The organism is Butyrivibrio sp. WCD2001, from assembly GCF_000424485.1.
In the GTDB taxonomy this organism is placed as follows: Bacteria; Bacillota; Clostridia; order Lachnospirales; family Lachnospiraceae; genus Butyrivibrio.
This window is the reverse complement of record NZ_AUJZ01000001.1, coordinates 634,383-692,053: the sequence shown is the minus strand read 5'-3', so window position 1 is coordinate 692,053 and position 57,671 is coordinate 634,383. Positions and strand designations below refer to the sequence as shown.

Genomic DNA, 57,671 nt, shown 5'->3' with positions numbered 1-57,671 from the left:
TGTTATCGTGCTTCAGACTGTTGCGGCGAATCTCGGAAGCATGTTAACACCTATCGGTAATCCGCAGAACCTATATCTTTACGGCCTTACAGGAATGGGAATCGGTGAGTTTGTGCTCTGCATGCTGCCTTATTCGGTTATGGCAGCGGTTCTTTTGCTTACAGCGATGCTTGTTCTTCCCGGAAAATCCAAGACTCTTGAAGGCAGAAAGAAGGATTATAATATAGTAAGACACTTTGGAGGCACCAAACAGATCGTAGTTTATTGCCTCCTTTTTGCGATTGCACTTTTATCAGTGCTTCGAATAGTTCCGTGGTTTATAATGGTGATAGCTGTTCTTGTTGTAGTTGCTGTTATGGATGGAAAAATCCTATTAAGGGCTGACTATATACTACTTTTGACTTTTGTTGGATTTTTCATTTTCACCGGAAACATGGGGCGCATGGACTTCGTCAAAGAGAATCTGACAAAGCTGATGGAAGGACGCGAGTTTATCACTTCAGTGGTGGCCAGCCAGTTTATCAGTAATGTTCCTGCGACGCTGATGCTTTCAGGTTTTACAGAAAACTACAAGGAGCTTCTTGCAGGCGTAAATGTTGGCGGTCTCGGAACCCTTATCGCCTCTATGGCGAGCCTTATTTCTTTCAAGGCTTTCTCCAATGACTATAAGGAGAGCAGAGGAAAATACCTGCTTGTGTTTACTGCGGTTAATGTATTGTTCCTTGTGATATTTGTTGGAATGCACTTTGTGATTGTCTGATATTTCTGTGTTGAGGGATGATTGTTATTTTTTAATTTAGGATTACCCGTAGAACTGAAAAAAAGAAGAATATCTTGGTAATAGATTGAATTACTCGCACAAATATAAAGGATAGCAATATGGAAATTACAACCCTATGCTACATGGAGAGGGATGGGAAATATCTCATGCTTCACCGTATAAAGAAAAAGAATGATATAAATGAAGGTAAGTGGATTGCACCGGGAGGACACTGTGAAAACGGTGAGAGCCCTGATGATTGTGTGAAAAGAGAAGTGCTTGAGGAGACCGGAATCAAGCTGAATTCTTTGAAGTTTAGGGGAATTGTGACGTTCTACTCACGTGCTGTAGCCGGGAACAGAGACGGATTATACGAGCCTTCGGAAGCTGAAAATGGCGATGTAACGGATTACATGTGCCTTTTCACATCCGATGATTTTGAAGGCGACGCAGGAGACTGCAACGAAGGCGTCCTTGAATGGATATCCAAGGACGAACTTGTAAAGCTTGATCTCTGGAAGGGTGATCTGATTTTCCTTGATCTGATCAAAGACCCTGCGCAGCCGTTCTTTTCACTAAAGCTCACTTATGAAGGTGATGAGCTTGTTGAGGCTGTTTTGGATGGGAAGCTGCTGAATATATGAAAAAACAGCCTTATTCAATGTGCATACAACTGCGCAATAATATAGGAGCTTAATACAAATTACAGAATCTGCTCCATGCCAACCTTGTAGGGCTGCATTCCAAGTGATTCATAGAATTTCATGGCACTTTCATTGCAGTTCCAGACATTTAGGGTGATATTGTAGTAGCCGGCATCCTTGGCCCAGCCAAGAACATAGTCGTATAAACTTCTTCCGACATGCTGACCGCGGCAGTTTTCATCAACGCATAGATCATCGATATAAAGAGTCTTGATGTCTGTAAGAAGATTGTCATTCGGGTGCTCCTGGTGCACACAGAAGGCGTAGCCCAGCATCACATCATTGTCATCTACCGCAGCGAAAATAGGCCTTGAATCATCCTTCAGGATTACTTTAAGTTCATCGTCGGTATATTTATTATTTTTCTTAAAAAGATCGGGACGTCCCAGATGATGGACAAGATTAACCTGTTTTAAAAGCTCGTGAATCTGTGGAATATCCTTATCAAGTGCTCGTCTGAAATTCATTTTCATTCCTCCCAAGGTACTCGCGATTTTGAAGCATCGAATACCTTTTGTGATATAGTTATAGAAGTTTAAACATTAACAGTATAATTGAAATGGAAAAGATAGTGAACATAAATTACGCAAAAGAACTTGAAAAGAGAATACAGCAGTTCCAGAAGGAAGGACGTTTCCCAAGACTTCTTCTTCATGCCTGCTGCGCTCCGTGTTCATCCTACTGTCTTGAGTATCTTAGACAGTACTTCGATATCACCGTGTTTTTCTACAATCCGAATATCATGAATGAACCAGAGTACAGAAAGCGAGTGGAGGAGGAAAAGCGCCTCATAGCCGAATATAACAAACAGGTTGAAAACGGCGATTTTGAGGGGATGAATTCCGATGAAGGCGCCAGGAAAATCGAAATCATCGAAGGTGACTATATCGTAAGCGATTATCTTGAGGCTGTGAAAGGGCTTGAGAATTGCCCTGAAGGGGGCGAGCGGTGCACCAGATGCTTTGAACTTCGTCTTGAGGAATCCGCTCGGATAGCAAAAGAGCATAGCTTCGAGTTTTTCACAACAACGCTCACAATTTCGCCTTTAAAGGATGCAGCGAGACTAAACCGAATTGGAAATGAGATGGGGGAGAAATATAGTGTCTCGTTTTTGCCTTCTGATTTTAAGAAAAAAGACGGCTATAAACGCTCTATAGAACTGTCGCATAAATTCGATCTCTACAGGCAGGATTTCTGCGGCTGCGAGTTTTCAAGGCTGGAGCGGGAAAGCCAGGAGCGTGATAGACAGGAGCAGGGTGAAAATGGAAGAAAACACCTTTGATAAAATCTATGATATTGTGAGGCAAATTCCCAAGGGAAAGGTTGCGACCTACGGACAGATAGCGCTGCTTGCAGGAAACAGGCGCTGGAGCAGAGTCGTGGGCTATGCACTTCACGTAAATCCCGATCCCGAGCACATCCCGTGCTACCGCGTCGTGAACCGCGAGGGAAGGGTGTCATCGGCATTTGCATTCGGGGGTGAGAACATTCAGATAAAAATGCTTGAGGCAGACGGAATCGAATTTGTGGATGAGACTCACGTCGATATTGACAGATTCATATGGAAGCCCGGCATACCTGACATTTGAAATTTCAGATATTTGTGTTAGAATTCATTATTATTCATATTAGTTATAAGGAAGGAAGATTATCTTGGAAAAAATCTTAGAGTTAATTTCAAAAGAAGTTTCCGCTGCATTTGAGGCAGCCGGTTTTGATGCAGAGCTTGGAAAGGTTACTCTTTCCAACAGACCTGACCTCTGTGAATATCAGTGCAACGGAGCAATGGCAGGCGCCAAGAAATATGGCAAAGCACCTTTCATGATTGCGGATGCGGTTGCTGAAAAGCTTCAGGGAAGCGAGATCTTTTCATCTGTAGAATCAGTTAAGCCCGGATTCCTGAATCTCAAGGTTAGCGAGGATTTCGTAAGAGGCTATATTGTGAAAATGCTCCATGAGCATCACTTTGGAATCAAGACTCCTCTTCATGCGCCTAATTTCATGATCGACTACGGCGGACCGAACGTTGCAAAGCCGCTCCATGTAGGACACCTTCGCTCAGCAGTTATCGGTGAGAGCCTTAAGAGAATTCTCAAGTACGCAGGCTACAAGGTAACAGGCGACATTCACCTCGGTGACTGGGGACTTCAGATGGGCCTCATTATCACAGAGCTTAAGCATCGTCAGCCCGATCTTCCTTATTTTGATAAAAACCACACCGGACAGTACCCGAAGGAAGCGCCTTTCACTATCGGTGAGCTTGAGGAGATTTATCCTGCAGCCAGCGCTAAGTCCAAGGAGGATGAAGCTTTCAAGGCTGAGGCAATGGAGGCAACAAAGCTTCTTCAGGACGGCGATAATGGTTATCGTGCGCTTTGGCACCACATCATGAATGTGTCTGTAAATGATCTTAAGAAAAATTACAAGAACCTCAATGTGGATTTCGATCTCTGGAGAGGTGAATCCGACGTTCACGAAGTAATCCCGGGAATGGTTGATTACATGAAGCAGCACGGCTATGCTCATGAGAGCCAGGGAGCTCTCGTTGTTGATGTTGCTGAGGAGACAGACGCCAAGGAGATTCCGCCCTGCATGATCCTTAAGTCAGACGGAGCTTCACTTTACAATACAACAGACCTTGCTACTATTCAGCAGCGCATGGAGGAGTTCAAGCCAGAAGGCCTCATCTACGTGGTAGATAAGCGCCAGGAACTCTACTTTACACAGGTTTTCCGCTGCGCTAGAAAGACTAAGCTTGTTCTTCCCGAGACAGAGCTTCACTTTGTAGGATTCGGCACCATGAACGGCAAGGACGGCAAGCCCTTCAAGACAAGAGAGGGCGGAGTTATGCGTCTTGAGAAGCTTATCGCAGAAATCGATGAGCAGATGTATAACCGCATCAAGGAAGGCAACCAGGAAATCGATGACACCGAGGCAAAAGATACAGCTCACAAGGTAGCTCTTGCAGCCATCAAATACGGAGATCTTTCAAACCAGCCTTCAAAGGATTACATTTTCGATATCGACAAGTTCACATCCTTCGAGGGAGACACCGGTCCGTACATCCTTTACACAATGGTACGTATCAAGTCTATCCTTTCAAAGTATGAGAACGAGGGCGGTAATGTTAAGGAAGCACTCCTTAGAAATGCAGAGTCCGCTGATGAAAAGAACTTGATGCTTCTTCTCACAAGATTTACGGATGCAGTGGAGAGCGCAGCAAGAGATCTCATGCCCAACAGAGTTTGTGCATATATCTACGAGTTGTCAAATGCGCTTAACAGCTTCTACCACTCAACCAAGATCCTCACTGAGCCTGATGAAGAGAAGAAGAGCGGATACATCGCACTCCTTAATGTAACACTTAAGGTGCTCGAGACAGGAATAGATTTACTTGGCTTTAGTGCACCGGATAGGATGTAAACCATATACACTTAAAAATGAATATTGGTCATTTTTTAAGTGGAAACTTAATTGCGCAGAGCGAGTTTTAAAGCCTTATATACTCGCAGCTTCATGGAACCTTAAAGTCGTCAAGTACGAATTATGAACCATTTGGTTCATAATCCGTAGGCTTGGCGGCTTTTTTATGTCTTATACTAATACAGCACGCTTATTTATATATACATATATTTTTGTTGTTTAGTTATAGATGGAGGAACAACTGATGAAGTTTGCAATGCTTAAGAAAATGATATCTTTTTCACTGACGCTTTTGGTGGTGGCTTCTATTGGAGCAGTTTTTTATAATCCGATGACAGCAAAGGCGCAGGGAGAAGTTAAAACCATAACCGGCCTTGGGACAGGAGCTATCGAGAATCCCGTAAACGGTGGCGGAGAGTGGAATTATGTCTACTACGGCCAGTATGATGATAAGAGCGTAAAATATCGAGTACTTGATATAGATTGCAGTGATTTCAGTGATTATAAAAAAGTAAGTAAAAACACAATGCTTCTTGATTGCGACAACGTTCTCTATCACTTGATGCCCGGTACTTCTGCAGGCCTGATTGAGGACCTTAACGATCAGGGATTCCTTGATGCGAATGTTTTTACCGATGCTGAGAAGGATGCAATAGCTTTTAGCAGAAAAGAAAGAAGATCATCTTCAGATGGAGAAGGAGTTGACGGCGGTTTTGCGCAGCTAAAGGAGACAAAGATATTTGTACTTGATCCCAAAGAGGTAACGAATACAAGCTATGGATATAAGAACCAGGCAGAGGATTTTAATAGAATAAAAAAGAATATTACTACCGGAAGAAAGGATGACTGGTGGCTTCGACTTGGGAAAGAAGGAACAAAATTATTAAATAAAAGACTTTACAGAGTTGATAGTCTTGGAATAATTGGCTCCAGATCGGCGAACGAATCTGAAGGTGTAAGCCCCGCGTTTAACCTTAAAAAAGAATCCATACTCTTTTCATCATTAGTTGCGGGAACAGACAACGAGTATAAACTTACAGTTATCGATCGTGCGATGCAAACTCCGTCTGACATAAGAGGACATGTCGATGGTGATACTGAGGAAATAAGTTTTAAATTCCCTCATACAGAGGATGATGATGAGGTTTCATTTTCGGTGATCCTTTTAAAGAAGAGATACGAAGAAGGGCTGACAATAAGTAATGCTTCCGATTTTGCATATATACCGGTTGACGTTGCAAGCTCAAAGCAGTCCGGAAACGGTAAGGACATAAACAACTATGTGACCGGAACGTTTAATCTCCCTGAGAATTACAATGATTTCAAGTTTGCATATCTGGTATGTGAGAAAATCGGTGGCGATACAGAGACCGACTATGCAAACACTCCGAAGTATTTTGAGTTTAAAGCTGATGAGCATACTCACTCCTGGGAAGCTGAGTACCTTGGCGCAGGTGATGACAACGCTACAATAAAGTGTCTTGACTGCTCTGAAAGTTACACAATATCTATAACTGCAGTAAACAGAGACTATGGCGAGGCACTTAAAGTTGATATTCAAAAGCCCGAGAACCTTCCTGAAGAGATAGAAGTAAGTGATGTCATATACAGAGACAGAGAGGGAAATGAACTAAACGAAACCGATATCCATGAAATTGGCGAGTACACTGCCGCAGCAGTTATAAAATACAAGGATGAGGACGGCAGAGAGCAGCAGAAGGAGATTGCCAATAATTTCCAAATAACTAAGAAAGAACTGCTTCCTACTATGGTGGCACTGAGCGAGGATTCTTATATCTACGACGGTGAGGAGAAGACTCCGGAGGTTACTGTAAAGAACGGCGATATAGTGCTTGATAAGGATGACTATACCGTTGAATATAAGGATAACGTTGATCCCGGAGTTGCCGAGGTTATTGTTACTGCTGTTAATCCCAATTATTTCGGAAAAACAGTTAAGACTTTCAGAATAAAGAAGAGTTCCGTAGCAGATAAAGAGAAGGATATCTCGGAAAAGATTGATGACAAGCTTCACAATGGTGATGACAAGTCTTCAGATGACAAAAAGAACGATGAGGATGACGCTGAAAAGAAGGTAGAGGATATAGCTGAGAAGACCGGTGTTTCCGATATTTTTGACAGAATTGAGGAGAAATATAAAAAGGAAGATAATGCTTCTGCTGAGGTATCATCCGGAAATGCTGCGGTAACAGAAGAGGTAAATCAGCCGGTAGTTGTAGTAAATACAGCTTACCGCCACAACATTGGAGATAAGGTCATCTGCCAGGGTAACACCTATGAGGTGACTTCAAATGATGACGCAGACCTTACGGTAAAATTCATAAAGGCCAGATCAGAGGCTGCCGGCAGCATTACAATTCCTCTATCCATAGTAATCGATGGTAACGAATACAGAGTAACCGAGATAACGGATAATGCATTTTATGGCAATAAGAGCCTCAAGACGGCTATTATCGGTGAGAATGTAGAGAAGATTGGTCAGAACGCTTTCTATGGCTGCAAGAAGCTTAAAAATGTTAAAATTAAGACACTGTTCCTTACGAAGAAAACAATAGGTACGAACGCCTTTAAAAAGATCAACAAAAAGGCTAAGATACAGGTTCCTAAGAGCAAGCTCAAAGCTTACAAGAAAATCCTTAAAGCAAGAGGTGTTTCAGGAAAATCACAGAAGGTTACACAAAAGTAACACGAATAATACAAATATCATAGATGGCACAAATAGCGCCTTCACTCGTTTAAAGCCTTCCCCCACCGGGGGAAGGTGGCACGAAGTGCCGGATGAGGGGAGGCGTATTTTCTTACATTGCTACGTATTCAGCAAGCAGCCTATATGTATTCTTAATTCCATCAATATGAGTTCTCTCATAGCCATGACTTGCTCTGGTGCCGGGACCAATTGCAGCGTGCCTTATATCGAAGCCTGCCACAAGTGCCGGATCAGCGTCTGTTCCATAGTGTGGAGTGAAAATATCGGGGACATAGTCAGCACCGGATTTTCTGCCGGCTTCCTCAAGCTCTTTTATCATGTCAAGATTATAAGGGAATCTACTATCCATGCAGAATACTGAAACCTTGCGCTCAGAGCTGGTCTGCTCAGGTCCGATGCACGCGATATCCAAAGCAAGGAAATCCTTAACATCGTTAGGAATGCAGGATCCGCCGTGTCCGATCTCTTCATAGAAGGGAATGAACGCATAAACCTTACGATTTAATGTTATTTTGCCATCCTTAACATCGTGGAGCAGTTCCATAATAAGTGCGACAAGTGCCTTATCATCAATGAAGTGTGATTTGATATAGCCATTGGCATATGTGAATCTGGGTTCAACAGCTACATAATCACCAGTTTCTATACCAAGCTTTCTGACGTCATCAGCGCTCTTGACATCCTCATCAAGAACTACAAAAGAATTGGTATCAAAGCTTGCAACTTCTTTGTTTAATTCGTCTTCTGTGACGTGAACTGAAGCATTCTTTCTCTGGACGCAGCCTGTTATAACATTTCCGCTTCTTGTATGAATACGCACATTCTCACGCTCGGTATGATATGCGTAGAGACCGCCAACCTTGTATACCTTAATTGTGCCATCATCATTGATGTGGCGAACCATCATTCCGATTGTATCGCCGTGAGCGGTGATAAGGAGCGGATTCCCTTCGCCGCCGATTTCAGCTAAAATGCCGCCCTTGTGAAGGGTAGTGGTTTTGAAGCCGAGCGCCTCAATTTCCTTTATAAGATAATCCTGAAGCTCGTGGTACTGACCTGTGACGGAATCAATAGCCAGCTCCTTTTCAAGCTCTTCAAGATATCGTTTTTCATTTAATTCGTAGCTCATAAGATAAACCTTCCTTGTTTTGATAAAATTGTGACTGGTGGTCACTAAGATATAATAGCATAAAAAATAAGACATAGGTCACTGACTTATGTCTTATTCTACATAGCGAGAGGGGGATTCGAACCCTCGACACCGCGGGTATGAACCGCGTGCTCTAGCCAACTGAGCTATCTCGCCATATTCATTTTGTTGTCGTCTCTTGCCGACCGACTAGGATAGTATATCGCTCCCCAAAGGTAATGTCAACAATAATTTTAAATTTTTTTCAAAGAATTTTTGGAGCTCTATAAAGGTAATTATAATACTTTTATATCGCTTTTTTAATAGTGAGTTAATTGACTTTGGATTTTCTCTAAAATACCATAAAGACATGATTAATCTTGTTTCAATTTATTCGTCCAATATAGTTGGACTTTTGGTAATGGCAGTGATCCTGCTCAGCCGTGGATGGCGAATTCAGAACAAGAATTCCGAAAGTCTGATACTTCTTGTGATGATTTTTTCTGTTATATCCGGCTGTATCGTTGATCCACTGGTTTTCTATTTTGATGGAAAGCCTGGGACATTTGTTCGCATTTTTTTGTATATCGGTAATTCGTTCCTGTTTTTCTTAAATGCCGTTATAGGACCGGCATATATAACTATAATTGTCAGACATATCAACGAAAGCCAGTCCTGTAGACAGAGGCTGATTGTATATTCATTGTGTCTAAGTGAGATACTGCTTCTTCTTATAAATCTATTTAAACCTCTTGTGTTCCTGATTGATGAAAACAATTGCTATCGAAGGCTCTCTTTTTATGGCGTGTACATAATAGTTGAGGCCTTTTTCCTGCTTTATGGATTGTATGAATACTTTGCGGCGAAGCGAAGAGGCAGAATCCTCAGCTTTTTCCCGACCTGGCAGTTTCTTGTTCCTATTGCGGTTGGTATGCTGGTGCAGACGGCATTGTACGGAGTATCTTTGATCTGGCCGTGTGTGGGTGTGTCTGTGTGCTGCATAGCACTGAGCCTTCAAAATGAGAATATCTACCTGGACAAACTGACAGGTGCGTTTAACCGTTTTTATCTTAATGGAATAGTGAATGCAGCAAAAAAACGCGGAGAAAAACTTTCGGCCTTAATGCTTGATATGAACGGATTTAAGCAGATAAACGACAACTATTCTCATACGGAAGGCGACAACGCGCTCATAGCCATGGCAGATATTCTGAACCAGGTAGTAATGAATAACGGCGTTGTTATCCGCTTTGCAGGAGATGAGTTTATCGTAATTCTGGATAAAACAGCAACACATTCAATCGCTGATTATAAAGAATTTATTGCTGATGCTATAGAAGATTACAACGACGCGTCAAAAAAAACTTATAAATTGTCTGCGGCCATCGGTGGAGATATCATCGACCTAAGCACCGATGAGAACATCGATCTGATCAGCGAAATTGATAAGCATATGTATGCTGACAAAGAGGAGTACTATAAGAAGAATAACAGGCGCAAGAGGTAGGAAGTATCATTTTCACCGCGATTTGAGGATATTCCCATTTTGTGGTATATTTCAAAGAAGGCAATTACAGGAGAAATGCCATTTAAGGTATTTCTCTTTTTTACTTTGTAATAAAGGAATATCATAATGTCAGACTATAGAATACAAATTATTAATAATATACTTGAAAGGGAATTCCAGGGGGTTAGTCTTGAAAACCAGATGATGTTGCTGATTGTTGAGACCTGCATAGTTTTTGTTCCCGGCTTGATTCTTCTTTTTAAGAAGAAAATCACGTTTGGAAAATTGCTGCATGTTTACCTGATGGTAGTATATCTGGGGGTTATATTGACCATGACCATTTTCAGACGCCCTATCGGGATGAGGCCGGGGATAGTTCATCTTAATGTTGACACAGGCTTTTCCTTAAGCGGAATAGTCTCCAAATGGAGTGCTGCGTTTAGTACGCTTAACACTATCCTGTTTATTCCATGGGGGATGATAATCTATCCGTTTTTTAGTAAAAAAAGCCCCATAATTAGGATCATAATTACTACAATTATTGGCGCATTTACCAGTCTTTTCATAGAATGTACACAGCTCCATACTGCGACGGGAATGTTCGAAGCTACCGATATTGTAACAAATACGACCGGAACATTTATCGGCGCTGTGATTATGGCTGCGCTATGCGTGGTATTCAGACCGAAAAATAAAAATAGTTAACGAGGTGGAGTAGTTAATGGAAAAAACATCGAAAATTTCATTTGTTCTTATATATGTTTGGCTTGGTGCTTTTAGTGCGATTACATATCTAGAATTGTTTCTTGGCGCGTCTAAAAACTTTGATATAAACAAATACTGGGCTCATAACATAATGATTTGCTTTTTGATTAATATTCTTATATTTAATCTGGTAAAGAAAAAGCTTACATTAATAGTTATTTCAGCAGCTGCTTTTATCTGGAGTACCATATCACATTTTGTTTTGCAATTACATGGCAGTGCGCTTTGTGCAAGCCTTTTTAAAAACTTTAAAACAGCTGTTACGGTTATAGATAATTATAATTTAACAATAGACTTAAGAGTTCTGCTTATTGCGCTTATTTTTATAATAAATCTGGCGGTAGTGATACTTTTTCCGAAGAAGCATATAGAAACATATTCTGAAGGAAAACTTTATATGCTGCCCAAGCTGTTATTCCTTGCATTTTTTGTGGCCTATGCGTGCTTATCCTATAAGATCGCAAATAATAATATGAGCTGGGCACCATTTTTTATTATAGAACAGCGCGGATATTGCTCATATCTGATAACTGACAGCATATACTGTGTCAATCATTTTAGTAAGCCCGATGGGTATAATGTAAAACTTGTTCCTGTTAATGTCGAGGGTTTTGATGATAACGTGTCAGATACCAATCCGGATATAATAGTAATCCTGAATGAGGCGTTCAGCGATATCACAAAATACAGTGATGTACAAACAGATAAGGATCCTTTGGATGAACTTAACTCCATAGAGAACCTGAACATGGGCTATTGCCTGGTTCCGAATGCCGGAGGCGGCACAAATACATCTGAATATGAGCTGCTTACTTCCAATTCGACCGCTTTACTTTCAGTTGGTGCACCGTTTAACTATATTAACTTTGAGAAGCATAATGATTCAGTGGTTTCTTATCTGGAGAAAAATAATTATTCCACCTACGCTTTTCATTGTTTTTCAAAGGAAAACTACAACCGAAAGATAGCATATCCGGCTATGGGATTTGACCATGTTTATCTTGGGCCTGATCAATATGAATATCACAACAAGAACGGAAACAGAGACTGGCTTGATGAAGATAACTATAAGGACATAATCAGAGTCTATAATGAAACATCTGATAATCCGAAGTTTATGTATCTGCTTACATACCAGAATCATGGCGGGTACGAGCAAAATCCTCCGGAGATGGATACGATCCACTCATTGGGAGAATATGAGGTTTCCAATGACATAATTGATGAGTATGAGTCCAGTTTGGCACTTTCTGCTCATGCATTTAAAGAGCTGACTGATTATTTTTCAGCGGTTGAGAGACCTGTGATCATATGCATGGTGGGAGATCATACGTTTTCTTATTCCACCCAGCTCGGACAGGAAAATGTTTCAGCGCAGGAAAAGGACATAAATGACAGAACGGTTCCTTACCTAGTTTGGTCCAACTACCAGATTGACACTAAAATGTTTACTGATTATTCCAGTATGATAGACCTTATTCCGTCGGTTCTTTATTCGGCAGGAATAGAGCTTGATGACTATTACAAACAGATACTTGATCTGCATGAAAACATGCCAGGCAGGTCTACTGTAGGGCAATATGTTGGAACTGATGGAAATATCAATGATATTTGGGAACATCCTGAGATAGAGGACAAGTGGAATAAATATCTCTATGCGGAGTACCATAGATTAACAAATAAATGAAAAATCATTTGCTATAACAAGAGAAGGCGCGGGCACTATGCCCACGCCTTTTTAGCATCCTGAATGTGCTTCTATTTATGTACTTGAAGGCTGAGAAAATATAATGTAAAATTTTTGAGTTGATTTTTCTATTATAGTTGGAAGGAAAAATGTATGAAAAAATATGTAAAACAACTGATTCAATGGATTATAGCCGCACTAATAGCAGGACTTATTATGAACACGGTTCTGTTTTTTTATAATAGTCGTCCAGGATGGATAGAAAGAACGAAGGGTGCTACAACCGGCATATATACACCCAATTCCTATATTATAAAGATGACTGAGGGAAAGGGATGTCATAAAAGTGATTCAAGAGGATATGTAAATAATAGTGATAAGCTTGCAGATCATTATGTAATAGCCGTTGGGGCATCGCATACACAAGGTAAAGAAGTTGATGATGGAGAAAGATATACCGATTTGCTCAATGAATGGCTGGGATATAAAGACGAGGTTTATGTATATAATGTTTCCGAAGATGGCTATTATTTGCCGTATATTATAAATGGATTTAAAGCTCTTACAGAGGAGTTCCCTGATGCTGAAAAAATAATTATTGAAATCGCTACAACTTCATTTGATGTGGATCTCTTAAAGTCTGCATATGAACAGAGAGAATTTGATCAATCGCAATTGGGAGAGAATATATTTGATACACTATCACTTATGGATAAAATGAAAAAATATGTAAAACAGTATTCACCTCTGCTGTATAATGCAGAAAATCAGCTTGCTTCTATCAAGAAAATACACGGTGAATCAGAGACAAAAAATAATAAAGAAGTGGATATCGATGAATACAGAGATGCTCTGGATAAAGATTTTGATATGATGACTTCTTTATTTGATAAGGAAATAATAATTCTTTATCATCCAAATGTTGAGCTTAATGAAGACGGAGGAATGACAATTAAGACTGCTGAAACAGATGGTATATTCAAAGAGATTTGTGAAAAATACGATATTGCAGTAGTAGATATGAGTGACAAATTCCGTGAGGAATATGAGAATAACTGGGTAGTATCGACTGGCTTTTCAAATACAACTATCGCAGAGGGCCACCTCAATAAGGAGGGACATAGGATGATAGCGGAAGAATTACTTAAGATAATGGAATAAAGGAGTTTTTGCAATGAGTTTTCTTAGTATAGAATTTGCTTGTTTTTTTCTTATCCTGCACATATTGTTATATGCATTCAGGGATTATAAAAAGCAGAATGTTATTCTGCTTCTGGCAAGTTATTTTTTCTACGCAATGGCGGATATTCGGTTATTGGCGTTACTATTTGGCATATCCATAACAATGTGGTTTTTGGGGAAAAAGATATATGAAACAGGAAATAGAGTATTTCTTATAACTGGTGTTTTGATAGATGTAATCACATTGGGAATTTTTAAGTATTACAATTTTTTTGTTGGAAGTATTTTTAAGTTGGCGGGCAATGACTATACTGCACTTAATATAATTTTACCACTGGGTATATCGTTCTATATATTTCAATCAATCAGCTATATTGCTGATATATATATGAAAAAAATAGATGCCGAAGAAGACCTGGTAAATGTACTTCTATATATAGGTTTTTTTCCACAGATTACATCTGGACCTATTGTTAAAGCGAATTATTTTCTTCCTCAGCTTAAAAAGGAACGAGTTTTTTGTTGGAATAATATAGGGGACGGATTGCAGCTTTTTTGTATTGGTGCGTTTAAAAAGGTAGTGATCGCAGATCATTTAGCTGTTGCTGTGGATGCAGTATATGCTACTCCGGCAGCTTACAATAGTGTAAGTATTATATTTGCAATAATTGCGTATTCTTTGCAAATATATTTTGACTTTTCTGGTTATTCAGATATGGCTATAGGTGTAGCAACCACTATGGGATTTGAGCTTGGGAAGAACTTTAATCTTCCTTATTTGGCTGAAAATCCTTCTGATTTTTGGAGAAGATGGCACATAAGCTTATCATCATGGTTCAGAGATTATGTATATTTTCCTCTTGGAGGAAGCAGAAAAGGACGTTTTAAGACATATTTCAATCTTTTTGTAACAATGCTTTTAAGCGGCTTATGGCATGGCGCCAGTTGGGCATTTGTTTTTTGGGGATTATTGCACGCTTTTTTATCAGTAATACACAAAATGTTCTGCGATATTACTGGAAAAGCAAAAAAAGGAGAAACAAAAACTACTTTTTCGAAAATCTTATCTATAATAGTTAATTATTTTTGCGTTACCATATTGTGGATTCCATTTAGAACAAATAGTATGTCAGATGCGCTTTACATATTGAGAAGAGCTTTTTGCTTTTCGGCTGGAGTTAATTATATAAATGATTTTTGCATTATCTTTTTAATACTTACACTTATTATTCAGACATATGCGTTAGTAAAGAATAATGGGAATAATCCGGTGAAACCGCTTGATTTATGTTTGCTGAGAAATAAAGTGATTTTTATTTACTTTATAATTGCTGCGTTTATTTTTGCATATATTGGGAATACGGCATTTATTTATGCTCAATTCTAATAAGTTATAGATATATAATTGGGTTCGCAAGGCAGACGTAATGAGATATGGATAAATATATTGTAATAGGTAGGAATCGAGAATTATGACTTTGGAATATAATTATATATCTAAATATCGTAAAGAGCTTATGGGAATTGCAATTTTACTGATTGTGATTAGCCATAATAATATGGATTTTCCATGGGGATTTCACAACGTTAATAGCGGTATAAAAATGCTATGCCAGGTTGGTGTTGATATCTTTTTCTTGTTATCGGGATTCGGTTGTTATTATTCAATGAAAAAAGACAGCAATCCAATATCATTTTATAAGAAGAGAATAATGAGACTGGTTCCGCCTTATTTAACAGTTTTGCTTATTTTTAGCCTATATGCGATATGTGTAATGGGCAAAACACTTAAGGAATATTTATGGACATATTCTCTTGTATCATTCTATGTCGATAATACTCTGAATGAATGGTTTATTGCTTCGATTATTCTGGTATATCTTATATATCCGCTTATCTTTGCAATAGTTGAAAAAAGTGAAACTATTTTAAAAGCATGGATAATACTACTGTATGCCATAATAGTATTGTTTTTGTTCCATATTATTAGAATTCCTTATCCTGTTAAAGTTGTATTTGAGCTTCTTGGAACACGATTCCCGGCTTTTTTGATTGGATCTTGGTTGGCAAAGAATAGTGAAGGAAACAGAGGGATTAAATTTTCAACAGCGTTATATTTAATAATACTTGGGGCATTATCATGTATATTATCCCTTTACGTTTTTAAGGTGAAAGTAGCAAACAGCTGGTTCATAATTCGTACTGTGTTTATATTTATTGTTTTTTCGATACTTATTTGCTGGATCGCCGCAAGGATTAAAGCGGAAAATAATAATATAATAAGATGTTGCACGGCTTTTTTCACTTTTATTGGTGGAATCACATTGGAATTATATCTTGTGCATGAGAAAGTACTTGGAATTCTGACTCCGATAATGTATGGTATATTGCCATTAAATTCGTATTTGGTTCAATTAGTGATATATATATTAGGAACCATATTAAGTATTTTACTTGCCAATTATTTGAGTAAGTTGTTGGAACGACTTCAAAGAAAATAATGCCTTCGTATTCTAAAAGCAAAAAAATGCATTTTGTGGACGTTATTTCTGGAAAGAGGATTATATATGAAAAAGAAGTTGTATATTATTATAGTTAGTATTTTAGCAATATGTTTCTTAGTTGCCATAGGCTATAGCTATTATGACGAAGATGGTTTTTTAAATAATAGAGATACAAAATTTTACAGTAATTTTAATCGATTCAACAGATTTAAGTTTTATAAGTCGGAATGGGTTAGCGGACAAACCCCCAGATTGACATGGAGCCCGGACAATGTGCAATATGAAAATGGTAAAATGCTCCTTAGCATAAGGAATGATGATTCAGGACTTACAGGTGGCGAAATATTATCACTGAAAAAGTATGGCTTTGGATTATACCAGGTTAGGATGAAACCAATTAAGAATACAGGCGCTGTATCTTCCTTTTTTAACTATTTTAATGATGGTGATAAAGGGACTGAAATAGATATTGAATTTTTAGGGTATGACACCACAAAGATCCAATTCAATTATTATACTGACGGAGTTGGTGGTCACGCCTATTTATACGATCTGGGATTTGATGCAGCGGAAGAGTATCATGACTATGCTTTCAACTGGACGAGCGATTCAATTCAGTGGTTTGTGGATGGGGAAATGGTCTATGAAGCAAATGAAAATATACCTCAATTAGAGGCTCAGATCTTTATGAATGCATGGACGGGAGACGAGATAGAGTGGCATAAAGAATATGATGGAACGTCACCGCTTTATGCTTATTACGATTGGACATCGTATACAGAATTAAAGTAATATATGATCATAAATATAAGGAAAGAGCGGGAAATCAAGTTTTGAATTCCCACTCTTTTTTAATGCTTAAAAACTTGTTACTTTTTTATTCTTTTAATGCTCTTTGAAGGATAGAAAAAGAAATCTAAAAAAGCATTTGTATTTGTGATTTTAGCAATAATAATTGGACAGATAATACCGGCAAGAAGTCCAATGATAAGGTGAACACTATACATTGTTATCCCGCATTTTTTTAGTACAACACGAAATCCTGCTGTAAAAATTGTATGTAGTAAATAAATAGGAAAAGAGTACTTTGCAATAAAAAGGAGAAAGGATTTTATATTATTATTACACATAAAAATGGATATTATTGAAATGCTTGCAGCAATACCCAATACTTGCTTCAGTTCGCGCAATCCATAAAAGGATATCTCCTGATTTATAAAAAATACTGAAATGATCACTAAATGAACCAATATAATCAAGACTTTCGTTATCATGTTGACTTTATCAAGATACATTTGGGGAAGGCAAACACCTAATCCAAATACTAATAGAAATGCAATAGCTTGCCCTCCAAAAGGTAAACTTAGTCCAGTGATATGTAAAATCCCAATAATAGCCAAAAGTGCAAAGAGTGTAGCTATATCATTTAGTACTGTGGAGAGGACAACCCAAAATAAAAACAAGAAAAACAATCCATATATAAACCAGTACTGAGCAACCGGAGTTTTCCATAAATATAAAATATCAGATATTTTACTATCGTGATTAGTTCCACTAATTACAGAATTTATAAGAATGTAAATAGAAGAAATGAAAAAATAGGGTATGCCAAGATTTAATAATTTATGAAGTATGAATTTTATTCTGGAACCCTTTCCATGCCATTGACCAGTGATTTTGTATACATAACCACTAAGAAACATAAATAGAGCAACATGGAATGACCATAAAACATATTCTGACCAAAGCTCTAAATTAGGAAGTGGTGCATCAATGCTGGCATTTCTTATGCCCAAAATTACATGCCCCAAGACAACTAAAAGACAAGCATATCCACGCAAACAATCTACTAAATAGTCCCTCTTATTCATACAATTCTATGCTCCTCGTGCGTTTTTTATTGCATATTCATTCTTTTGATGTGAACACACAATTATGAAGTTTAACGGATAAATAAGGAAAAGTAAAGAATTTCTGCGTGTTTTTACATAATGTATAGTAAATGGTGAGATATTAAAAATTTATAGATATATTTTTATGGTGATTATAGTCATAAAAAATAATAAAAATGATAATTGCAATGGTGTTATAAGTGTATTGTTTACTTTGTTGTGTAATGAGTACTGGTAATTATAAAATTTTTGCTAACTGTACATTGTCATTTTATGCATTTTACGCTAAAATTTTGCGGATGGATTTTTGGCAGTTATTATAGAAAGAGTGGTAGGACGTCGAAGTGATAAGAATACTCCAATGTGTAAACAACATGCATAGAGCCGGACTTGAGACTATGCTGATGAATTATTACAGAAGAATAGATAGGACTGAATTTCAGTTTGACTTTCTTACGCATCGTCCTGATAAAGATGATTATGATGATGAGATATTATCTATGGGCGGAAAAGTATATTATGCGCCAAGATTGTACCCACAGAATCTGCCTGCGTACTATAAATATATGCAGCAATTCTTTGAAGAACATAAAGAATATAAGATAATGCATTCACATATTGATGCGATGAGTTACTTGCCTTTAAAGGCAGGAAAGAAGTCGGGAGTACCGATTAGAATAGCCCACAGTCATAACACTTCTATTGATAAGGATTTAAAGTATTGGCTGAAGATGTATTATCGTGCAAAAATAACATCGGTTGCGACTGATTATCTGTCATGTGGTGAAGAGGCAGGGAAGTTTCTATTTAAGGATAAGCCATTTACAGTTGTTCCCAATGCTATAGAAAAAGAGCCTTTTTTGTTTAATCCGGATATTAGAAATAATAAAAGGAAAGAACTGGGTGTAGAAAACAATTTGGTCATAGGCCATATAGGACGTATTTCATACCAGAAAAATCATAATTTATTAGTTCGCATTTTTGCTGAATTAGTAAAAATGAGAGCAGATGCAGTGCTACTTATTATAGGGGTAGGAGAAAAGGAAGAGGAAATAAAGAAACTCGTTAATGATCTTCAATTGACTGATAAAGTAAGGTTTCTTGGCAAAAGAGAAGATGTAAATGAGTTATATCAGGCAATGGATGCTTTTGTAATGCCTTCATTCTTTGAAGGTGTGCCTGTAGTGGGTGTTGAAGCACAATTTTCACAGCTTCCTTGTTTCTTCTCTGATAAAGTTCCTGTAGAAGTTGACTTTAGTGAAGCCACACATTTCATTGGCTTGGAAGAATCACCGATTATATGGGCAGAAACAATACTTAAAAATCTTGCTCAAATAGATAAAAGGGAAGATATAAAGCTGACAGATAATGAATATGATATCAATGAATCATATTCCAGGTTGACTGATATTTACAGGAACTTATATTCAAAACTTTAAAAGTGAGGAACTTATGAAAGTTTTAGTGATAACCAGACATGCTCCGATTAATTACGGATCATTACTCCAGGCAATTGCGACACAGAAGATATTTGAAAGCCTTGGACATGAATGTAAGATAATTGATTATTTGCGTGTTGATGAAGAATACGGAAATGTTGAGAGAACCGCTCTTTTTAATAAGAGAAAATGGAATAAAAATCCGTTTCAAAGAGCTATATATTTGATGATACGCGTGCCCGCAAGTAAATATGCCGGAAGAAAGTTCGGAGCAATGCAAAAAAAATACCTCAATTTAACGCGGAGGTATTCATCGGCTGAAGAATTAAAAAACGAAATGGAGATTGCTGATTATTATGTTACCGGTAGCGATCAGGTATGGGGTAAGGTAGTATGTGGTGAATACGATACAAGTTATTTTTTGGATTTTATAGACGATGATGATAAGAAGATAGCCTTCGCAAGTAGTATGGGACATTCTGTCGATTCAGAGAATGTAAAACAGATGTTTATCAAATATCTGTCCAGATACAAAAAAATAGCTGTCAGGGAAGACACCGCTGTTGATTACTTAAAATCTATAGGTATAGAAGCGAAGCAGGTTCTTGATCCCACTCTTATGATTTCCGGTGATGAGTGGAGAAAAATGATAACTCATAAGCCTGCGGGAAAATATGTGCTGATTTATCAGGTTCATAATGATAAGAAAATTGGTGCTTACGCTAAACAATATGCGGCTAAAAGAGGGCTGCCACTTATACGTATTTCGCAGAACTTTCATCAGATTATCAGGGAAGGGAAACTTAAATATTTACCGGATGCAGGAGAGTTTCTTGGGCTTATTGATAATGCAGATTGCCTTATCACGGATTCATTTCATGGAACTGCATTTGCAATCAACCTAAATACAGATTTTGTTGAGATTCTACCTAACACCAATACAGGTAGCAGGAATCAGAGTATTTTAAGACTTCTTGGCTTAAGTTACAGAATTGTAAGTGATATGAATGATTTTTCGTTAATTGGCAAAACGATTGATTATACCGAAGTTAATGCAAAATTATGTGAGGAGCGTAAAAAATCATATCAAATTCTGAATGAGTTTATTGAATAGATATCATGAAAGAAAAAATAGAGCTTTTTACCAACAAAATAGATTGTTGTGCATGTGGAGCATGTATGAATGCATGTCCCAAAGGTGCAATTTCATTTTTTCAGGATGAATTTGGTTTTGGTTACCCTGAGATTAATAATGATTTGTGCATAGGATGTGGCTCTTGTATAAGAGCTTGTGGGTTTAAGAAATTGCCTACAAAAAATTATCCTGTTAAGACTTATGCTGCAGCAGCAAAAGATATAGATATTTTGAAAAAGTCTGCTTCCGGGGGAGCGTTTGCTGTACTGGCCAGGAAAACAATTGAAAAAGGCGGCATGGTATATGGGGCTGCTTTAAATATATCGGATAACAAATTTTTGCCGGAACATATATGTGTTTCAAAATCAGAGAACTTAAGTAAATTACAAGGATCAAAATATGTTCAAAGTGATGTTGGATATATTTTCAGAGAAATACAAGAAAGAATATCTTCAGGGAAGCAAATTGTTTTTTCGGGGACACCATGCCAGGTGGCAGGGCTTCGTAAATATTTAGGCAAGGACTATGATAATTTAATTTGTATCGATATTATTTGTCACGGAGTTCCTGGTACAAAATTATTTAGCGATTATATGAATTATAGATCGCAAAAACTTAAAGGTAATATTCAGGAATTCTATTTTAGAGATAAGACAAAAGGGCAGGGATATACCACTAGAACGGTTTTGAAAACTGATAAAAAAACAATTTCGCATATTCGTGTAGGAGAGAAAGATGCATATATCAGGTTTTTCTCCAAGTCATTGACACTAAGAGATAATTGTTACAACTGTCCATTTGCTACGAAGGAAAGAGTGGGAGATATTACTCTGGGGGATTACTGGGGATTTCATAAGGAAAACCCCAATATTAGAATCAGCGGGTTGAATGATAGACTTGGTGTATCATGCATCCTTTGTAATACTGATAGAGGTATAAGGCTATTAAATGAGTGCATTGATGATTTTGTCATTATTGAATCGGAATATGACAAGATCTATAAAAATAATAAACAGTTAAATGGGGCAACTGAAAAACCGGAGCTTAGACAATTTGTTTTGCAAACATATCAAAATGGCGGATATGATGCGCTTGAAAAACTATATTCCAGGAAATGGTATAAGGATAAGATTAAGTATACGATCAGCGGACTAATCCCAATATCTGTTAAAAAAATTATTAAGAATGCAATAAACAGAGCCTAGGAGAATTATGAAAAAAGTATTGGTAGTAATGCCATCATTGTACAATGGTGGAGCAGAAAGAAGTGTAGTAAATCTATTAAACGAACTTCCAAGTGATAAATATGAAGTTGATCTTCTTCTTTTCAAAAAAGAAGGAATGTTTCTGGCACAGGTGCCAAAATGGGTGAATGTGCTTGATACACCTAAAGATTTGAAGAGAATGTATGGTAAAATAGCGGATTCGGGATTGTATACACCATGGAGGTTATTTGGAAATGCTATTTCCAGTGCTGTCACTTCAAATTCCAGACAAAAGCGCGGACATAGATGGAAATACTTCTATAGCAAGGCCATAAAACAGCTGGAGAAAGAATATGATGTAGCATTAGCATATATTTCCGGCGAAATTCTGTATTATGTTGATGAAAAAGTAAAAGCTAAAAAGAAGATTGTATGGATACATAACGATTATCGTTCTGCAGGACATCCCAGGAAATACGATTACAAACATCTTAAGAATATGGATGCTATTGTATCAATCTCAGATTCTTGTGTTGATATTATGAAGGATGAATTTCCGGAGTTTGCAGATAAGACTGTAATGATAGAGAATATAACATCTTCAGTCCTGACAAGAGAACGAGCTGAAGAGTTTTATCCTGAAGAATATAGCAAAGACGATATGAACCTTTTATCCATCGGACGTTTACATGAGCAAAAAGGATTTGATTATGCGATAGAAGCTGCTTCGATACTTAAGAAGAAAAATATCAATTTTAAATGGTTTATAGTTGGTACAGGTGATTTGGAACAGGATCTTAGAAGTCAGATAAAACAGTGTGATGTTGAAGACAGGGTAATTCTTCTTGGGGGAAGATCTAATCCATATCCGTATATAGCTAATGCCAATATTTTTATTCAGCCATCCAGATATGAAGGGAAATCCGTTGTTCTTGATGAAACGAAAATTCTTGGAACACCTATTATAGCCACAGCATATCCAACAGTTCGAGATCAGTTGGAAGAAAATAAAGAAGGAATGATCGTAGATTTGGATGCAAGTTCTCTGGCTGATGGAATTGAAAAGATGCTTGGCGATGAAAGTATAAGAAACAACATTCACATGTATCTAAAAGAGCATGAATATGGAAATCAGGCTGAGATTAAGAAATATATAGATTTGTTTGAAAAGTAAGAAAGATTGAGGAGAAGTATGAAAGTAATAGCGTTTTATTTACCACAGTTTCACGATATACCGGAAAATGATGAGTGGTGGGGAAAAGGATTCACAGAGTGGGTTAATGTTAAGAAAGCAAAACCATTATATGAAGGCCATGAGCAGCCGCGTGTACCGCTTAATGATAATTACTATAATCTGCTTGATGATGATGTGAAGGTTTGGCAGGCTAAAATTGCTAAAGAACATGGCATTTATGGTTTTTGCTACTATCATTATTGGTTTAATGGTAAAAAGCTTTTGGAAAAACCAATGGAGCAGATGCTTGCAAATAAAAATGTAGATTTGCCTTTCTGTGTTTGCTGGGCAAATGAGCCTTGGACAAAGGCGTGGGTTGGTAAAAAGGAAGTGCTTCTTCCTCAGCATTATGGTGATGAAAAGGAATGGAAAGAGCATTTTGATTACTTGCTGCCTTTCTTTAAAGATGAAAGATATATCTTATCTGACGGTAAGCCGTTAATGGTAATCTATAGAGCAGAAGTTATTCCGAGAATGAATGATATGCTTGATTATTGGGATGCCCTGGCAAAAGAAAATGGACTAAATGGTATGACTTATGCTTACCAGGATGTAGCATTTGATTTTATCGAGGATAAGGATGACAGCAGATTCACATATAATATAGAATTCCAGCCCGCATATTCATGGATGGACATGGTAGATAAATCCAAGATAAAGGGATCTAAGGTATGGAAGAAAATGCGTTCTGCAAAAAGAAATCTTTATGTATCTATTGAACATTTGACGGGATTCGATGTTGAAAGGAAACTTAAGAAGAGTAACGTAAAAGAGGTTGCAAAGGTAGACTTTGATGAGGCTTGGCAGACTATTTTGGATAGGCAGCCTAATAGTGAGAAAAATGTTCCCGGAGCTTTTGTTGGATGGGATAATACTCCCAGAAAAGGTGCCAATGGTAAAGTATATGTTGGAGATACGCCGGAAAAGCTTAAGAAATACATGACACAGCAGATACGTAATGCAAAAGAAAAGTACAATAAAGATATGATCTTTATGTATGCTTGGAATGAATGGGCTGAAGGTGGCTATTTGGAACCTGATACTCGAAATGGGTATGGCAACCTTGAAGCAATTAGGGATGCATTAAAAGCAAATGATGAGTTCCCGTGGTAAAAAATTCAGATAAGTTATTGAGAATTTAAAATGAAGAGTATCAATCTGTCAAACAACAAATACATAATAACTGTATCCTATGGTAATTACACAAAAAGTAACGGTGGTACAGATAAAGTTATATTTACTCATCAAAAGATGCTGAATGATAAAGGAGTTTCAGTGATTCATTTGTGCCCATTATTCAGAATAGGAATGCACTTTAAGGTTAAAACTGATAGAATATGGCAGATTCTGGTTGATGGGATATTTCATGGATATTGTTATACCGAGGAATTATGCAAGGAATTATACAGATTAAGTAAAGAAGGCATAGAACCTAGTAACATCTTCATTCATCATCTAAGAGATGTGAATATAGATGAATTAACCACCATAGTTAAGTATATAGATGTGCCGATATATTTTTACCTGCATGACTATATGACAGTTTGTTGCTCTGCCGGTCTTATAAATGATAAAGAAGAATTTTGTGGCCCGGAAGAACCTTCAGATATCAAGTGTGCAAACTGCAGTTATCGTAAGAACGGGAATTATCAAAGAGAAGAAAAGACAAAAGAGTTTTTAAAATGTTTTAGCAATAGGATTACTTTTATTGCTCCATCAGATGCTGCAAAAAAAGTATGGGTACATACTTATAAAGAATATGAGGGTAAAGTAAAGACTATCTATCATCAAAAGCAAATTGGGCAATATGAAGGAAACCATGAATTATTACGCGATGATGAGCCTCTTAAGATAGCATTTGTCGGATATCAAAGTCCTCTTAAGGGATGGAACATATGGAAAAAAGCTATTGAGAAATGCCATGCAGAATCTCTTAACGAGATGTTCTATCAGTTTGGCAGAGTACAGGATCATATGGATTTTGTGGAAGAGGTAGGCGTTGATTATAGATCTGACAAAGAATCAATGGTGGCAAAGCTCAGAGATAATGGAATACATGTGGCAGTACTTTGGTCTATATGGCCTGAAACATATAGTTACACATATTATGAAGCTTCCGCATCAAACGCATTTATCTTGACTAATGCGGAAAGTGGAAACATGGCAGATCAGGTTGTTAGAAATGAAAATGGTATTGTTGCAGATAATAAGGATGATCTTACCAATATATTACTGAATGAAAAGGCGCTCAGGGAAAAAGTTAACGAATTCAGAAGAAGCGAATATATAAGTACTGAAAAACTTGAAGAAAATGATGATTTGTTGACGCTTATAGGGGATAGAAAAAGAATTGATAAATCATTCGATTTAGGTAATGATTGCGGAGAAACAATTGAGCTAGTATATTATAAACTTGTCAATGAAGTCTATGGACTGCTTAAAAGAAAGAAATAAAAATAATGATTAAACGGTATTATTTAATTGATGAAGAAAAACTTTTGATATGGCTAGCGTGCTTTTTCCTGGTTTTACATGCATTTTCGCAAGGACTGCAAACAAAAATTTTCAGGTCACCTATTGTAGCACCTATATTGTTTGCGGTTACTATATGCATTTTTCTATCTAAATGCAATAAGAAGATATATTTTAAAGACATTGTTGTAGTACTAATACTATTTGTTATTTCATTTTTTAATAATGCAAATTTTTCGCATAATCAATATATACATATATATTATTATACAGTTGGCCTATTTTTTGTTTATATCGTTGCATGCAAGAGAGAGGATTGGATAGATGTAATTTTTAAAATGCTATATTTTGTCGGTTGCTTTTATGCACTTATGACATATATTACTTTTATTTTTCCGCCATTTTTCTATAGAGTAGTCGTTCCAATATTTAGTGGATCAGGATATATGGAGAAGATGATATCCCTATATTCGCAGGGATATATGACAGGATTTGCACCCCATTATAGTACGAATGCCAGTTATCTTGCATTAACATTGATTGTTCCTCTTATGGGAATACTTACTAATCCGAATCAAAAACGGAATAAAGATGTTTTTATTGCAATAATGATATTTGTGGCAATACTGTTAACCGGAAAAAGAGCTCATAGTATCTTTTCTTTGATTGCGATAATTTTAACTTATTTCATAATTAATCCAAATCTTGATTTCAAAAAATGGGCAAAGCTGTTAGGTGTAATAATAGCTGGAATTGTAATGCTTCTTATTCTTTCCAGATTTGTTCCACAGATACTAAATGTAGTCAATAGATTTATTGACTCAGCAGAAAAAGGTGATATTGAATTAGGAAGAGGTGTACAGCGTGCTTTAGCACTTTTTCTTTGGACTAAAAGTCCTATTTTTGGAATCGGCTGGGACGCATATAAGTATACTTTTTTGGATTTAACAGGAAACCTGATAAATGTTCATAATGTATATATTCAATTATTATGTGAAGTGGGTATTGTGGGATGCATTCCATTTGCCATCTTTTTTATTACTTCAATAGTAAATGGAATTCGTGTCGCAAGATATGTCTATTTCAATTGTGAAGATAATGGCACTACTATGCGTAAAATTGTATTTGCTTTGTATGAGCAGCTATTCTTTTTGATTTATTGTTTTACTGGAAATCCCTTGTATGATGAGCCGACTTTGTTTATGTACCTTAGTGGTTGTGCTGTTTCGGATTACTATTTTTATAAATTGATAAAAGGTGCATGACTTTTAGAGGAGATTACGGTATGAAATGCGGAATATTAACATTCCATTTTGCTCATAATTATGGGGCAGTTTTACAGGCATATGCTTTGAAAAATCACATAAAAAGCATGGGGCATGAAGCTGAAATTATAGATTATGTTCCTGAGCATCTAAAAAGGTTTTATTCGAACAACCCTTTTGTAAATGGTAAAAGGCTTCGAAGTGTTTCTAAGCAGATAATTAGGATTCATAAGAATAAAATGCAGTTTAAAAGATTTGGTGCTTTTATTTCTGATGAGCTGCTTGATGAGAGTTCTTTTGATGCTGATTTATTATTATGTGGAAGCGATCAGATTTGGAATAACCAAATTACAGGCAACAGCCCTGAATATTTTGCCGGGGTTGGCAATTATAAGAGAATTGCTTCTTACGCAGCAAGTTTTGGCAGTTCAGAGCTTGATGAGTATCAAAAGGATTGTATAAAAAAGTATTTACCTGGATATTCCGGGATTTCACTCAGAGAAGGTGATCTTCTTGGAAAAGTATCTGAGCTATCCGGTAAGGATGTCGAGTTGGTAATGGATCCTGTTTTCTTAATGGATAAACAGGAGTGGCATTCTTTTTCAAATAAGGCAATCAATAATTACGAAACAGATTATATCTTATATTACGCATTGAGAAATGATGATGAACTAAAGGATAAGGCAAAAAAACTATCAGAAAAACTTAGCGTAAAAGTTTATTGTATTCATCCTACAGGTAAGGATCTTAAAACAGAGTTTACACAGTTATATGATGTTGGGCCATATGAATTTGTAAACCTAATAGAAAATGCAAAATATATTGTAACAAATTCATTTCATGCGATGGCATTCTCTACTATTTTTGGCAAGAAGGCTATTTATAAAGCCTATTCAAAGACAGAATCCAGAGTTCCCAGTTTGTTAAAAATATGTGATGCTAAGTCTTCTGAGGAAGAAGGCGTAGATTGTTATGATTTAGCGCGGGTGGATAAAAAGAAATTAGATGAGAAAATAGCTAGTTCAAAATCTTTTTTGAAAACCGTTTTAGATAAAGTATGAGGAAAGTATGAGTAGAAAGAAAAAGTATTACAACATTTTTTTTAGTTTTGGAAGTCAGTTTATTATTATTTCGCTGGGGTTAATTGTACCAAGAATTATTCTGACCGGCTATGGATCTGATACAAATGGATTGACAAGTACGGTGACTCAGATATTTACATATATGGCATTGCTTGAGGCTGGAATAGGTCAGGCCACAAGAAATGCACTTTATAAGCCGGTTAGCGAAAAGAACAAAGGTGAGATTTCAAAGATCATGTCCGTTTCCAGGCATTATTATAGGAAAGTAACAGTTTTTTATGGACTTATAGTTGTTCTATTAGCAGCTCTTTTACCATTTGTAATAAAAAGTAAGATTAGTTATTTTACAATTTTTCTTGTTGTTCTGTTTGAAGGAATGACTCAGGTCATTTCTTTTTGGTTTACAGAAAACTGGATTCAGCTTTTGGTAACAGAAGGCGAAAACTATATAAAAGTTAATGTTGAGATGGTCGGCAGGCTTGCCGGGTATTTGGTCAAAATTATACTTGCATTGAATGGAGTTAACATTGCTGCAATTCAAGCGGCCTACTTCATTATTTCTTTGGTTAAGCTTTTTTACTATAGCAGATATATGAAGAAACATTATGGGTGGGTTGATTACTCGGCTGCTGATCAGAGCATAAAATTAAATGATAGAAACTCATATATAATAACAGAAATAGCCTGGACCATTTTTTCGTCCACAGATATGATAATTCTTTCAATTTATGCCTCTACTGAGATGGCAAGTGTTTATTCTATATATAATCTTGTTTTCATGAATTTGAATTATTTATTACAAGCAGTCTACTTAAGTACTCAGTATATTTTGGGGCAGAATTATTATGAGAACAAAGAAAAATATATAAAGACACATGATCTGTTTAATTCGATTTATCTTGGAATAATGACTACATTGATGCTTGTTTCTTATTACTTAATTATTCCTTTTGTCAGAATTTATACCGATGGTGTAAAAGACATAAATTATATATATACAGCATTACCGATACTATTTTGCTTAGTTCAGATTTTATCTTGGAGCAGATTTGTTACAGGCAATCTTTCAGGTATAGCAGGATACGCAAAGATGGTTAGCAAATTATCCATGGTAGAGGCAATTATAAATGTTGTGGGGTCATTGATATTAGTAAGAAGTTATGGGATTGTTGGTGTTTTGATGGCGACAGTTATTGCACTTCCCATAAAAGTGGTATATTTGACCTGGCTTTCCGAGAAAAAAATCTTAAATAGAAATGGAATTAAAGCTGTTTCAATTTTGGGCATAAATTATTTGTTTTTTGGCTTGGGAGTTTTTGTCCATTCGCACATAAATATGAATATTTCTACAATTAAGGAGTTTGTCATTGCCGGAGCTAAGATTACTCCAATATGTTTTGTAATAGGGTTTGTTTTAAATGGTGTTGTTAACCCCAATTTGTTTCATATAGTTGCAAATAAGTGTCAAAGGATTTTAAAGAAATAAAGAGAATGAAGACATATGCTGTAATAAATAAAAATGAAGAAGTAAGGAAATTATCACGATCAGGTGGTATTTTTACAGCACTTTCAGATGAAATTCTGAACCGTGGTGGTGTGATATATGGTTGTGTATTAGATGAGAATTTCAGTGCAAAACACATCAGAGCTACAACCTTTAAAGAGCGTGATCTTATGCGCGGGTCCAAATACATCCAAAGCATAATTGGAGACTCTTTTAAACAGGCAAAAGTTGATTTGGATAACGGATTGGATGTCTTGTTTTCAGGGACATCTTGCCAGATTGCAGGGCTAAAGAATTATTTGCGTAAGGATTATGATAATCTTGTATGCTTGGATATTTTATGCCATGGGGTTCCAAGCCCGGCCGTTTGGAAGAAATATTTGGAATGGGTATCAAATCGCTTAAAATCAAAGATTATTAGTGCAAATTTTAGGAATAAGCTTGAATATGGATGGAGAGCTCATTACGAGACTATAACAGGTTTAAATGGTAAACAGTTTCATGGCAGAGTCTTTTTTCATATTGCTTATGTTGAGAATTTTGTAAGACCATCCTGCTATGAATGTAAATATGCTGATATCAGACACCCTGCAGATATTACTATTGGTGATTATTGGGGGATAGAAAAAGCTTATCCTGCATTTGACGATAATAAGGGTGTTTCATTAGTTCTTATAAATACTACAAAAGGGCAGGCCATATTTGATAGCGTAAAGGATAATATTTTTTATTCAGAGACAAAGATTGAAGATTCATTACAACCTGTTTTAAAGGGACCATTTTCAAGACCTGAAAATAGAGATAAGTTTTGGAATGATTTTTCAAAATATCCATTCACCTTAATTGCATATAAGTATGGTGAATATGGAGTAATAAATAAATATAAAAAGCGTATAGGATATAAAATAAATGCTTTATCTAACAGAGTATTCGGAGTGAAAAAATGATGGTTCTTTACAAAAGAAAAGAAGAGTGTTGTGGTTGCTTTGCGTGCTATTCTGTTTGCCCACGAGAAGCAATAATTATGCAGGATGATGAAGAAGGCTTTGCTTATCCAATAATTGATAATGATTTATGTGTTGATTGTGGATTGTGCTCAAAAGTCTGTCCTATAAAAAATGTCATCAAGAACTGACAGGCATGTTTTTTGCAGGAAAAATAATAAATAATCAAATGAAATTGTATTCAGAACATTATTTGAGATCTTAGGTTGAGGAAGTAACAAACATATGCAAAATATGAAATGCAAAATTTTTCTTATAATCTTTGCGCTTTTAGCTATTGGTATTTCGTTGGGAGCTTATTTCATTAATGATAATGATGATGCTGTCATATCAGAAATACAGTGCTATATACAAGGGGATGAAAAAATAAAACTATTTAGAGAAGAGAACACATTATATGCCTTTGTTCCGTCTGGGATAACGATGAATGATATGTTTTTTTCCTGTAATTCAAATAATTTAGTAATAGACGGAAAGAATGTTAATACGGGAGATTCATTTTCTGATATTGACTTGAACGTAGGTAATACATATAAGCTGAAATTTAGAAGAAAAGTATATGATTTTGTTGTTTTGAAATCTGAGAATGTATCGACGTTTTTTATATCTAATGCGAGTGGAGATTTTACTGAAGTTATTGATGATAAAAAGAACAAGGAACCTATTAGACTCAGTGTTTTGGACGTTAATGGAAATAATGAATACAGTGGGATTGGGGCTGTAAAGGGAAGAGGAAATTCTACATGGGTTTTGGATAAGAAACCATTTAATCTGTATTTTGATGAAATGGTTTCTCTTTTGGGATTTCAGGAGTCTAACAAATATTGTCTTCTTGCAAATGGTTATGATCAATCCAATCTCAGAAACAAGTTGGTTTATGATTTTGCTAAAAGAGTCGAGTCAAAATGGACACCTTCCTGTGACTATGTTGATTTATATATAAATGGTGAATATTATGGATTGTATCTTCTGTCTGAAAGCGTTGAAGTCAGTGAGAATAAAATAAATATTGGTCAGGATTCCGGATATTGGTATAGTATGTCAATTCCGAGCAGACTTTCATCTTTAGATAAATATGTAATAACTGATGATGGAAGAATTGTTGAAGTAAAGTATTCTCCCAAAAAGGATTGTTCATTATTGCTGAACCATTTAAATGAATTTGAACAGAATTTGAAGGATGGCAATTATGAGCAATGGATTGATTTGGATTCATGGAGCACAAAATATCTGATAGAAGAAATATTTTTAAACTCAGATATAGCTTCTATGTATTTTTATTGGGATGATAATAGCGAAGATAGCATTATTTATGCCGGACCTCAGTGGGACTATGATAATGCACTTGGAAATGCAGCACTTAACAGAGTTAAAGTTCCGCCTACCGCTCAGCTTTTAAGTCAGGCATCCAGATTTGAGGGATATGGTAATACCTGGTTCTGTGAGTTGGCAAAGAATAAATCATTTATCAGTGTTATTGAGAATAAGTACAGGGAGGAATATCGTCCTCTTATTGATGAGATTATAAATGATGAGTTTGATCAACTGACAAAACGTATAGAAAAGGCCTCTTATTCTAATTCCGTACGATGGAAATCAATGTATGACAGTTTTATTTATAATGATTCGCCGGAAGAAATAAAAAATTACCTGATAGACAGAATATCATTTCTTAATTCAAAATGGATTGATAATGAGGAATGGATTTCAGTAAGGCTAAACAGGGGAGCGGGAAAAAGTTATTTATACTATTCAAAAAAAATAGGTGATAATCTTAATACGCTTCCTAATGGTGAAGAAGCAGACGTACTTGATTTTTCATATTGGGAAGATGAGTACTCCGGAGAAAAATGTTTATCCGATGAAAAACTTTGTAAAGATACATTTCTAAAGGCCATAAAAACAAGTGATGCAAATGGAACAGGATCTGATTGGAAAAGAATTATAACAAAAGAAAATGTATTCTGCTTTGGTATGTGTTTTCTTTTTTCCGGTTTTCTGGTGGGAATGGCTATTATAGATTGGAGGCGAAATTTTGGGAGATAAATATCGGCATGAATATAAATACCTTGTAACAGATCAGCAGATAGAAATTCTCAAACAGCGTCTGAACTATTTGATTCCGGTTGATCCACATGCAGGTGAAAACAAGTCATACAATATTAGATCATTATATTTTGATGACTATTATAATAGATGCTATTACGAGAATTTAAACGGAACTGATCCCAGAGAAAAATTCAGGATAAGAATCTATAACGGTAGCTCCTCAAGAATCACACTGGAATGTAAGCGCAAGGAGAGAGGAAAGACATTAAAGACTTCAACATCTCTTTCGGTAGAACAGTGTGAGCAGCTGATGAGAGGACAACCTATTGTTGAGGATATTGATAATCAACATCCGGTGCTTCGAAAGCTTACAATGAACATGTTGCTTAGTAATATGAGGCCGGCTATCATTGTTGGGTATGACAGGATTCCCTATATTTATGAAATGGGAAATGTAAGAGTTACTATTGATATGAATTTGTTTTCTTCAACAAACCTTGATAGATTTCTTGCCGGCAATTTGAGTCAAAGACCGGTTATGCCTAGAGGTCATCATTTGTTGGAGGTAAAGTGGGATGAGTTTATTCCTGATATGATTTATCGCGCATGTCAGCTTGATAATCTTCATCAAACTGCTTATAGTAAATATTTTTTATGTAGACAATACAATATGTAGGAGGTTTTTATAGTATGGAAAAAATATTTAAAAAGTCATTTTTGGAAGGATATGCCAGCGTTGATATTACTGTAGAGTCTGTAGTATTAGCACTTGCTATAACATTTTTGATAGGTTTATATATTTTCTTTGTATATCGAGTAGTTACAAGGAAAACATTTTATTCTAAGAACTTTAATATTTCACTTGTTGGAGTTGCCCTTATTACCTCAGCGATTATTGTTACTATTCAATCATCGGTTGTTGTCAGCCTGGGTATGGTAGGTGCTCTTTCAATTGTAAGATTTAGAACAGCAATAAAAGACCCCATGGATCTTATGTTCCTTTTCTGGTCTATTTCGGTGGGTATTATATGTGGTGCAGGATTCGCGATTTTTGCAGTTTTGCTTTCTGCAGCAATAACAGTTACTATTTTGGGCCTTGACTGGCTTCCTGTCGCTAAAGCGCCGATGATTTTGGTGATAAACTGTACGGATATTGATGCGGAAGAAAAAATAATGAGTCGAATAAAGAATTATGTAAATCATTTTTCTATAAAATCCAGAAATCTTACGACAACCTCCTTGGATTTAACAGTTGAACTTCGTACAGAAAATGGAGGAAAGCTGGTCAGGGATATTATTGATGTTGATGGTGTTACTTCAGCAAATCTGCTCCAACATAATGGAGAAGTAACATTTTAATTAAATACATAAGAGCTTATTTTGATATAGCTGATTTACATCTATAAGGGAGAAGAATTGTAGAATGGGCTTTATAAAGAAAATTGGGAGAAAGCTGGCCCCATATTTATTTGTTCTTATAATTTTAGCTTTACTGTTATCTGTTTTTTTTATTGATAATATAAAAAGTATTTTAATTTTACTGATTGTTGCTTTTATAACATATAGTATAATTTCTCGTACCGCTTGGTTTAAGCAATATGTATTAAACAGATTAAGAGGAGCGTTCTGGCATATTTATTTAAAAAGTGGAAGACACTTAAATGTTGCTGCAAATGTAAAGTTTTTAAATCCTTCAAAAATCACTTTAGGCGAGCATGTAGATGTCGCTGAAAATGTTGCATTTTGCCCTTTGAATAATATTGGAGAAACTAAATATCCATCTGAAATAATAGTTGGAAATAGAGTTCATTTCGGACCTTTTGATCGAATAGCTTCCATGGAAAAGGTAACAATAGAAGATGATGTCCTTTTTGCTGCGTTTGTACATGTTACGGACCATTCGCATGAATATAGAAAGGCAGGTGTTCCTGTTTGGCAGCAAGGTGTTTATTCTGAGGGCCCGGTTGTAATTAAAAGAGGTGCGTGGTTAGGGTTTGGATGCCATGTATTATCAGGAGTTACTATTGGGGAATTTTCTATAGTTGGAGCCAATTCGACTGTGACTAAGAGTATTCCGCCATATAGTGTTGCAGTAGGAAGTCCAGCAAGAGTGGTCAAACGGTTTAATTTTGATACGAATACGTGGGAAAGCGTTAAATAGAGATACAGAAAGGGAAATACACATGAGAACATACTTAGTAACAGGAGGAGCTGGATTTATCGGCTCTAACTATATTCATTATATGTTTAAGAAATATGATAATGAAATCCGAATTATTAATGTTGATAAATTAACATATGCAGGAAACCTTGAGAATCTTAAGGATATTGAGCAGAGGGAGAACTATACCTTTATTAAGGCCGATATTTGTGATAAGGATGCTATAAGTAAGATTTTTGCTGAAAATGACATCGACAGGGTTGTTCATTTTGCAGCAGAGTCACATGTGGATCGTTCTATAAAGAATCCCGAGGTATTTGTTCAGACTAATGTGCTGGGCACTGCGGTAATGCTTAATTGTGCTAAGGCAGCATGGGAACTTCCCGATGGATCTTTCAAGAATGGAAAGAAGTTCCTGCATGTTTCAACAGATGAGGTATATGGATCCCTGCCGGATGATGATAATGCATTTTTCTATGAGACTACTCCGTATGATCCTCATTCACCATACTCAGCTTCAAAGGCATCTTCCGATATGCTTGTAAAAGCATATATGGATACATATAAGTTCCCAGCGAACATCACAAATTGCTCAAATAACTATGGACCATATCAGTTCCCTGAGAAACTGATTCCGCTTATCATAAATAATGCTCTCCAGGGAAAAGATCTTCCCGTATATGGAGATGGTAAAAATGTCCGTGACTGGTTATATGTTGAAGATCATGCCAAGGGAATTGATATGGTTCAGGAGAAGGGAAAACTTTTTGAGACCTACAATATTGGTGGACATAATGAAAAACAGAATATTCAGATTATACACATTATAATAGACACACTTCAGGAGATGCTTCCGGAGGGAGATTCCCGTAAGGAACTTGTTTCAGAAAAACTTATTAAATATGTAACAGATAGAAAAGGACATGACAGAAGATATGCGATTGCTCCAGATAAGATTAAGGCTGAGATAGGCTGGGAACCTGAAACTTGTTTTGAAGTAGGAATCAAAAAAACAATAGCGTGGTTCTTCGAACATGAGGATTGGATGAAAAATGTAACTTCAGGCGACTATCAGAAATATTATCAGGAGATGTATAAATAATATGCGTAAGGTATTAGTTACAGGTTGCAATGGGCAGCTTGGGAGAGCGATAAGGCAGGTATATGATAAAGAAGTTGAGTTCATACTGACTGACGTTGTAGAAGGAGAGGAAATCACTTCACTTAATATCATGGAACTTGAAGAGGTTATTTCTTTTGCAATGGAGAAAAAGCCGGATGTTATTATCAACTGTGCAGCAGCAACTAATGTAGATGGATGTGAGAAGGACTGGGATTTTGCATATAAGCTTAATGCACTTGGACCACGTAATCTTGCAATTGCAGCAAGCATGGTAGATGCTAAGCTGGTGCATATTAGTACGGACTACGTTTTTCCGGGAAATGCTTCGAAACCAATCACAGAATTCGATATTCCGGCACCAATCAGTGCTTATGGCAAAACAAAGTATGAAGGGGAAAAGTTTGTCCAGCAATTTGCCAGCAAGTGGTTTATCGTTCGGACCGCATGGCTGTATGGAGATGGAAAGAATTTTGTAAAAACTATGATTAATCTTTCCCAAAATCATGACGAGCTATCTGTTGTATGCGATCAGTTTGGATCACCAACCTCTGCACTTGAGCTTGCCAGAATGATTCATCATATAGAGCCAACATCAAATTATGGAATATTTCATGGAACGTGCGAAGGAGATACTAACTGGGCCGATTTCACAGAGGAAATATTCAGACTAAAGGGAATAGATGTAAAAGTTAATCATGTGACGAGCGAAGAGTATAAAGCTATGAATCCCAACTCGGCAGATAGACCTCATTACAGTATTCTTGATAACTATATGCTGAGACTTACGACAGATTATACTATGGCCAATTGGCATGATGCTCTTAAAGAATATCTTAGTACATTTAAAGGATAATTATTTAAAGGTTCCAATCAAATAAAAGATTGGAACCTTTTTTAATCTGGTAAATTTACTTGAAAAGTTTAATTAACTTTGCACCATCTCTCTTATACTTGTATTCGTCATTGGGAATAGTATGACACCAAAGTGTTTTGGGAGTAGTGGTAAGTGAAAGACTTCTGCTTGTTACAATTTGAATAACATTATTGTTATCACCATTTGCAAATTTAGTATCAATACCACCTTCTGTTGTAAGGATATTGGACGAATAATCTTCCTTTACCCAAACCTTGTAGGCGCATGCGAAATATTTATAATCACTGTTATTTATCGGTTTTCTTTCGCCCCAATAGTGGAATGCATAATTGTTTAGATCGGTTGCGTTCAGTTTGATTTCTACATGATCGGGAAAATAGCTTATATTTTCGCAATCACGATGAACCCGTGAAGACCACGGGAGCTTATACAGTTTTAACCCTTGTGGGTAGCGTTGTCTATCAACGACTATCCATTTTTTCTGGCTGGAAGAATACGCAAATAATGCAATTTGGCCGAGACATATTGTAAAATCCCGGTTCATCTTTTTCCCGGATTCAAGATAAATAGCACCAATACTTACTGCTGAAGTGTGCTTTGGAGTTGTATATCCAAGAATACGTCCGTAGTTTCTATGACACTCTCTGGAAAAATCAGACATGGCTTCCGAAGGGGTATTCATGGAGCAATATATCGGATCATTAGCTAAATCAGAAGGTATTATATGATCTACAAGGTCATCTTTATAATCACCAGAAACAGTTACTTTGCATTTTGCTGATTTTTTACCTACTATAGCAGTAATTGTAGTTGTTCCTTTGGAAATGGGAGATATTATTCCATTATCTATGGTTGCAACAGATTTATTACTGGAACGCCATATTACTTTGCTGTTCGTGGCATATTCAGGATCAGTTTTTACTGTGAGTTTATATATCATTCCCAGTTTTAAGTGAATACTTTTTCTTGAAAGACGAACGGAGTTAACTTTGAGAGACTTGACTACTTTTAAGGCTAGGATCGATTTTTTGTTTCCGCTTTTTGTGGTTATCGTGATTTTTGCGTTTCCGGCTTTCAAGCTTTTGATCAAGCCGGTATCACTTACAGTTGCTACATCGTCGTTGTTGGAAGAATATCTCAAATCGCTTAGATTTATAGCTTTGGTGCCACTGATTGAAATGATTTGTACTTTTGATCCTTTTTCAATTTGGATTGTGTTACGTTTGCCTTTTTTCGTTAAAGTTGAAGTAATATAATAATCTGTTCTTTTGGCGAAAACGGGAATCGATGGAAATGCATACTGCAATAGGGTAAAAGCAATTAGTATGCACATACAACGTTTAATAATTTTCATAAGAACTTGCACTCCTTTTATGTTTGCAGGTTGATATGGATTATTAGAAAAATCATTCTTTAAGCTGCTTAAGCAATACTAATGACAAGTATATATACAGCATTAAAAATGAGGGCATGTTTATAGTACTTAAAGTGCATAATAAATATGATGGCAATATCAAAGAAAATGTATATGTTGATGTGGTTTTTGAGACTTTAAGGCATTTTAACATGATGAAAAACCAAAAAAATATAAGGATACAATATGCTAAAAAACCGATTATACCTTCTGAAACAAAAATTTCAACAAGACCAACATCTATAGTGGAATAGTTATACCAATGTCCTTGCCATTTATACATTACCTCTTTGCGCATTTGTGCGCCTGAGCCAAGACCAAAAAGAGGATTTTTAGATAAAGCATATCCAATACCACTAAATTGGGAGGATCTTGACAATACACCACCTGTGGAGTTGCCACCATATCCTACTGTGGAATCTGGAGAATCTTCATTCAAATCATAATTAAAGCCGGCTTCATTAAGTAATGACTTTGCGGTTCCCTCATAATAATATTTAATACGAGGGGTTTGGCACATCAGTAAAATGAATAGCAAAAGAAAGTTTGAAATACATAAAAAATGCTTGATAAAAGACTTGCGTTCCGATTTATCAAATAGTCTTACTATAGAATATAATATGATTATAAATGCTATAAATATCATATCAGATCGTGAACCGGAATGAATAATTGCAAGTATATTTAATGGTGATATACAAACATAAATAAGCTTTTTGGTTACGTGATAGAGAAATAAAATGAGAGGGAACACCAAAACGCACATATTGCCAAAAAAACCGGGGAGTCCCATTGTTGTAGTGGCGCGAAGTAACCCAAGACGTATATAGTGATCATTAAGGATATCTCTGGATACAGTATAAAGATAATCAAAAGGGCGGAAATAGGAAAAACTTTCATTTATTCCAATAAAAAATAGTATTGTAGCAGGCCAGACAATACACTTAATTATCTTTATGAAATCTCTTTTTGCAGGATCAACAAGATATAAACCAATTATCAAACCTAACTGCTCAAATATTATAAGAAAAATAGTTTTTATTGGTTGTGAATATGTTGTGATATAGTAAATATTTGATATAATGCGTAGCAAAAAATAACCTGCAAAAAACAAGCATTCCTTCGTGATGCTATGAATACTAAGTTTGCTATGGGCACTAATGTTTCGTCTATTAACAAAGACAAAAATATAAAAGACGAGATATAATAATCTGCTGACTGTTACCAATGGGAGTGAAGCAGAAAACTCGATTGCATAATATTCCGGTAAAAACAACATACAGGGAATAAAGAAATAGATGAACTGTCCTTTTGCGAAAAAATAAATTGTTAAAACGATTATTATGATTGAAAAAATGATAGAAAATAAATTCATAGCTAAAACTCCTCGGAAAGATTATATCATACAATAAAAACTTCCCATACCCCCAATGGAGGGGATGGGAAGTTTTTCTATTGGCTTTTATCAATAATATAAGTTGAGAAGCTGAGTGCAATCTATGTCATGGTCATATTCGCTGTTTGGTATTGTATGACACCAGAGTGTTTTTGGTGTTGTGGTAAGGGATAAACTACGACTGGATAAAAGCTGAAGAACATTATTACTATCAGCATCTTTCGAATCTATTCCGCTTTCTGTAGTTAATTTGTTAGCAGCATAAGATTCTTTTACCCAAACCGTATAAGCGCAAGCATAATATAAATAATCGTCTTGATCTATAGGCTTTTTTACACCCCAAAAATGAAAAGCAAATCCCTCGAGATCGGATGCATTAAGCTTTACCTCCACATGATCTGAATAATATTGTATATTATCACAAGCAATGTGAATATTTGAGTTCCATGGTAATTTATATCTTTTTAGGCCGAGTGGATATGGCTGTTCATCAAGTGCCACCCATTTGTTTTGGCTCTTGGAAAATGCATATAAAGCCATTTTTCCAAGACAAATAGTATATGACGAAGACATATGCTTTTGAGATGCAAGGTAAATAGCACCAATACTGACAGCAGTAGTTTGTATGGGCGTAAGCTGATTAAGAATACGTCCGTAGTTTCTATGGCATTCAATTGAGAAGTCCGACATGGCTTCTGAGGGTAAATTCATAGAGCAATAAATCGGATCATTGATCAGGTCAGGCGGAATTTCACGTTCATATTGATTGTTTGAAGGAACGTTACCGTATGAACTGCCATAATTTTGATTGCCTCGATGTGATTGTTCCGAATTACCATTTTCACTTTGCGAAGAGTTATCCTCATTGTTCTCAGAGGAACCACCTTCCGGTACTTCAGGAGCTATAGTTTCATTTTGTGAATCATTCTCGTATGTATTATCTTCATGATTTTCTCCATAAGAAGTATCATTATTTGAACTGGCATTGTTTTGATTCGAATCGTTCTGATTCTGATATCCGGAATCCTGGTCAGAGTCTTCCGAACCGGACCCCTCCGAGCCGGAACCACCCGAGCCAGACCCCTCCGAGCCGGACCCCTCCGAGCCGGAACCACCCGAGCCGGACCCCTCCGAGCCGGACCCCTCCGAGCCGGAACCACCCGAGCCGGACCCTTCTGAATCAGACTTATCCGAACCAGAGCCATCTGAATTGGAATTATCTTTGCTTGGAGAAGTTGAGGGAGTATCAGTTACAGTAACTGTGCAGGTTGTTACTTTCTTATCAACAATAGCTGATATTTTGGCAGTGCCTGCGGAAACAGCTTTGATTTTTCCGTTTTTAACAGTGGCAACTTTTTTGTTGTTTGATTTCCAATTAACAGTACCAACTTGTGCATATGCAGGATTTAGAGATAACTGCAGTTTTTCAGAATCACCTTTTTTTATTTTTAGAGATTTATTATTGAATTTTAATGATTTTAATGGAAGATTTTTTGCGACATTTATCACAAGGAGAGATTTCTTTTTATTATCTTTAGATGTTATGGTAACCCTGGCTGTACCGGGTTTTAGGCACTTGACTGTCCCGTTTTTGCTTACACTAACAATTGTTTTTCCGCTTGTTGAATAGTTTACTTTGTTGCCGGTTAAGGTGCTATCACCAATTTGCGAATAGATTTTTAGTGTTGAGCTGTTAGCAACCAGAACGCTTTTTTGAGTTCCTTTTTTTGTGAGCTTTACAGCTACATTATAAGAAGTGTTTTTCGCAGAGGCTCGAAATGGAGATAGAAAGAACGAGACCATTATCAAAGCAAGTAATATTTTCAACGAGTTACTAATGATTTTATTCATGGATTATTATCCTACCTTTCTCGAAATACATCGCTTAGGGTTAATAATAACGAATCCCCAATCACTAACTTGGAAATATAATTCATATTTATGCATTTTAAGTAACAAAATAATTATAACATTAACATTATACTAGAAATCGTCTGTATAAAAATTTACAAAAATTGTTAGAGAAAATTCTTTTTCTTTATAAAAAAATCAATAGCTATTTTACAATAATGATGATATAATCGATTGGATTTTATGCAACTGCAAAATTATATTTGAAATAACATTTGGGGAAGGATAGGAAAATGTACAAAAACGAGTTGGAAATTGATGTTTTTAGATGCTTTAATGCGCTGTTTAAAAATATCAAGTTCATTTTATGCATCACATTTTTGTTTTTTGTTATGGGGGTTGGTTTATCACTCGAGAGTGGTAATGATACTTTTGGTGCGAATGCAACTGTTTATGCGTCAGCGGTAAATTCATATTCTGATACTGCAAATGCGGTTACAGCCATGAATGCCTATATGGATGTCGCAAAGTCATATAAAGTATGCCAGAGAGCAGCTCTTATTCTTGGAAGAAGTGATGTTGAGGCATCACAGATACAAAATAGTATTGGTATTTCATCATCAGCTGATTCCAGTGCAGCTTCTACTTTAGCCAAAACGAACGCAGCAACAATTATTACCTTTACAGCTACAACATATGATCCTGAATTGTCTATGGCAATGGCGGATGCAATGGCAGAAGCTTATACAAAAGAAATGGCAAACATTCTTCATACAGATTCCGTAAAGGTTCTTGATAATGCATATACATATTATCAGGCTTATAGCGCAAATAGAGCAGCTTGGAAAAAGAGAATAAAATTCTTTATTGCCGGATTTGTGCTTGCATGTGCCGGTGTTGTCCTTTATGAAATACTTGATAGAAAAGTACGTACTGTACGAGAGGCAACTATAAGAAACAATCTTCCTATAATAGGTGTTATTCCTGATTATAAAGATAACGAGGTGCTACATTGAAAAAATTAGAAATTTACAAGAATGATAATTATATTTTAAATGATGCATTTGATCAGGCAGTTATGAATATGCACATATTGAAAAAACAGCATGGATATAAGAGTTTTGTTATCTGTGGCTGTGAAGCGGGCGATGGGGCTACAACAGTAGCTATTAACATTGCTGCCGCACTTGCAGGTTCAGGCTGGAAAACAGTACTCATAGATGGGGATATGAGAAAAAAGAACAGATACAAGAGATTAAATGAAAATGCCAGTGTTGGTTTTTCAGATTACCTTATGGACAGAGCTCCGATCGGAAGAGTTAAGTATGAAACAACAACAGATAATCTCACATATATTCCCTGTGGTGAATTGATTGATAATCCTGTGAGATTACTTTGTTCCAGTAAGATGAATGAAGCAAAATCACAGTTGGAAGAAATGTATGATTTTATTATTTATGATATGCCTGCTGTGAATGTAGCTATGGATGCAGAAGTCATTGCAGTTTCTTCTGATGCTACTATATTGGTATCTTCTATTGGGGAGACAAGTAAAAAGGGATTGATAAATGCTGCAAATGCTTTGACTGAAGTAAAAGCAAATCTTATTGGTACTATTGTAAATAGGGCAGACATGAAACAGTATGCTTCATATCATGAAGAATACGATTATTTCCAGAATGAGAAATATATAAAGAAACTTTCAAAAGACAAGAAGAGAAAGAGATAAGGATAAGGGATGATGAGTAATAAATATACTGGAATAAAGACATTCATATTATGTCTGGGTACGGTAGTATTTATGGGGGTTAATTCTAAGATGCTTGCATTTGCTACAGGAGCAGGCATACAGCTTGGAACAGATGTTACTGAAGAGGTTGCACCCGGGACAGCTCAAAAAACAACTAATATAGAAGGAAATGGTATAGAGGACCCCAATGCTATAAATACTGATGGCGAAGTCCTCGGCGATATGCCTGAGGATGTGGCTGTTGAAGACAATGCTGTTGATGAAACAGCCGGTCAGAATACTGGTAGTACTAATGAGGCGCAAACGGAAGATGAAATAAATGCGGACTCAGCTATAGCATATATTGAAGTGAAAAATTATACAATCGAGGGAGGATTGTTAGAAGCAGGAAATGATTTGAGTATAAATCTTACCATACAAAATATCAGTTCTGCAGCCCGTGCTGAGAGTCTGGTAATGACTATGTCCAGTCAGTCAGGTATGGTATTTCCCAAATATGGAACTGACAATCAGATAGTAATAGGAACACTTCTTCCTAAAGAAAGTAAAACAATATCGATTCCCGTTACTGTTAGTTCCAAACTTGAAGCGGATTCAGCCGATTTTACCTGCAAGTTTGATTATCTTAGTTTGGAAAAGCAGATGAGCAGTACCTCTACAATGATTCTTACTACATCAAGCGGAAAGAGTCTTGCGGTAAAGAGTATAGACATAAATGCTCATGCAATACTTAATGGTAAATCACTATTAAATATCAGTTATGTCAATATGACCAATGGTAATATTACTGATGCAGAGCTGCTTATTGAAGGAAATGTATCAGATGACAGCAAGAAGATCAGATTGGATACAGTATATGCAGGCAAGACTTATACAAAAGATTACAATGTGACCTTTACTAATGCTGGAGAACAGGCAGTAAAAGTAAAACTTGTATATACGGACATTACCGGTGAAAGAATGCAAGCAGATCTTGGGACATTTAGTGTAACTGTAAGTCCGGAGGTTTCATCAAACAAGCCTAGTGGTACTAATGCAATTCTTCTTTGGGGTGGAAGAGCATTGGCGGCTGTAGTGTTATTGGCTATAGTGGGTATTTGTTTTACATATTTTAAGAAAAAATAAAATGCAAGGTATTGGGGCTACTTTTGATTTGGAAAAACAAACGAAAGTAGCCCTTTTGGGGTGTTTTAATGGATAGGATTGCAATAATATCCCCCTGTATACTACCGGTTCCTGCTAAATTGGGCGGGGCTGTCGAGGGACTTATTACTCAAATAATTGAGGATAATGAAAAGAATAAAGCCTGTAAGATCGATCTTTATTGTATTGATGATCATTCTGAATGTGAGCAGGATTATAAGTACACTGAATTTTTCAGAATAAATAAACATGCAGTTACTTCAATAGTTGATAAATTCAGTGACGCTTTTTACAGAAGAATTCCGACGGCTGGTTCAAAAAGAATACTTGATAAAGAAATATTAAAAGTGTTTGCGAAAAGAGTAAATGAGATTCGTGGGGAGTATGATGCAATTATTATTGAGAATCTTATGTCGACAGCAAATGAGATTGTGAAATATTGTAAGGGCAGATTTGAGATTCCAATTTATTTCCATATGCATAATTGTGTTGATGTATATAGAAGTCCTAAATATATATCAGAATTGGTGAAAAATGGAGTTCAGTTTATAGCTGTCAGTGAATATATAAAAGAGGAAATATTATCAAATGATAGAAATGCTTTAGTGCATGTACTTTATAACGGAGTTAAAATAACTGATTGCCAAAAGAAGGAGGATAAAAAAGACGTAGCGAATTTATTCCTTTATTCCGGAAGGATAATTCCGGAAAAGGGTGTGAAAGAGCTGGTAATTGCATTTGGCAAATTCATAGAAGAACTCGATAAATCTCAAAAAGAACAATATCGCCTTGATATAATAGGTTTTTCAAAGGAGAAGACACGCTATGAAAAGCAGGTGTTAGATATTTCGCAGAAGTATGAAGGAAATATTAAATGTATTGGGATGCTTTCTCCTGAAGAGATACTTAGGAAGTATTATGAATATGATGCAGTAATAATGCCAACAAAGAATATGGAGCCATTTGGATTGGTTGCGCTTGAAACTATATCACGCGGAATTCCGCTTATTACAACTAATTCAGGTGCTATCCCGGAGATTGTCGGTGATGGGGCTGTTATAATCGATAAGGATCATGATTTTATTGACAATATAAAAAATGCAATAAGCAGGGCATCTTTTGATTCGGATTATAGAAAAGCTGTCGCTGATAAAGGATACATACGAGCACGTTCAACAGATAAGTACAATATTAGTTTTTATTATAATAATTTTATAAAGATTGTTTCCGGTAATTCCTTTAATGAAATTATATCTGTTATCGTGCCTGTTTATAATGTTGAGGAATATATTGATAGATGTGTGGAATCCATTACTAATCAGACGTATTCCAGGCTTGAGATAATTCTGGTAGATGATGGTTCTACCGACTCATCCGGACAGATTTGTGGCAGATATGCTCAAATGGATGACAGAATTCAGGTGATACATCAGCAAAATCAAGGGCTATCAGCTGCCAGAAATACAGGACTTGAGTGCATGTCTGGAGATGTAGTGTTTTTTTGTGACAGTGATGATTATCTACAGTCGAATACACTTGAGAAAATGCTTGATAAGATGAATAGAGATCATGCAGATATTGTTGCATGTGGAATAAAAATGTTCGGGGAAAAAGAAGATTTATTTACGAGCGCTGCATGTGGCTTATGGAGTGGGCATGAAGCAGTAATTCAAATGATGAGGACAAATAATATATGCACGGTCGCTTGGAATAAATTATATAAGAAATATTTATTTGAATCTGTCAGATTTCCTGTCGGGGCTCTTCATGAAGATGAAGCAACTACATATAAGCTGGTATATAACGCAAAAATAGTATCATTTACTCCTGTTCCTTATTATAACTATTTACAAAGAAGCAGCGGCATTATGGGAGAAAATATCAGCCACCGCAGCAATTTTTATATAGAGGCTTTGCAGGAAAGAGTAAAGTATTTTTATGGGAATGAAGATAGTGAACTTACACAGCATAGCTTGATTTCATTATTAGATGGGATTAAGTATATTTATAGAAATACAGAAAATATAGATTTTCGAAAGAAACTAATAAATTTATATCGCGAGAATATTACTTGTTGGGGAATTCCCAAAGTTATGGGGATAAGGAAAGCGATGTCGTTGTTTTTATGGAATTATATAAGGTATTAAATCATGGATGACAAGCTGGTTTCAATTGTAATGCCAACCTATAACGGTTCAAATTACATAGATGATAGTATAAAAGCTCTTATAAATCAGACGTACAAGAATTTAGAGATAATAATTGTTGATGATGGTTCTACTGACTCTGTTATCGATATTTGCGAAAAATATATGATAATAGATAAGCGTATAAGAGTTATTTCTACAAAAAACAGAGGGGTTTCAGCAGCAAGGAATATAGGCATTAGTGAAGCTAAAGGCGATTATATTGTATTTGTTGATGATGATGACTATCCATCAGAGATTTTGATCGAGAAATATTTGGACGCTTATGATCAATGGAAGGACAAAGAGGTATCACTAATTACCTGTGGAATGACCTTTAAGAACACTTATAACAAAAGAGTAAATGATAAAGATTACATTCTTGAATCCGGGCGTGGATATGTTAAGGGGGAAAATTATTTACTTACCAGAAATTATGCGGCTACTCTCGCTTGGCTAAAACTGTTTAATTTTGTTACTAACAAGTGCTATGACCTGGGGATAATAAAAAAAGCAGGTATAAAATTTGATGAAACAATAAGTGTTGGAGAGGATTTAAAATTCAACATTGATTATTTGGAAAATTCCGAGGGATATATCGGAATGATAAATCTGCCACTTTATTTCTATATAAAAAGAAAAGTTGATGGATTATCTGTAAAATATCACTCTGATGATTTAAAAAACACGAAAGAGATTTATAGAAGATTCATAAGATGGGAAAATGAGCAAGAAGATGTTACGGATGATAACATTATAGTTTTAAAGTCTCTTTTCATTCATGACTGGACAAACAGACTTACAGCTATATATCAAATGCATAAGGGCGAATCTCCATTATCATGCGCTAAACGAAGCCTTAATAGGGAACTGCGGAGTAGAGAGTTTAGAACTATGCTTCATGAGGTTCGCAAAGCTAAGAAAATTCGTATGTTTAGATACATATGCCTTCGAACAGGAAATTACGAAGTGTTCTTTTTCTTCCGTAGATTCTATCAGTTTTTGAAAGGTTAATCGTTTTTTATAAAGGGAGTACTTGTTTTGGAAATCGAAACAAATAAACTGGTATCAATCATTATCCCGGTTTATAACGTAGAAAAATATCTCGATGAATGTATACAGTCAGTTGTTTCGCAAACATATGATAAAATCGAGATCATCATAATAGATGATGGTTCGGTAGACTCATGTGTCGACATTTGCGATGCTTGGGCAGGAAAAGACTCAAGAATAGAGGTTATTCATCAGAATCATAGAGGTGTTTCGGCAGCGCGAAACGTCGGCCTTGACAGAGCAAAAGGAGATTATATTTGCTTTATTGACTCAGATGATCGTGTGACAGATAAATATGTTGAAGATTTTTTAACTGCCATAGAAAAAATGGATGTGGATATTGTGTTTTGTGATATAGACACCAGGAGACTTCCGGATGGCGCAGCTGTCTTAGGTGATGATAGGGTTTTGTCAGCCCAAGAATTCAGGCAGTTTCTCTATGCCCCTAATTCCCGGGAATATGTTGAAATGGTAGTAATATGGAACAAAATATACAGACGCAAGCTATTTGAAAAAGTGAGATTTGCAGATAATAAGATCCACGAAGACGAGCTTCTTATAAATAATTTTATTTATGATGTTCCTAAAATGGGATATATCCCGGCTAAGAATTACTTTTATCGATATAACAGTGATGGTATTACCGGAAAAAAGCATACTTATAATATTGAGCATTTGAATGCCATCGAAGCATATGAAGATAGAATAAATAGAGCAATTCAATATAATGACAAGGGATTAGCTGAAATATCGTTGAAATTATCATTGCTCAAAATGATCGAGTTTTATAAAAACGGAAATGATGATATGAAATCTAAAGTTAAAGAAAAATACAAATATATGTATAGTGATTTTTCTTACTTGTTTGATATTAAAAAACGCTTAAAATATCGTTTGTTCATGTTTAACCCATCTTTGCATTGCAAGTTGTTTGGCTGATTATTTTACGGATAAAAAATGAAAAAAATACTTAATGGTTCAGATAAGCTGGTATCGATTATAGTACCTGCTTATAATGTGGAAAAATATATTTATGGATGTCTTGATTCTATTTTGACTCAAACTTACCGGAATATAGAGGTGATTGTAGTCGATGATGGATCGTCAGATGGTACTTGGGATATCATAGAATCTCTTATGGCACAGGATTCTCGCGTAAAGGGATATAAAAAAACTAATGGCGGGGTATCATCCGCCAGAAATTTTGCTTTACAGAAAATTAGTGGATATTATTGCCAGTTTGTTGATGCGGATGATTATATTTCAGAAAGTGCCGTTGAAACACTTGTTAATGCAATTGAGCAAAATAATGCGGATTGGGTGAATTTTCAGTACCATCGTGTTGATGAAAATAGTAATCCTCTTGAAGAACTCGACTTTATTACAGGATATTATGATATTTCGAAGGAGAAAGAAAAGTTTGGTTTCATAAGAGATAAGCTTATTGAATATCTTGTCGGTTATGAAGTGTGTTTTAAGTTGTTTCGGACAGATATTATAAGAGAAAATAATCTGATATTTGATGAAAAATGCAAAATAGGAGAAGATTTGGAATTTAACATTACGTATTGTCTTCTTTCAAAAAGCATAGAGTGTATTGAGGATAGACTTTATTACTATGTTATTAGAAATGAGTCAGCTACAGGCAAAAGCAATGAACTACAGATTCAGCTTAGGGAACGTTTGATTCTTCTAAAAGGTATTCAAAAACCGTATGAATCATATTTTTCTGATGAATATCAGGTGAAATTCTATCAGATATTTTATAAACTTATCATGTTTGCGAATTATAGATTTTCAGCGAAGGAAACTGTTGCGGTTGCGCCAAAACTTGAAGAATACGGATATTATATAAATATGCTGAAAATAGCAGTTTCAAAAAAGCAGGAATTTTACGAGTTTTATCCTAAAGAAATGGCTATGGTCTATTGGAGATTCGGATATTATATTATTGCTGAATTAGAACATGATATAAAAGGAAAACTATATTTTGCTTTTTATAACATATATAGATGTTTAAGAAAGCGACCTACAATTGGAAATTTGATTTTTCACTAAAGGAGAATGTTTTGTCAGATAAGCATGCTTATCTTATTATGGCTCATAATGATTTTGAATCATTACAATATTTATTTAAGGCCATAGATGATATAAGAAATGACATATATCTTCATATTGATAAAAAGACATCATATGTTGATTATAATGAAATACGTAGTTGGGTGTCAGAGTCTCAGCTGTTCTTTACGCCAAGGATAGATGTGAGATGGGGACATACAAGTTTCACAGAATGCGAGCTTTTGCTTTTGAAAGAGGCAACAGCCAAAGAACAATATCATTATTATCATCTTTTGTCGGGAATAGATTATCCGTTAAAATCCCAGGATGAAATACATAATTATTTATTTGATAAGAATGAAGAGTTTATATCATATTATCATAACGGTGAACGTGGCGAAGATTTTATGTATAAACTAAAATACTATCATGTTTTTAAAAAGTGGGATGGGAAAGGCGTCTTTGATGGCGCCGGAAAAAAAGCTGCGTTTATGCGCTGGCTTCACGAGTTCGAGTGGAAATTGGTCAGTTTTGAAGAACGACGTGGTATAGACAGAACTAAGAAATTGCAAGGAATAGACATTGTTAAGGGGGATAATTGGTTCTCGATTACTGATGATTTTGCAAGATATATAGTTAGTCAGAAAAGAAAAATATTAAGGGATTACTGGCTGACCAGTTGTTCTGATGAATTCTTCGTTGGAACAATTGCAATGAACTCACAGTTTAAAGATAGAGTTGTTAATACAAATCTTAGACTTATTGATTGGGACAGAGGATCACCTTATGAATTTTGTTATGGTGATAAAGATGAGCTGGTAGCATCGGATGCCTTTTTTGCAAGAAAGATATCATACACAAATCAGCCACAGTTAGTCAAAACTCTGATAGGGCGTGATAAAAAATCAATGAATCCACCCAAAAAGGATTTACCACTTATTAGTATTGTGGTTCCGGTATATAATGTTGAAGATTATTTGGAAGAATGTCTCATATCGATAGCAAAGCAGACATATAAAAACATAGAAGTTTTAATTGTGGATGATGGTGCAACAGATGGGTCAGCTATAATAGCGAAAAAGTATGCAGACAGCGACAACAGATTTATATATATAAAGCAAAAAAATGGTGGATTGTCAGCGGCAAGAAACCGTGGCATTGATGAGGCCAAAGGCGAATACATTGCTTTTGTTGATTCAGACGATTGGGTGGATGAGAAGTATATTGAGCTTCTTTATAATAATTTGATTGAAACCGGTGCAGATGTTTCTGTCTGTGGATTTATTAAAGAGTCTGACATACGTGATACATATACTTATAAAAAAGATGAAGTGCTGTCCAGATCAAAGTCAATGGCTGTTTTGGGAAATATTTTTCCTAAAGAATATCTTTTAATGGTTGTTACCTGGAATAAATTATATAGAAAGAGCATTTTTGACAAAGTTCGGTTCAAAGAGGGGAAAATTCATGAAGATGAGTATGCAATTCATCGCGTGATTGATGAAACATCAATGGTATCGACTATGACTGATGCCTTATATCATTATAGAGTCAGGAACAATAGTATTATGGGTGCTCAAAACACTGCTGACTTAAGACATTTTGATGCTATAGAAGCTCATAGGGACAGGGTTAAATGCTGTAGACAACAGATATATGCAGATATATACAGACTTATCGTTTATTCTTTATTTGAAGAAATCATACAGCTTATGTTCAGATATGATGATGATGCATATAGGAACTATCATCTAAGTAGCAGATTTCGAAAACTTCTTATTTCTGAGTGTATAAAAAACTATGATCAGCTTGATAATCATCAGAAAAAAGAGTACCTAATGGCTATTATAAGCCCTAAGGGATATGTTAGAAGAATAAACAGGATTAACGAAAAAGGGTAAACAGAAAGGGAAGTAAAAATGATAATAGGAATTCATCAGCCATATTTTTTTCCGTATATAGGCTATTGGCAGCTTATGAATGCGGTTGATGAATATGTTATAGCTGATAATTTGAATTATATGAAGCAGGGTTTTATCAATAGGAATCAGATTCTTATAAATGGAGAGCCTCAGTATTTCAGGCTTCCTGTTCATAAACCTTCACAGAATAGGCTTATCAACGAAACCGAGATTTCGTTTGATAAAAATGAATTAGATAAGATGCTTAATACGCTAAGAAGTTCTTATGCAAAGGCACCGAATTTCGAAAAAACTTATGAACATGTGAAAAAAGCTCTTGAATTTGGTCTTACTGATGAAGGAAAAAATATAGCAGTTTTCCTTGAAAATGCCATAAGAAGCACTGCGAAAGAACTGGGGATTACAACCCCGATATATGTTGCTTCAAGAGATGTGATTTTGGATGGAACATATAAGAGGGAACATTATGTTGTTCAGTCTTGTAAAAACAGAGGAGCGACGGAATACTATAACGCTATTGGTGGTACAAAACTGTATTGTCAAAAGTTTTTTCGTGAAAATGGGCTTGGATTAAAGTTTGTAAAGGCTAATGAAGATATCAGGTATAAACAGTTTGATAGTGATAAGTTTGTGCCAAACCTTTCAATCATTGACATAATGATGTTTTGCTCGGATGATCAGATAACTGAGATGTTAACACGGTTTTCGCTGGAAGATGGTTTTGAAAGTTTTGACGAGGAAAATGAATAAATACGTTATTCAAAGTCATTCATTATCGAAAAAAGAAATATTTACTAATGGATACTAATTATTGTAAAATACATCTTTGGTATGCGCTAGGAGCCTGTGATAAGAAACTCTTATACGAGGGTTATCAGGTATTTTGTTAAAAAAGGTTAGGAAGATGGATGAAAAGATAAAGGTTAGCGTAATTGTTGCTACCTATAATCAGGAGAAATATATTGGACATACACTTGAGAGTGTTGTTTCACAAAATGTTGATTTTAAATATGAGGTACTTGTTGGCGAAGACTGTTCCACAGATAGTACATCAAGAATTGTTAAGGAATATGCTTCAAAATATCCTGATATAATTTTTCCCTTTTTTAGGGAAAAAAATCTTGGGATGTATGCTAATTTACCTGAACTATTCACTCATGCATGTGGTGAATACATAGCTATTATCGAAGGTGATGATTATTGGATTGATGAAAAGAAACTACAAAAACAAGTTGATTTTCTTGATTCCCATAAAGATTATGTTGCATGTTTCGGTCAAAGTATAGTAGTTGATGAGAATGATGTGATACATCCGGAACGTGAAGAATACATGCCATATATTAAAGAGAAAAGGGATTATACAATAAAGGATTTTGAAAAGTATATTTTTCCCGGTCAGACAGCCACAGCTATGTATAGAAAATCAGGATATGAAATGCTTCAAAAGAAGATAATTCAGTCTAAGATAGACCCTAGAAATATGGTGGACGTGGCTCAGGTCTTATGTATGATGTCTGTGGGAAAGATGTATAATCTTGGAGAAAAAGTAGCAGCATACAGATATGTGACGGCCAAAGACTCCGGAACGTGGTCATCTCAAAATGATTACTATGGGGTAAAGCCTATTATTGATTATCTGGATGGAATGAATAATCTGGAACAGATTGCTTCAAAACTGGGACTTGAACTTGACTTTGATGACAGAAGGTCTTATGAACTGAACAAATTATATGATAATATGGGTACGTTCTCTAAAGAGGATACATATAAAATACGGCATAAAATAAAGGAGGACTATAACACAAAGCAAAAATATTATAAAGTTCGTCTAAAACATTTTTTTAAAGGGGTTAAAAGGACATAACAGCCAAATACAATTATAAATTTGGGGGATAATTGTGGCAGACAACATGTCTAAATTATTAGAGGGGGCGTAAATACGCAAATTGAGCTTATATATTTAAGCATTCAAATTTGGAACTATATAATTATTTTTTGGAAGAGGAGAACATTGGTATGGAAAAATTATTATTCTTGGGAAATAACTGTCATGTAGACGAGATGATCAGACATGCAAAGGAGAGAGGCGTACACACTATTGTTACGGATAATCTTCCCGTTGAGAAGTCACCTGAAAAGGGTATGGCTGATGAAGCATGGGATATCAGCGTAGTTGACATCGATGCACTTGAGAAAAAGTGCAAAGAAGAAGGCGTAACAGCTATTCTTGCAGGTGCGGGAGAGACCTGTATAGAGGCTAACAAGGAACTTTGTAAGAGACTTGGTCTTCATTTTTATGCAGAAGATGAGACATTGGCAATCGTAAATGACAAGGCTGAATTCAAGAAAGTCTGCGCTGAGTGCGGAATGGAAGTTCCTATGGATTATAAGCTTGATATTGAGTTTAAAAAAGAGGATATTAAGCAGATTAAGTATCCTGTAGTTGTAAAGCCTGTTGATGGTTGCTCAAGTATTGGCCTTCATATCTGCTACAATGAGCAGGAACTTATTGAGGGCTATAAGGATGCTTATGAGAAGTCTGATAAGCATAAGGTTGTTGTTGAGGAGTACATTGAGGGAGAACTTGCAGGCTACATCGTTGTTGTAAAAAATGGTGTTTGTGAGCTTGCCGGCTGTGGCGATGATGTAAAAGAATATCGCAATGGCCAGAGAAGAGTATTTGGATTCCTTCCTTCAAAGCATATTAAGCTTTTTGAGAAATATAAACCTAATATTGATAAAATGCTTACAAAGATTGGCTGTAATGAAGGTATTTGTGGTCTCCAGTTTTTAACTGATAGTAATAGATTTGCTATCATTGAGATGAATTACAGACTTCCGGGTGGAAGGTATCCTTTCGAGGAACTTCTTTGCAATACAATGCTTGACACTGTACTTGAGGAAAAGAAGAACCAGCCTTGTAATGCAAAAGCTGCTATGCAGATGTATTCATATGCATTCTGGCTCAATCCCGGAACCATTAAAGAGATAAAGGGAATTGATAAGATAAAAGAGCAGATTCCCGGAATTCAGATACAGCAGGTTAAGCAGGTAGGAAATGTAGTCAACCCTGATACAGCTATGCTTATGGTTTTCGGCTTTATTCTGTTCTCATGCAAGAGTGAAGACTACGACAAATGTCTTAATATAATAAACAGCAATTTAGAAGTAATATCAGAGTCCGGCGAAAACATGACTTGTCCTTATGAGTATGACCGCAGGGGATATGCCGTAAAAAGCGGTGATGTAGAGAGTGTTGGACTCGCAGTTTAAAAGAGGAATGAGATGAGCACTAATAAATTCGTTGATACGAGAGAAGGCATATTTGTCACAAAACCTTCGCTTCCTCCACTTGACGAATACGTGGAATATTTAAGAAGAATTTGGGATAAGGGCATCTTAACCAATATGGGACCCCTCCACGAGGAATTCAGGGAGAAACTTAATGATTTTCTTGGGGTGGAGATTTGCCTGCCAAGTTGTAATGGACATATGGGACTGGAACTTACCATACAGGCATTTGAACTTAAGGGAGAGATTATAACTACCCCTTATACCTTTGCTTCCACGACACATGCCATCGTAAGAAACGGATGTACTCCGGTATTTTGTGATATCAGGGAAGAAGACTGTACAATGGATACGGAGAAAATTGAGGAGCTTATCACTGATAAGACTGTTGCAATTGTTCCGGTTCATGTGTACGGATTACCCTGCAATGTAGAAGAAATAGAAAGAATTGCACAAAAGCATGGGCTAAAAGTCATTTACGATGCGGCCCATGCTTTTGGAGTAAGAATTGGAGAGAAGGGCATAGCTGCATATGGAGATGCTTCTATGTTCTCTTTTCATGCAACAAAAGCATTTAATACAATTGAGGGCGGATGTGTGGCCTTAAGTGATGCTAAAAGGGCTATGCGATTATATCAGCTGGAAAACTTTGGAATCATGGGTGAGGAACAGGTTTCTTTTACCGGAGCTAATGCTAAGATGAACGAGTTTGAGGCTGCGATGGGGCTTTGCAATCTCAAACATTTTGCAGAAAATATTGAGAAGAGAAAAAAGGTATATGAGCATTATTCAAACAGACTTTCTAAACTTGACGGAGTCAGGATGCTTACACCATATCGCAGCGATATAATAAGAAATTATTCATATTGTCCCATATTCATAGATAAGAATATTTGTGGCATGGGAAGAGACGATCTATATACATATCTAGCAGCTCATAATATATATTCCAGAAAATATTTTTATCCTTTGACAAGTCAGTTTGAATGTTATAAAGATGTCGATTTCAGAGGATATACACCTGTTGCGGAAAAAATGTCGGGTCAGGTTTTAACTCTTCCGATGTATGCTGATTTAGAGCTTGAAAAAGTTGATTGTATTTGCGATTTGATAATCGACTTTCTGAAGTGATTTTGTTTTTTGTTTTTTTATAGTAGAGGAGTAATATTGTAATGGCTATGCCTATTAAAAAGGAGAAACTTCAGATTTACCGCGATGTTTTCAAGACATTTCGATGGGCCTTATACGTATTAAAGGATTATAAAGTAAGACTTTACATTTATATTTGTATTCTTGTACTCCATACTCTTTATGGGATATTTTTAACCAGCCGGGTTGGAGGAATTGTTGATTTAGCGTTACAGGATAACATGCAAAATCTTATAATGTCAGGAATCACCCTGGTGCTGTTATATATTGTTAATATTTTTATAAGCATTACCAGTAATAGATTTTCTGCACATAATTACAATGGAATGTACAATGAATTGGAACTCAAAGTATATCGGAAAATAATGGATTCTTCGTGGGAAGATCTCACTGAATACCATTCGGGAGACCTTATTACCAGACTTTCGACAGATATTAAGTGCGTTGCAGGTAATACAAGTGGTCTTGTACCGACAATGATATCGACTTTTACTATGATTGTGTTTTCCGGGGTATATATTATTGCAATAGATTTTACAATGGTTCTGGTAGCAATTGTTGTAGTACCTATAGTTGTTTTAGCTTCCAGAATCTATATGGGAAAGATATATCAGTCACAAAAAATTATTAGAGAAGTAGAATCAAGGATCAATTCCTACAATAAAGAGACCTTTAATAATATTCAAGCTGTAAAGGCTTTTGGACTTGGGGAGCTCTTTTACCAAAAGATGTATGATCTTGAAAAGACAAGAAAAACTGCGGATCTTCGTTCAAATCAATATTCTTTAAGTTCATGGGGAATTTCATTTTTTGCGACAGTGTTAGGTGCATGCATCTGTATAGGATGGATGTTTTACAGGGTTCATTCAGGAGCTATATCCTTTGGCTCATTATCTGTTATGGTGTTTTTGGCTATAGAAGTAGGTCAATCAATGAAGACATTTCTTAATTTGATTCCTACTATTATGGAGTTTATGACAGCATCAGAACGAGTAAAGAAGCTCATGGATTTACCTGATGAAGAAGATTATATCGATGATGATATTACTGACTTTACAGCTCATTCAGGTGATGGAGTATCAGTCAGAATAGAAGATATGCATTTTAAATATAAGAATGGTTATTCTGTATTTGAAGGTGCAACTCTTGAGGCGAATCCTGGTGAAATAATCGCACTTGTAGGTCCCTCAGGTGAGGGAAAGACTACAATGCTAAGAATTATCTTGGGCATTGTTACAGCATTAAAAGGAAAAGTGCTTGCTTCAAATGGGGTAGATAGTCTGAGGCTCGGTAAAATGACCAGATCGCTTATATCTTATGTTCCTCAAGGGAATACTATGATGGCTGGCAGTATCTTGGAAAATATGCAACTTGTAAAGCAAGATGCGACTACTGACCAAATAAAAGAAGCGCTTGAAACAGCATGTATTTATGACTTCATTGAAAGACTTCCTGATGGGATTGATCATATGCTTGGTGAGAACGGACTTGGATTTTCGGAGGGACAAAATCAAAGATTATCAATAGCCAGAGCGCTTCTTAAGGATGCTCCGATTCTTCTTTTGGATGAGGCGACATCAGCGCTTGATGTTGCTACCGAGCGAAAAGTTCTTAATAACATTATGATTAA

At 36.0% G+C, this 57,671-nt stretch carries 49 protein-coding genes and 1 tRNA gene (2 of these 50 cut by a window edge); 43 read left to right on the top strand and 7 right to left on the bottom strand.

Features of this window, described 5'->3' with window-relative positions; genetic code table 11:
* Both G630_RS0102935 and G630_RS0102930 read left to right on the top strand, forming a co-directional pair.
* On the top strand, positions 1-760 hold the 3' portion of the coding sequence (locus G630_RS0102935; protein WP_026497706.1) for an SLC13 family permease. Its footprint begins 365 nt before the window's first position; only the last 760 of its 1,125 coding nucleotides appear in the window; its start codon lies beyond the left edge, outside the window; its stop codon occupies positions 758-760.
* 119 nt (positions 761-879) lie between these two features.
* Positions 880-1,404 carry an NUDIX hydrolase gene (locus G630_RS0102930; RefSeq protein ID WP_044958454.1) on the top strand — a complete coding sequence of 175 codons (525 nt, stop codon included), beginning with the start codon at positions 880-882 and terminating at the stop codon, positions 1,402-1,404.
* A 59-nt stretch (positions 1,405-1,463) separates the two neighbouring features.
* On the opposite strand, the gene G630_RS0102925 is transcribed toward G630_RS0102930, so the two are convergent.
* The gene (locus G630_RS0102925) at positions 1,464-1,931 is read right to left on the bottom strand and encodes a GNAT family N-acetyltransferase (RefSeq protein ID WP_026497704.1); all 468 of its coding nucleotides are present in this window, start codon (positions 1,929-1,931) and stop codon (positions 1,464-1,466) included.
* A gap of 92 nt (positions 1,932-2,023) precedes the next feature.
* Here G630_RS0102925 and G630_RS0102920 point away from each other — a divergent pair, with 92 nt between their 5' ends.
* The 4 genes from G630_RS0102920 to G630_RS0102905 all read left to right on the top strand — a co-directional run bounded on the left by G630_RS0102920 (position 2,024) and on the right by G630_RS0102905 (position 7,594).
* The gene (locus G630_RS0102920; protein ID WP_026497703.1) at positions 2,024-2,746 is read left to right on the top strand and encodes an epoxyqueuosine reductase QueH; all 723 of its coding nucleotides are present in this window, start codon (positions 2,024-2,026) and stop codon (positions 2,744-2,746) included.
* Entirely contained in the window at positions 2,727-3,053 is a 327-nt protein-coding gene (locus G630_RS0102915) for an MGMT family protein (protein ID WP_026497702.1), read from the top strand. The genes G630_RS0102920 and G630_RS0102915 overlap by 20 nt, the downstream gene beginning before the upstream one ends.
* Positions 3,054-3,117: 64 nt before the next feature.
* Entirely contained in the window at positions 3,118-4,887 is a 1,770-nt protein-coding gene (gene argS / locus G630_RS0102910; RefSeq protein WP_026497701.1) for an arginine--tRNA ligase, read from the top strand.
* Positions 4,888-5,131: 244 nt separating this feature from the next.
* Complete coding sequence (locus tag G630_RS0102905; protein WP_026497700.1) at positions 5,132-7,594, top strand: leucine-rich repeat protein; 2,463 nt, start codon at positions 5,132-5,134, stop codon at positions 7,592-7,594.
* A gap of 112 nt (positions 7,595-7,706) precedes the next feature.
* On the opposite strand, the gene G630_RS0102900 is transcribed toward G630_RS0102905, so the two are convergent.
* Entirely contained in the window at positions 7,707-8,744 is a 1,038-nt protein-coding gene (locus tag G630_RS0102900; RefSeq protein ID WP_026497699.1) for a M42 family metallopeptidase, read from the bottom strand.
* 103 nt (positions 8,745-8,847) lie between these two features.
* A tRNA-Met gene (locus G630_RS0102895) sits at positions 8,848-8,921 on the bottom strand.
* A gap of 193 nt (positions 8,922-9,114) precedes the next feature.
* Here G630_RS0102895 and G630_RS0102890 point away from each other — a divergent pair.
* From G630_RS0102890 to G630_RS0102860, 7 genes are all read left to right on the top strand, one after another.
* Complete coding sequence (locus G630_RS0102890) at positions 9,115-10,251, top strand: GGDEF domain-containing protein (RefSeq protein WP_026497698.1); 1,137 nt, start codon at positions 9,115-9,117, stop codon at positions 10,249-10,251.
* A gap of 126 nt (positions 10,252-10,377) precedes the next feature.
* The gene (locus tag G630_RS23290; protein ID WP_049946060.1) at positions 10,378-10,956 is read left to right on the top strand and encodes a VanZ family protein; all 579 of its coding nucleotides are present in this window, start codon (positions 10,378-10,380) and stop codon (positions 10,954-10,956) included.
* Between the two features lie 16 nt (positions 10,957-10,972).
* Positions 10,973-12,703 (top strand): LTA synthase family protein, encoded by a 1,731-nt coding sequence (locus G630_RS0102880; protein WP_026497697.1) that lies wholly within the window; start codon positions 10,973-10,975, stop codon positions 12,701-12,703.
* A gap of 153 nt (positions 12,704-12,856) precedes the next feature.
* The gene (locus G630_RS0102875) at positions 12,857-13,864 is read left to right on the top strand and encodes a hypothetical protein (RefSeq protein WP_026497696.1); all 1,008 of its coding nucleotides are present in this window, start codon (positions 12,857-12,859) and stop codon (positions 13,862-13,864) included.
* 13 nt (positions 13,865-13,877) lie between these two features.
* Positions 13,878-15,272 carry an MBOAT family O-acyltransferase gene (locus G630_RS0102870; RefSeq protein ID WP_026497695.1) on the top strand — a complete coding sequence of 465 codons (1,395 nt, stop codon included), beginning with the start codon at positions 13,878-13,880 and terminating at the stop codon, positions 15,270-15,272.
* 130 nt (positions 15,273-15,402) lie between these two features.
* Positions 15,403-16,386 (top strand): acyltransferase family protein, encoded by a 984-nt coding sequence (locus G630_RS0102865; protein ID WP_196805734.1) that lies wholly within the window; start codon positions 15,403-15,405, stop codon positions 16,384-16,386.
* A 66-nt stretch (positions 16,387-16,452) separates the two neighbouring features.
* Positions 16,453-17,181 (top strand): family 16 glycosylhydrolase, encoded by a 729-nt coding sequence (locus G630_RS0102860; protein WP_026497693.1) that lies wholly within the window; start codon positions 16,453-16,455, stop codon positions 17,179-17,181.
* 77 nt (positions 17,182-17,258) lie between these two features.
* On the opposite strand, the gene G630_RS0102855 is transcribed toward G630_RS0102860, so the two are convergent.
* On the bottom strand, positions 17,259-18,260 hold the full coding sequence (locus tag G630_RS0102855) for an acyltransferase family protein (protein ID WP_026497692.1): 1,002 nt from the start codon (positions 18,258-18,260) through the stop codon (positions 17,259-17,261).
* 395 nt (positions 18,261-18,655) lie between these two features.
* Here G630_RS0102855 and G630_RS0102850 point away from each other — a divergent pair, with 395 nt between their 5' ends.
* The 17 genes from G630_RS0102850 to rfbD all read left to right on the top strand — a co-directional run bounded on the left by G630_RS0102850 (position 18,656) and on the right by rfbD (position 36,807).
* A complete protein-coding gene (locus G630_RS0102850) occupies positions 18,656-19,720 on the top strand; it encodes a glycosyltransferase family 1 protein (RefSeq protein WP_044958448.1) in 1,065 nt (354 codons plus the stop codon).
* A gap of 13 nt (positions 19,721-19,733) precedes the next feature.
* Positions 19,734-20,834 carry a polysaccharide pyruvyl transferase family protein gene (locus tag G630_RS0102845; RefSeq protein WP_026497690.1) on the top strand — a complete coding sequence of 367 codons (1,101 nt, stop codon included), beginning with the start codon at positions 19,734-19,736 and terminating at the stop codon, positions 20,832-20,834.
* A 5-nt stretch (positions 20,835-20,839) separates the two neighbouring features.
* The gene (locus tag G630_RS0102840) at positions 20,840-22,060 is read left to right on the top strand and encodes a Coenzyme F420 hydrogenase/dehydrogenase, beta subunit C-terminal domain (protein ID WP_044958446.1); all 1,221 of its coding nucleotides are present in this window, start codon (positions 20,840-20,842) and stop codon (positions 22,058-22,060) included.
* A gap of 7 nt (positions 22,061-22,067) precedes the next feature.
* Positions 22,068-23,234, top strand: a complete 1,167-nt coding sequence (locus G630_RS0102835) for a glycosyltransferase (protein ID WP_026497688.1) — start codon at positions 22,068-22,070, stop codon at positions 23,232-23,234.
* An 18-nt stretch (positions 23,235-23,252) separates the two neighbouring features.
* Positions 23,253-24,407, top strand: a complete 1,155-nt coding sequence (locus G630_RS0102830) for a glycosyltransferase WbsX family protein (RefSeq protein WP_026497687.1) — start codon at positions 23,253-23,255, stop codon at positions 24,405-24,407.
* Positions 24,408-24,437: 30 nt separating this feature from the next.
* Positions 24,438-25,748 (top strand): hypothetical protein, encoded by a 1,311-nt coding sequence (locus G630_RS0102825; RefSeq protein WP_026497686.1) that lies wholly within the window; start codon positions 24,438-24,440, stop codon positions 25,746-25,748.
* A 500-nt stretch (positions 25,749-26,248) separates the two neighbouring features.
* A complete protein-coding gene (locus G630_RS24970) occupies positions 26,249-27,031 on the top strand; it encodes an O-antigen ligase family protein (RefSeq protein ID WP_196805733.1) in 783 nt (260 codons plus the stop codon).
* 20 nt (positions 27,032-27,051) lie between these two features.
* On the top strand, positions 27,052-28,092 hold the full coding sequence (locus G630_RS0102815) for a polysaccharide pyruvyl transferase family protein (RefSeq protein ID WP_026497684.1): 1,041 nt from the start codon (positions 27,052-27,054) through the stop codon (positions 28,090-28,092).
* Positions 28,093-28,099: 7 nt separating this feature from the next.
* The gene (locus G630_RS0102810) at positions 28,100-29,599 is read left to right on the top strand and encodes a lipopolysaccharide biosynthesis protein (protein WP_026497683.1); all 1,500 of its coding nucleotides are present in this window, start codon (positions 28,100-28,102) and stop codon (positions 29,597-29,599) included.
* A 5-nt stretch (positions 29,600-29,604) separates the two neighbouring features.
* On the top strand, positions 29,605-30,564 hold the full coding sequence (locus G630_RS0102805; RefSeq protein WP_044958445.1) for a Coenzyme F420 hydrogenase/dehydrogenase, beta subunit C-terminal domain: 960 nt from the start codon (positions 29,605-29,607) through the stop codon (positions 30,562-30,564).
* On the top strand, positions 30,561-30,752 hold the full coding sequence (locus G630_RS0102800; RefSeq protein WP_044958442.1) for a 4Fe-4S binding protein: 192 nt from the start codon (positions 30,561-30,563) through the stop codon (positions 30,750-30,752). Before G630_RS0102805 ends, G630_RS0102800 begins: the two co-directional genes overlap by 4 nt.
* A gap of 103 nt (positions 30,753-30,855) precedes the next feature.
* A complete protein-coding gene (locus tag G630_RS0102795) occupies positions 30,856-32,667 on the top strand; it encodes a CotH kinase family protein (RefSeq protein WP_196805732.1) in 1,812 nt (603 codons plus the stop codon).
* On the top strand, positions 32,657-33,346 hold the full coding sequence (locus tag G630_RS0102790) for a polyphosphate polymerase domain-containing protein (RefSeq protein WP_026497679.1): 690 nt from the start codon (positions 32,657-32,659) through the stop codon (positions 33,344-33,346). Before G630_RS0102795 ends, G630_RS0102790 begins: the two co-directional genes overlap by 11 nt.
* A gap of 14 nt (positions 33,347-33,360) precedes the next feature.
* Entirely contained in the window at positions 33,361-34,029 is a 669-nt protein-coding gene (locus G630_RS0102785; RefSeq protein WP_026497678.1) for a DUF4956 domain-containing protein, read from the top strand.
* A gap of 64 nt (positions 34,030-34,093) precedes the next feature.
* Complete coding sequence (locus G630_RS25255; RefSeq protein ID WP_049946058.1) at positions 34,094-34,831, top strand: acyltransferase; 738 nt, start codon at positions 34,094-34,096, stop codon at positions 34,829-34,831.
* 22 nt (positions 34,832-34,853) lie between these two features.
* Positions 34,854-35,933, top strand: coding sequence for a dTDP-glucose 4,6-dehydratase (rfbB, locus tag G630_RS0102775; protein ID WP_026497677.1), 1,080 nt, complete (start codon positions 34,854-34,856; stop codon positions 35,931-35,933).
* A gap of 1 nt (position 35,934) precedes the next feature.
* On the top strand, positions 35,935-36,807 hold the full coding sequence (gene rfbD / locus G630_RS0102770) for a dTDP-4-dehydrorhamnose reductase (RefSeq protein ID WP_026497676.1): 873 nt from the start codon (positions 35,935-35,937) through the stop codon (positions 36,805-36,807).
* A gap of 55 nt (positions 36,808-36,862) precedes the next feature.
* Here the strand turns inward: rfbD and G630_RS0102765 are convergent, their stop codons facing one another.
* From G630_RS0102765 to G630_RS0102755, 3 genes are all read right to left on the bottom strand, one after another.
* Complete coding sequence (locus tag G630_RS0102765; protein WP_026497675.1) at positions 36,863-38,182, bottom strand: Ig-like domain-containing protein; 1,320 nt, start codon at positions 38,180-38,182, stop codon at positions 36,863-36,865.
* A 52-nt stretch (positions 38,183-38,234) separates the two neighbouring features.
* Complete coding sequence (locus G630_RS0102760) at positions 38,235-39,356, bottom strand: O-antigen ligase family protein (protein WP_155831913.1); 1,122 nt, start codon at positions 39,354-39,356, stop codon at positions 38,235-38,237.
* A 351-nt stretch (positions 39,357-39,707) separates the two neighbouring features.
* Entirely contained in the window at positions 39,708-41,489 is a 1,782-nt protein-coding gene (locus tag G630_RS0102755; RefSeq protein WP_026497673.1) for an Ig-like domain-containing protein, read from the bottom strand.
* Between the two features lie 293 nt (positions 41,490-41,782).
* On the opposite strand from G630_RS0102755, the gene G630_RS0102750 reads away from it, so the two are divergent.
* The 13 genes from G630_RS0102750 to G630_RS0102690 all read left to right on the top strand — a co-directional run.
* A complete protein-coding gene (locus tag G630_RS0102750) occupies positions 41,783-42,505 on the top strand; it encodes a Wzz/FepE/Etk N-terminal domain-containing protein (protein ID WP_026497672.1) in 723 nt (240 codons plus the stop codon).
* Positions 42,502-43,218 carry a CpsD/CapB family tyrosine-protein kinase gene (locus tag G630_RS0102745; RefSeq protein ID WP_026497671.1) on the top strand — a complete coding sequence of 239 codons (717 nt, stop codon included), beginning with the start codon at positions 42,502-42,504 and terminating at the stop codon, positions 43,216-43,218. Before G630_RS0102750 ends, G630_RS0102745 begins: the two co-directional genes overlap by 4 nt.
* 72 nt (positions 43,219-43,290) lie before the next feature.
* Positions 43,291-44,364: a hypothetical protein gene (locus G630_RS0102740; protein WP_196805731.1), complete on the top strand. Its 1,074-nt coding sequence runs from the start codon at positions 43,291-43,293 to the stop codon at positions 44,362-44,364.
* A 68-nt stretch (positions 44,365-44,432) separates the two neighbouring features.
* Positions 44,433-46,529: a glycosyltransferase gene (locus G630_RS23280; protein ID WP_049946057.1), complete on the top strand. Its 2,097-nt coding sequence runs from the start codon at positions 44,433-44,435 to the stop codon at positions 46,527-46,529.
* 3 nt (positions 46,530-46,532) lie between these two features.
* Positions 46,533-47,582 (top strand): glycosyltransferase family 2 protein, encoded by a 1,050-nt coding sequence (locus tag G630_RS0102730; protein WP_026497669.1) that lies wholly within the window; start codon positions 46,533-46,535, stop codon positions 47,580-47,582.
* Positions 47,583-47,609: 27 nt separating this feature from the next.
* Positions 47,610-48,560 (top strand): glycosyltransferase family 2 protein, encoded by a 951-nt coding sequence (locus G630_RS23275; protein WP_049946056.1) that lies wholly within the window; start codon positions 47,610-47,612, stop codon positions 48,558-48,560.
* Positions 48,561-48,578: 18 nt separating this feature from the next.
* On the top strand, positions 48,579-49,679 hold the full coding sequence (locus G630_RS23270) for a glycosyltransferase family 2 protein (RefSeq protein WP_049946055.1): 1,101 nt from the start codon (positions 48,579-48,581) through the stop codon (positions 49,677-49,679).
* A gap of 11 nt (positions 49,680-49,690) precedes the next feature.
* On the top strand, positions 49,691-51,580 hold the full coding sequence (locus G630_RS23265; RefSeq protein WP_196805730.1) for a glycosyltransferase: 1,890 nt from the start codon (positions 49,691-49,693) through the stop codon (positions 51,578-51,580).
* Positions 51,581-51,598: 18 nt separating this feature from the next.
* Entirely contained in the window at positions 51,599-52,351 is a 753-nt protein-coding gene (locus G630_RS0102710; RefSeq protein ID WP_026497668.1) for a WbqC family protein, read from the top strand.
* Positions 52,352-52,505: 154 nt separating this feature from the next.
* Complete coding sequence (locus G630_RS23260) at positions 52,506-53,465, top strand: glycosyltransferase (RefSeq protein WP_049946053.1); 960 nt, start codon at positions 52,506-52,508, stop codon at positions 53,463-53,465.
* Positions 53,466-53,617: 152 nt separating this feature from the next.
* The gene (locus G630_RS0102700) at positions 53,618-54,874 is read left to right on the top strand and encodes an ATP-binding protein (RefSeq protein ID WP_026497667.1); all 1,257 of its coding nucleotides are present in this window, start codon (positions 53,618-53,620) and stop codon (positions 54,872-54,874) included.
* Positions 54,875-54,886: 12 nt separating this feature from the next.
* Positions 54,887-56,023, top strand: a complete 1,137-nt coding sequence (locus G630_RS0102695; RefSeq protein WP_026497666.1) for a DegT/DnrJ/EryC1/StrS family aminotransferase — start codon at positions 54,887-54,889, stop codon at positions 56,021-56,023.
* A 41-nt stretch (positions 56,024-56,064) separates the two neighbouring features.
* Positions 56,065-57,671 carry the 5' portion of an ABC transporter ATP-binding protein gene (locus tag G630_RS0102690; protein ID WP_026497665.1) on the top strand. The gene runs 139 nt beyond the window's last position, so 1,607 of the gene's 1,746 nt are visible here — the first part of the coding sequence; the start codon lies at positions 56,065-56,067; its stop codon lies off the right edge, out of view.

Coding starts and splice junctions, on each gene's coding strand:
- G630_RS0102930 (WP_044958454.1), top strand. CDS start 880: ATGGAAATTACAACCCTATGCTACATGGAGAGGGATGGGAAATATCTC.
- G630_RS0102925 (WP_026497704.1), bottom strand. CDS start 1,931: ATGAATTTCAGACGAGCACTTGATAAGGATATTCCACAGATTCACGAG.
- G630_RS0102920 (WP_026497703.1), top strand. CDS start 2,024: ATGGAAAAGATAGTGAACATAAATTACGCAAAAGAACTTGAAAAGAGA.
- G630_RS0102915 (WP_026497702.1), top strand. CDS start 2,727: ATGGAAGAAAACACCTTTGATAAAATCTATGATATTGTGAGGCAAATT.
- G630_RS0102905 (WP_026497700.1), top strand. CDS start 5,132: ATGAAGTTTGCAATGCTTAAGAAAATGATATCTTTTTCACTGACGCTT.
- G630_RS0102900 (WP_026497699.1), bottom strand. CDS start 8,744: ATGAGCTACGAATTAAATGAAAAACGATATCTTGAAGAGCTTGAAAAG.
- G630_RS0102890 (WP_026497698.1), top strand. CDS start 9,115: ATGATTAATCTTGTTTCAATTTATTCGTCCAATATAGTTGGACTTTTG.
- G630_RS23290 (WP_049946060.1), top strand. CDS start 10,378: ATGTCAGACTATAGAATACAAATTATTAATAATATACTTGAAAGGGAA.
- G630_RS0102880 (WP_026497697.1), top strand. CDS start 10,973: ATGGAAAAAACATCGAAAATTTCATTTGTTCTTATATATGTTTGGCTT.
- G630_RS0102875 (WP_026497696.1), top strand. CDS start 12,857: ATGAAAAAATATGTAAAACAACTGATTCAATGGATTATAGCCGCACTA.
- G630_RS0102870 (WP_026497695.1), top strand. CDS start 13,878: ATGAGTTTTCTTAGTATAGAATTTGCTTGTTTTTTTCTTATCCTGCAC.
- G630_RS0102865 (WP_196805734.1), top strand. CDS start 15,403: ATGGGAATTGCAATTTTACTGATTGTGATTAGCCATAATAATATGGAT.
- G630_RS0102860 (WP_026497693.1), top strand. CDS start 16,453: ATGAAAAAGAAGTTGTATATTATTATAGTTAGTATTTTAGCAATATGT.
- G630_RS0102855 (WP_026497692.1), bottom strand. CDS start 18,260: ATGAATAAGAGGGACTATTTAGTAGATTGTTTGCGTGGATATGCTTGT.
- G630_RS0102850 (WP_044958448.1), top strand. CDS start 18,656: ATGCATAGAGCCGGACTTGAGACTATGCTGATGAATTATTACAGAAGA.
- G630_RS0102845 (WP_026497690.1), top strand. CDS start 19,734: ATGAAAGTTTTAGTGATAACCAGACATGCTCCGATTAATTACGGATCA.
- G630_RS0102840 (WP_044958446.1), top strand. CDS start 20,840: ATGAAAGAAAAAATAGAGCTTTTTACCAACAAAATAGATTGTTGTGCA.
- G630_RS0102835 (WP_026497688.1), top strand. CDS start 22,068: ATGAAAAAAGTATTGGTAGTAATGCCATCATTGTACAATGGTGGAGCA.
- G630_RS0102830 (WP_026497687.1), top strand. CDS start 23,253: ATGAAAGTAATAGCGTTTTATTTACCACAGTTTCACGATATACCGGAA.
- G630_RS0102825 (WP_026497686.1), top strand. CDS start 24,438: ATGAAGAGTATCAATCTGTCAAACAACAAATACATAATAACTGTATCC.
- G630_RS24970 (WP_196805733.1), top strand. CDS start 26,249: ATGACAGGATTTGCACCCCATTATAGTACGAATGCCAGTTATCTTGCA.
- G630_RS0102815 (WP_026497684.1), top strand. CDS start 27,052: ATGAAATGCGGAATATTAACATTCCATTTTGCTCATAATTATGGGGCA.
- G630_RS0102810 (WP_026497683.1), top strand. CDS start 28,100: ATGAGTAGAAAGAAAAAGTATTACAACATTTTTTTTAGTTTTGGAAGT.
- G630_RS0102805 (WP_044958445.1), top strand. CDS start 29,605: ATGAAGACATATGCTGTAATAAATAAAAATGAAGAAGTAAGGAAATTA.
- G630_RS0102800 (WP_044958442.1), top strand. CDS start 30,561: ATGATGGTTCTTTACAAAAGAAAAGAAGAGTGTTGTGGTTGCTTTGCG.
- G630_RS0102795 (WP_196805732.1), top strand. CDS start 30,856: ATGAAATGCAAAATTTTTCTTATAATCTTTGCGCTTTTAGCTATTGGT.
- G630_RS0102785 (WP_026497678.1), top strand. CDS start 33,361: ATGGAAAAAATATTTAAAAAGTCATTTTTGGAAGGATATGCCAGCGTT.
- G630_RS25255 (WP_049946058.1), top strand. CDS start 34,094: ATGGGCTTTATAAAGAAAATTGGGAGAAAGCTGGCCCCATATTTATTT.
- rfbB (WP_026497677.1), top strand. CDS start 34,854: ATGAGAACATACTTAGTAACAGGAGGAGCTGGATTTATCGGCTCTAAC.
- rfbD (WP_026497676.1), top strand. CDS start 35,935: ATGCGTAAGGTATTAGTTACAGGTTGCAATGGGCAGCTTGGGAGAGCG.
- G630_RS0102765 (WP_026497675.1), bottom strand. CDS start 38,182: ATGAAAATTATTAAACGTTGTATGTGCATACTAATTGCTTTTACCCTA.
- G630_RS0102755 (WP_026497673.1), bottom strand. CDS start 41,489: ATGAATAAAATCATTAGTAACTCGTTGAAAATATTACTTGCTTTGATA.
- G630_RS0102750 (WP_026497672.1), top strand. CDS start 41,783: ATGTACAAAAACGAGTTGGAAATTGATGTTTTTAGATGCTTTAATGCG.
- G630_RS0102740 (WP_196805731.1), top strand. CDS start 43,291: ATGGGGGTTAATTCTAAGATGCTTGCATTTGCTACAGGAGCAGGCATA.
- G630_RS23280 (WP_049946057.1), top strand. CDS start 44,433: ATGGATAGGATTGCAATAATATCCCCCTGTATACTACCGGTTCCTGCT.
- G630_RS0102730 (WP_026497669.1), top strand. CDS start 46,533: ATGGATGACAAGCTGGTTTCAATTGTAATGCCAACCTATAACGGTTCA.
- G630_RS23270 (WP_049946055.1), top strand. CDS start 48,579: ATGAAAAAAATACTTAATGGTTCAGATAAGCTGGTATCGATTATAGTA.
- G630_RS0102710 (WP_026497668.1), top strand. CDS start 51,599: ATGATAATAGGAATTCATCAGCCATATTTTTTTCCGTATATAGGCTAT.
- G630_RS23260 (WP_049946053.1), top strand. CDS start 52,506: ATGGATGAAAAGATAAAGGTTAGCGTAATTGTTGCTACCTATAATCAG.
- G630_RS0102700 (WP_026497667.1), top strand. CDS start 53,618: ATGGAAAAATTATTATTCTTGGGAAATAACTGTCATGTAGACGAGATG.
- G630_RS0102695 (WP_026497666.1), top strand. CDS start 54,887: ATGAGCACTAATAAATTCGTTGATACGAGAGAAGGCATATTTGTCACA.